This is a genomic window from Hymenobacter frigidus, assembly GCF_014640435.1.
Classification (GTDB): Bacteria; Bacteroidota; Bacteroidia; order Cytophagales; family Hymenobacteraceae; genus Hymenobacter; species Hymenobacter frigidus.
Map to the genome: position 1 here is coordinate 112,984 of NZ_BMGY01000007.1, position 46,982 is coordinate 159,965.

Consider the following 46,982-nt stretch of genomic DNA (forward strand, 5'->3'; position numbering starts at 1 on the left):
AGCATCCATGGCGCTGCCGCCAATGCGGCCAATGCCCAGGCCTACGCCCAAAGCCACCAAACCTGCACCGATACCGGCACCCATCACGGCCAAACCAGGACCGTAGTTACTTGCCATGGCAACAGCCTGCAAAAACAAAGAAAGAAGCATAATAAAAAAAGAAAATGGGGAAAAAGAAAAAGTTCGTCAGTCCCGCAGCGGGGGGGAGGGGATTACTACGGACTGGCCGAAACAGCTAGTTGGCGGGCGGCGAGCGCCCGGCCGATTAAGTCAGATTAGTGGGCAACGTGCGTGGAGGGCGAACCGTCGTCGTAGCCCATCTGCATGTCGGCATCGTGGTGGTCTTCTACCGCGCCACCGATGTACATGGCGGTGAGCAGGGTGAAGATGAAGGCCTGCAGAATGGCCACCAGCAGTTCGAGGATGTTGATAAACAAGCCGAACGCGATGGTGACCGGAGCCACAGCCCACGACTTAAAGATGAACACCAGGCTAATGAAGCTCAACACCACGATGTGTCCGGCCGTGATGTTGGCGAACAGACGAATCATAAGCGAGAAGGGCTTGGTGAAGATGCCCAGAAACTCAACGATAATCATGATGGGCAACAACGGCTTTGGCACGCCGGGCGTGGCAAAAATGTGGGCCCAGTAGTATTTGTTGCTGGAAGCCAGCGTAATAACCAGCGTCATTACGGCCAGCACCATGGTCACGGCAATGTTGCCGCTCAGGTTGGCCGCGCCGGGCATCAGGCCCAGCAGGTTATTGAACCAGATGAAGAAGAAGGCCGTGAGCAGGTACGGCATGTAGCGCTCGTACTTGGGGCCGATGTTCTTCTTGGCCACTTCATCGCGGATGAAGATGATAACCGGCTCGAAGAAGGACTGCACGCCTTTGGGAGCACGGCCCTGGTTGCGGCTGTAGCCCCGCGCTACGGTGGTGAAAACCAGCAGCATGAGCACGGCGCTAATCAGCAGCGAGGCGGTGTTTTTGGTAATCGAGAAGTCGTACACCTTGCTGCCGTCGAGGGCAACCAGCTTGTCGTGCTCCAGCTTGAGGCCGTTGTAGCTTTGGCCGTGGGCCAACTTGCCACCCGAGAACGTGCTCAGGCCCGCGCCGGGCTGGTAGGCGATGATTGGCAGCGGCAAGCTTACGTGGGTGGCGTGTTCGCCGGCGCCCAGGGTGGCCAGATGCCACTCGTGAGAATCACCGATATGCTCCAAAATCATTTCGCCGGGATTGAAGCCTTCCCCCTTGGCGCCCTCAGTGGCGGGTTCGTTGGCGAAAACGGACAGGGATACGAAGCAAAGAAGAATCGAGAGTAAACGCTTCATTCAAAGTTAATTAATGAGTAATTTCGGGCTAACGCGCTATGTTTGCGCCACTTGCTTTCCTGAAATCGGCCGCAAGTTACTCAAAGTAGCCCAGATTTCAAACCCGGCCCACGAAAAGTACAGGATGAAGAAGGCGCCGAGGAAGGTCCAGATGCCCCGCGGCTCGCGCGCAATTCCGCTGGCCAGCAGCCACGTGACCAGGCCTAGCGACACCAGCAGCCGCACCGTCATGCCGATGAGGTAGCCCATACCAAGGTTATCGGGCGAGCGGGCTACCAGGCGCGCCGTGAGGCTGTAGGCGAACCAAGTGAGGACAGCCATCACCACGAAAATGAGTCCCGTACGCGGGTGCACTACCGCCGGACCGTACACGAGGTGCAGCCCGAAAATGAGCAGGGCCAGCCCGCCGCCAAAAATCAAAAACTGGCGCAGGAACTGCATCATAATAGTACTCTTTATTAAATCGACGAGGGGCCGCGCTTACTCCACGTCTTTGGTGAGGCTGCGGATGACTTGCAGCAGTGCGACCAGCACCCCGAGCAGCATGAGCCCGATGGTGAACCAGGGATTGCGCATGTGGTACCGCGCATCGAGCCAGGTGCCCAGCCAGGTACTGCCGCCGATGATGGCCAGCATCTGAAAAGCCAGGCCCGAATACTTCGCGAACGCGCGGAGGCGGTTGGAACCGGGCGGCGGATACTCGGGCGGGGTGGGCATGGAACTGAGCGAAAAGCGGCCCGGCAAAGTTACGCCGCGAACGGGGCTACGTTTGCCCCGGGAAAAACGTAATTTTACCCGTTCGGCTTCGTTATCTGACTGGGCCGACGAACATTTTCGGCTGCTTTGGACGTTCCGGCTGCTCTGGCTCGTCCTTTCCTTCGCTCTTGACTTTGACACATCAACTGCTGATTTACCGCTGGGCGACGCTGCTCCTGGCCCTGCTGGGGCTGGGCGCGGCGGGTTGCGCATCGGACAAAAACCTGGTGGCGCACGCGTTCAACAACGTGGCGGCCCGGGACAACGCCTACTTTCTGGCCCGCGAAAAGCTGCACGCCGCGGAGGGCAAGCTGTATGGCAGCCGGGTGAACGACTACAACCAAACGCTGCCGCTGTTCCCGACGCTGGACAGCACCAGCGTGCGCGCCAACCGGGCCGAGCTGAACGACATCATCAAGAAGGCCTCGATGCCGATTCAGCACCGGGCGGGCTCCGACTGGACCGATGACGCCTACATTCTGGTAGGTTGGTCGCGGTTTTATCAGATGCAGTTTGACGACGCGGCACTCACATTTAAGTATGTGAACTCGACCAGCAAGGACGCCAACGCCAAGCACGAAGCGCTGATTGGGTTGATGCGCACCTTTGTAGCGCAGGGCGAAATGGAGAGCGCCAAAGCAGTATCCGACTTGTTGGACAAGGAAACTGGCCTGCCGCAGGATGCGCGCCAGTTGTTTCTGACCCGCGCCGATTACTACATCCGCACCGGGGAGCCGGCCAAGGCCATTCCGCAGCTGGAAAAGGCCATTCCGCTAATTGAGCTCAAGAACGAGCGGTCGCGGACGCGCTACGTGCTGGCGCAGCTCTACCAGGACGCCAGCGAGAACAAGAAGGCCTACGAGCAGATTGCCCAGATTCTGAAGCGCAACCCGCCGTACGAGTTGGACTTTCAGTCGAAGCTGATGCTGGCGCAGGTGTCGGAGCTGAGCCCCCAGGACCGGATAAAGCTTGACAAGAACTTCGCGGGCCTGCTAAAGGACCTCAAGAACAAGGATTACCGCGACAAGATTTACTACGAGATGGCGCGGCTGAACTACCGCGAGCAGAACTACCCGGCGGCGCTGAAGCTGCTGCGCCAGTCCATTGCCGCTACTACCACCAACCGCCTGCAAAAGAGCTATACCTACCTGCTGGCGGGCCGCATCTACTACGAAAACCTGCAGAAATACCGCCTGGCCGCCGCTTACTACGACAGCACGGTGCAGACCCTGGCCCCCGATGCCCGCACCTACGCCACCATCAAAGAGCGGAGCGACATCCTCAAGGAATTCGCCAAACAGTACACCGTTATTGAAACGCAGGATAGCCTGCAAGCGCTGGCCCGCTTGAGTGGCGACGACCTCACGCAGCGCCTCAACCAGTATGCCGACGCCGAAATAATAGCGAAGCAGAAGGACGCTGCCCGCCTAGCAGTAATTCAGAAAACCCAGGAGCGGGCCGCCGAAATTGCTTCGCGCACCACCAGCAGCAGCAGTTCTTTGGGCTCGTCATTGCCCGGCGGCGCTCCGGCACCCGACCTGATGGCTTTCGACCCCACCGCGTCAGGCACGGGGGCCAGGTGGTACTTCGACAATCCCGCCACGCTGGGCACGGCCCGCGCCGATTTCCTGCGGAAGTACGGCGACCGGCAGCTGCAAGACAACTGGCGCACCAACCGGCAGTCGAGCAGCTCGCCCAATGCTCCTACCAACGGCGGCGCGCCGGTAGCGGTGACCGGCAACGACAACACCCGCGTGAACGGCGGCACCGGCCCCGACTCGGCGGCGACGGCCGCCGTGGCCAACCCCGACGCGGAAAAGCAGACGCTGGTTGCCCAGTACCGCAAAGACCTGCCCCTGACGCCCCAAATGCTTCAGGCTTCGGATAAGCAGGTGGAGGCGGCCCTGTACGAGTTGGGCGGCATCTACAAAGAGCAGCTGAAGGAGCGGGATAAAGGCATTGAGACCTATGCAAAGCAAGTAGCCCGCTACGAGCGCGGCGAGCACGCCCCCGATGCCTACTACCTGCTGTACCTGCACTACAAGGACAAGCCCGACGCGGCCAAGATGGCGCAGTACGCGGCAGCCCTGCAACGGGAATTCCCAACTTCGCTCTACGCCAAGCTGATTGCTGACCCCCTGTACCGCGAGCACCAGCTGGCGCTGCACAACGCCGTGGCCAGCCGCGTCGATTCGGCTTTCACCTACTACAAAAACCAGGAGTTTCGCAAGGCCACGGCCGTGCTGGCCCGCACCGACAAGCAGTACCCCAAGAGCGACCTGAGCGACCGGGTGGCCTACCTGCAAACCTTGCTCATCATCCGTACCCAGCCCCCGCTCACGGCCCGTACCTCGGTGGAGAAGTTTTATAAGGACTTCCCCGATAGCCCGCTGGTGCCACAAGCACAGGCCCTGGCCCAAGCGTATCAGCGGCGCGAAACGGGCGAAATTGCCGGGGCGCTGGCCTCGACGGAGAAGCCGGTCATCTCCATCTTCCGGCCCGGTGAGATTGATAACCGCATGCGCATTGTGTACCGCGAAGACGAAAGCCCGGCCAAAGCAATAAAACCTGCGGCGGCTCCCCCCGCAGCCCCAGAGCCGAATAAAGCGGTTCCCGTGCCCAATGCGCCCTTGAAAACGCCCGCGCCGACCAGCGCTGCGTTACCTGCCCCATTGGTGGGGAAGGCAACGGTTGCCGAAACTGCCCCGGCAAAGAACCAGCCCGCCAATTCGGCCCCGGCCCCCACAACCTTGCCGCCTACGCCGGCCCCGGCGGCCCCGGCTCCCGCCAGCACCACTGGCCCGGCTCCTGCGGTGCCCACGGCTCCGGCCACGGCCTACACCACCCAGCTCAGCGGGGCGCACGCCGTGGTACTAGTATTTGCCAAGGCCACGCCCGCTGCTGCCGACCTGACCACTCAATTGGGCACGTACAATAACCGGTTTTTTCGGGCCAGCAACCTGCAAATAGCCGCCCAGCCGCTGGGCACCGACCAGGACCTGGTGGTGGTGCGGGCGCTGCCGGGGGCCAAAGTGGCCCAGAGCTACGCCACCAAGCTGCGCGGGCCGCAGTCGCCGCTGGCGCGCCTGCGCGGAGCGGGCTACCAGGCGGTGGTTATCAGCCTGGAAAACCTGACGCTGCTGCAAGCCACCGGCGATTTGACCGGGTATTTAAGTTTTTATCAGCGCGTATATAAGTGAGTTAAAAGGTAGGGGTTATGAGTTATGAGTTGGCAGTCGGACCTTTGCTGCAGGACCGGGCTTACCTCCTTTGGCAAACTCATAAATCCCAACTCCTAACTTCTAACGTTAACGAATGCCCGCTTCCTCCCCTGCCCGTCGCCCCAAGCCGCTAGCCCCCAACCCAGCGCGTGCGGGGCGGTTCACGGCGTTCACGCGCACTATGTGGCTGCTGTTTGGCGCGGGCGTGGTGGGACTGAGCCTGTTTGTGCTGGCCGTGAATGGCAACTTCCTGAACCTGTTTGGGCGCATGCCCAACCTCAAAACCCTGGAAAACCCACGCTCGGAGCTGGCCTCTGAGATATATTCGGCCGATGGGGTGCTGCTGGGCAAGTACTTCCGCGAGAACCGCACGCCCGCCGAGTTCAAGGATTTGCCCCAGAACCTGGTCGATGCCCTCATCGCCACCGAAGACGTGCGGTTTGAGCAGCATTCGGGCATCGACATGAAGAGCATCGTGCGGGCCGTGGCCGGCGTGGCCACGTTCAACCGTAACGGCGGCGGCTCCACGCTCACCCAGCAGGTGGCCAAGGTGCTGTTCAAAACCCGCCCCGGCGAGCAAAGCAACCTCAACGACGGCCTGCTCAACGGCAGCGGCAAGGTGGGCCTGCTCATCACCAAAGCCAAGGAATGGCTGCTGGCCATCCGGCTGGAACGCAACTACACCAAGCGCGAAATTCTGCGCATGTACCTCAATACTGTGGAGTACGGCTCGAACTCGTTCGGCATCAACACCGCGGCCAAAACCTTCTTCAACAAGAAGCCCAAGGACCTGACCACTCCCGAAGCCGCCACGCTGGTGGGCATCGTGAACGCGCCGGGCCGGTTCAGTCCCATTGCGCACCCCGTGCGCTCGCGGCTGCGCCGCAACTGGGTGCTGCGCCAGATGGCCAAGTCCAACTACATCACCGATGCCGAGCTGGCGGCTGACACGGCCAAGCCCATCGTGTTGCACTACTCCGTGGAGAACCCCACCAAGGGCCTGGCGCCCTACTTCCGGTCGGAGGTGGCCAAGTCGCTTATCGCCTGGGCCAAGGAGACGGACCACGACCTCTACGCCGATGGCCTGAAAATCTACACCACCATCGATTCGCGGATGCAGACCTACGCCGAAAAGTCGTTGGCTGAGCACCTGACCTTGCAGCAAAAATGGTTTACGGCCCACTGGAAGGGCCAATTGCCCTGGCGCGACGAAAACGGCAAGGTCATCCCCAACTTCCTCAACATCGCCATGCGCCGCACCCAGCGCTACAAGTCACTGATGAATATCCACGACGGCAACCGCGATTCCGTCAATTATTACCTGCGCAAGAAGTACAAGATGCAGGTATTCACCTGGCAGGGCGAGAAGGAAATGTTCATGTCGCCGCTCGACTCGCTGGCCTACTACAAGCGCTACCTGCGAGCTGGCTTTATGGCCATGAACCCGCTCAATGGCCAGATTAAGGCTTGGGTGGGCGGCCCCAACTACAAGTTTTTCAAGTTCGACCACGTGCGCCAGGGCAAGCGCCAGCCTGGCTCCACGTTCAAGCCCATTGTGTACGTGGCGGCCATCGACCAAAACTACTCGCCCTGCTACCCGCGGCCCGACGTGGCCACCACGTTTCCGGCCGTGGCCGGCCGCGCCGCCTACACCCCCCGCAACTTTGAGGGTGTATTCACGGGGCGCACCTTCACGCTACGACAGGCGTTGGCCCGCTCCATGAACTCCATCACGGCCTGGCTGGTGATGAAGCTCACGCCCGAAACCATCGTGAGCTACGCCAAGCGCCTAGGCATCACCTCGCCCATCGAGGCCGTGCCCTCCATGGGCTTCGGCACGTCCGATTGCAGCATCTTCGAGCTGTGCGGGGCCTACTCCACCTTCGTCAACAAGGGCGTCTGGACGTCGCCCATCATGGTCACGCGCATTGAGGACAAGAACGGCAACGTGCTGCGCGAATTCGTGCCCCAGACCAAGGAAGTGCTCAGCGAAGAAACGGCCTACATCATGACCAACATGCTGCAGGCCAGCACCACCGAGCCCGGCGGCACCAGCACCATCCTGCACACCGGCTTCAAGTTTCCGTATGAAATCGGGGCCAAAACCGGCACCACCAGCAACTACTCCGATGGCTGGTTTATGGGCATCACCCCCGACCTGGTCTGCGGCATGTGGATTGGCGGCGAAGACCGCAGCATCCACTTCCGCACCGGCACCTACGGCCAGGGTGCGCGCCTGGCCCTGCCGCTCTACGGCCTCTTTATGCAAAAGGTGTACAAGGACAAGAGCATCGGCATCAGCACCGCGCCTTTCCCCAAACCCGCCGCCCCGCTCGGCATCGAAATCGACTGCTCGAAATACTACGGCGGCCAGCGCGACACCATTCCCGCCGACCAAAAGATGCAGGTGCCCGACGCCGGCGCTCTCAACGACGAGGACATCTAAGCCCCACCACGCGCGAGATGCTCCCCACCACTACGCAGACGGCCCCCACCGGAAACCCATTGCTTCCCCATCCGCGTTAGGTAATTCCCCGCGCCGTCCCAATCAGCGCAATCACGGTTCATCAGCGATAATCTGCGATTTATGGCAGCTAACCCCGAGCTACAAGCCCTCATCAATGCCCTGCCCCATAAGCCCGGCGTGTACAAGTACTTCGATGACGAAGGCATCATCTACGTGGGCAAGGCCATCGACCTGCGCAAGCGCGTGAGCAGCTATTTCACCAAGCAGGACCACAACAAGAAGACCCAGCAGCTGGTCCGCAATATTAAGCGTCTCGAATTCACGATTGTTGATTCCGAGTCCGATGCCTTTTTGCTTGAAAACAACCTCATCAAGCAGCACCAGCCTAAGTACAACATTCTGCTCAAGGACGGCAAAACGTACCCTTTTCTCTGCCTCACCAACGAGCGGTTCCCGCGCCTCATCCCCACCCGCAACAAAATCAACGACGGCTCGCGTTACTACGGCCCCTACGCCAACGGCACGGCCCTCAACGTGCTGCTGGAACTCATTCGGGCCCTCTATCCCCTGCGCACCTGCAACTTCAATCTGAGCCCGCAAAACGTGGCCGCCAGCAAGTTCAAAGTCTGCCTCGAATACCACCTCGGCAACTGCAAAGGCCCCTGCGAGGGCCACGAAGACGAAGCCGAGTACGACGCCTACATCCAGCAAATCCGTCAGATTCTCAACGGCGACCTGCGCATTCCCAAGCAGTACTTCCGCGAGCGCATGGCCGCCGCCGCCCAGGATATGCAGTACGAGCTGGCCCACCAGTTCAAGCAGAAACTCGATAAGATTGAGGCCTTCCAGGCCAAGAGCACCATCGTCAGCGACACGCTCACCAACATCGACGTCTTCGCCATCGCCAGCAACGAGAAATCCGGCTTCATCACCTACCTCAAGGTCATGAACGGCTCCATCATCCTCACCCAATCCCTGGAAGTAACCAAAAAGCTGGACGAAGACGACGTCGAAATTCTCGCGCCGCTCATCATGCAGATGCGGCAGGAATTCAAGAGCGAGTCGCGCGAAATCCTCACCAACGTAGCCCTGGAGCTACCCTTACCCGGCGTCACCGTCGCCGTTCCGCAAATCGGCGACAAGCGCAAGCTGCTGGAGCTCGCCCTCAAAAACGTGCTCTACGCCCGCAAGGAAAAGGAAAGCATGAACGAGCGCAGCAAGGACCTCAACGAGGTGCGCATCATGGAAACCATCAAAAAGGACCTGCGCCTCACCGAGCTGCCCAAGCACATCGAGTGCTTCGACAACTCCAACTTTCAGGGCGATAATCCTGTGGCCGCCATGGTCTGCTTCCGCAACGCCAAACCCAGCAAAAAGGACTACCGCCACTACCACATCAAAACCGTCATCGGCCCCAACGACTTCGACTCGATGTACGAAGTCGTCACGCGCCGCTACCGCCGCTTGGTCGACGAAGGGGCCAGCCTGCCCCAACTGGTCATCGTCGATGGCGGCAAGGGCCAGCTTAGCATGGCCGTCAAAGCCCTGAAAGACCTCAATCTCTGGGGCCAGATTCCCGTCATCGGCATCGCCAAGCGCCTCGAAGAAATCTACGTCCCCAACGACCCGCTGCCTCTCTACATTGATAAAAAGAGCGAGTCCCTGCGCCTCATTCAGCGCATGCGCGACGAAGTCCACCGCTTCGGCATTACCTTCCACCGCTCCCGCCGCGATGCCGGCACCCTCAAAACCGAGCTCACCGACGTGAAAGGCCTCGGCCCCGTCACCGCCGACAAGCTCCTCAACAAATTCAAGTCCGTCAAGAAAATCCGCGAGCTCTCCGAAACCGAGCTAATCGCTGAAGTAGGCAAAGCCAAAACCGCAATTCTCCAAACCTACTTCGCCCAAAACGAGGCCCCGTCGCATCCCATGCCCGCCCGGCAACTCCCCGACTAAATCAGTTTCGTCAACACAAAAAAGGCCCTCGCATTACTGCGAGGGCCTTTTTTGTGTTGAAATTATCTAAATCCCTAGAAACTCCACAGGTTGTACTCGTACTCAATCAGGTCAGCTGAAGTCTGCTGAGCAGCCAGGATACCCTGCTGGGCACCGCCGTAGATATCGTCCAAGCGGCTGTCACCAGCATTTGAAACCTTGGTGATGTAGGAATTGAACAACCACAATTCGAAAGCATCAGCCAGATTCTTATGCTGAGCATCGTTCTCGGCATTGAACCAAATGGCGTTCTGTGGATTTGCGCGGAACACCTTCACCAAGTCGCTGTACTTGAACGTACCAATTGGCTTCTCAATACCCGACGTGTTCATGGCCAGCGTCGATGGCACCAGCAGCGTGATGGACTTAATATCGTGGTACATTCTCGACCTTTTCTTGTCGAAAATCATATCCTCTTTCACCTCCATCTCATACAGGTCCTTGTACCGGTATTGATTGCCAACTGGAGCGGCAGCCACAGCTACGGCTGCGGGAGCCGCCACCATAATCACCTTGCCTTTTTTATCCTTCATCGGCTTGCCAGCGGCATTCAGCTTCGGCACTTTCTTGGCAGCAGCCTTCTTTGATGCCGGGGCACCCCAGTCGTCGCCGCCACCGCCAAGGTCCTTCTCGCTGAAACCAGCAGCCTTTTCCTCGTCGCTAAGCTTTAGTGCCTCGTCCGCATACGACATATTGCCGGACACTTCCTGGGGGTTAAAAGTCGAGGTCAACGAATCGTTTTTGTAAGCCTGCAGCTCGCCATGCTTCACTGCTTCCATGATAATCCGGCTGATTTCTTTGCCTTCCGAAAACATGGGCTTGTTCTGCTTCTCACGCAAGTCTACCTGCCGCCAAATGCTCTTGCGGAACATCTGGTCGGACGGCGGAATCGGCCGGTGCGAACCGGTGCTGCTTGCCGTAGTAGCCTGCTCCTGAGCTGAGGCCGATACTGACAGAGCTAAACCTGCCGCGATAACGGCCAACGTGTGCATAGATTTCATAACGGGCAAAAGCAAATTGGCTTTAAGATAGTTCGCTAACGTGGCTAGGCCACAGATATTATAGCAGGGGGATGTTGAACTGCTTGGAGATGTTCACCGTCTCCACTGTGCCCTGGAAGTTCTGGCGCTGTACTTCCTTCACCTCCACGTAGATACGGTCACCTTCGCGGTAAGCGTTAACCACGTCGCTCAAGTCGGCCGTAGGGCCGCTGATGGTTTTGGTTTGCAAAGCGGGGCGACGGCCACGTACCAGCGTCACTTCGTAGCGCGATACGCGGTAGCGGGCATCATCCGGCAGGAAAGTCGCAAAGCCAGCGTCCGGAATAGCACGCAGATTCATCGAGCGCACAGCGGTACCGGGGGTACCCTGCTTCTCATTCACCGGACGGCCACCCACGAAGCATTCAATGGTAGGCTTAGGAATAGGACGAACCTGGAAAGTCTGCGAACCAATGGCGTTACCACCGCTACTTACGTTCAAGGTCACTTCCTTCGAATTCGGAATCAGCGTCACGTCGCCCAACTTAGCACCGGGCAACACCGAAGCCCCCGAAGCCGAGAAGCCGGGCTTATACTGCGCACCCAGAGCGGGCACCGATACATTCAGCTTGTTGCCGCACTTGAAGTACAGCGCCTGCACCGAAGCTGACTGAATTTGCATCACCGGTTTGGTGATGGTGTAAGGCACTTTCACGGTGAAGGTCGTATCCCGGCCGTTCTGGTTGAAGCGGATAGTACCAGTCCACGAAGATTTGGCGTTACCGGAAGCATCGAACCCACCGGGGCGAGCTGTAAACTCCACCTTGCCTTTGCCATCTGCACTAACTGGCAGCGAACTGCCATTCAGCGTCATCCGGGGGCTGATGCTGGAGGCCGAAGCCGTAAGGAACAGCTCAGCCTTATACTTGGTACCAGCAGCCACCGTGTTCGATTCAGCGCTGGCGAAAGCGCCAATCTTGTCGAATACGATGGTTTTAGCACCTACTTTCTGCGCCTGCGCCGATAGGGCTTCGGCTTCGTACTTCAGTACCTCGGTTTCTTTCTGCGAGATGGTAGCCAAAGCTGCTACCACGGGCGTGTTCTCGAAGTTCAGTTCGGCGAAGTTTTTCGTTTTCTGGGACTTCTCGGTGACGCGGGTATCCTCTTTGCCGTCCAGCGCGAGTGGGCTTGCGCTTGGCACGTACTTCTTGATGAAGGTTGAGTAATCGTTCAGTTTTGGCTTCAACTCAGTGTAAGCCAAGCCGTTATTTTTGCCACCCAGCATCGTGATTGCTACCTTGTCTTCGCCACTCAGGTTGGTCATTTCCGGACCAGTGTTCTCGGTAGCTTTCAGCAGTTTCTCACGCAGGCCGCGCAAGTAGGCGGTCATCTCCTTCGTCTTGCTGCGAATTTCTTCGCTTTCCTGCAACACCGTTTTATCACGAGCTTGGTTCTGATTTTTCAGAACAGCCGCCTGAATGCCTTTGATGGTACCATCGGCTGCCACTGAAGTTTTATCGTTTACGCCCAAAAGGCTGTCGTCGATAAACTTAAACTTCAGCAGAATCGCTGAGTTCACTTGGAGCGCCAGAAGGGCGGTTAGCACGAGGTACATCATGCCAATCATCTTCTGCCGCGGGGTTTCTTTTCCGCCTGCCATTATCTGTTTCCGCTAATATTGGATAAAGAACTAAATTGCTGCCGAAGCAATTAGGCTTGGGCTGGAGCCCGCATGGCGTTCAGCATGTTGCCGTACACACGGTTGAGCGAAGTCAGGTTGCCCGTCAGGTCAGCTACTTGCTTCTGGAACTGCTCGGTGTCTTTACCAGCCTGGGTCATGTTCTCCATGGCGTGGCTCAGCGTGCCGTAGAATTGGTTCATGGACTTCAAGTGCGTATTGGCATCCTGCAGCTCCATTTCGTACACCGCGTTCAGAGCGCCCAAGTTCTTGGTCACGTTCTGCACCTGCATGTGGTACTCTTTAGCATCCGAAGTAGCGTTCGACATGGCCGAAATAGCTTCTACCGTGTTGCCATAAGCTATGTTAATTTTGTCGAGCGAATCGGCCGCCGAGCGTACTTTCTTCGTGTACTCATCGGTTACGTTGGCAGCTTCGCCCAACTGTGACATCTGCGAAGTAGTGGTGCTGAGGCGGTTCAGGCCCTGGCCCAGGCTAGTGAGGGCCTCTGGCGTTACATTAGCGTTTTTCAGCATATCGTCAAGCTTCATCGTCAGGCCTTTAGCGCTGTTATCACCCAACTGCTTGCCACCCGTCGAAGAGTCGTAGCCTTCATTCAGTTCCGGATACACCAGGCTCCAATCGTGCTCGTGGGGCTGTGGCTGGAATGCGCTCAAGGCAAAAATCACGGCTTCCGTACCAAGGCCTACAATCAGCATGGTATCAGCACCAGCCCAGTGCTCAATTTTAAACAAGGCACCGACGATTACAACGGCCGCGCCAAGGCCGTAGATTTTGGGCATCAGGGTGTCGTAGAGAAAACTTTTTTGGGCTGCCATGATATTTTACGATTGAAAGGGATTGAAGAAGGTATCCGGAGAGAGTAGTGAATTAGGTGGCAGATGCCGTTTGTTTTCTAGTTGAGTGCGCTGTTGGTACCCATGCCGATTTGAATCATCGAGCAGCGGAAGCCGATGTAGGAACGGGCCGAATCCTGGTATTCAAAGTTGCGAGTGCCCGTTTCGAGAAAGTAAGCAATGTCTTTCCACGAGCCACCACGCACCACCTTACGAGGTTCGTTATCGTCAGGATTGGTGGGGTTCAAATCCCATACCACCGGCACGGAAGCTTCCATGTAAGCATCATCGCACCATTCCGACACGTTGCCGGCCATGTCATACAAGCCGAAGTCGTTGGGGAAGAACGAACCTACTTCCGCAGTGTAAGCAAAGCCGTCGGAGGCATAGTCGCCACGACCAGGCTTAAAGTTAGCCAGCATGCAGCCCTTGCTGTTGCGCAAGTAGGGACCACCCCAGGGGTAGGTAGCAAGGTTACGGCCTCCACGAGCAGCGTACTCCCATTCAGCCTCGGAAGGCAAGCGGAAGTTCGGGTCGTTGGCGTAGCCGGTTTCCTCACGTGCCGCGTTGCGGAACTTGGTGCGCCAGTTGCAGAAATACTTGGCGGCAAACCAGTCCACACCCACTACCGGATAGTCATCGAAAGCAGGGTGGGTGTAGTAGTACTCCAGCAGGGGGTCGCCCATGTGGTAAGTGAAGTCGCGCACCCATACCGTGGTATCGGGATACAACTCGGTCATCACATATTCTTCGCCGAGCACATCCAGCGAATCCTGCTTGATAGCATCGACGAACTGGCGGTATTCATTGTTGGTGATTTCGGTTTCGTCCATGTAGAAGCCGGCGATAGTCACCTGCTTATTCATGTTTACCATCGACGCGGAAATATCTTGGTCGGTCTGGCCCATGTGGAAAGTGCCGCCGGGGCAAGGCACCATGCCGAGCGGCACTTCTTGCGGGATGAACATAAGGCGGTCTTCGGCACCAACAAGGTCACCCTGAGGACCTTTGCCAAAGCCACACCCACCCAATAATGCCCCGGAGATAGCGAAAAGGGATATTGCTAGAAGCTTGTTCATGAGAGTTAGAAATTCTGTTTTAATTGCCGGTACCGCTAAAGTACATTTAGATGGGCTGACAAATCTACACTTTTTTAGGGTGCTGTGCAATAGCCATCATTATCTGTATGCGACCAAATTGGGCATAAACACGCTGAATAGCGCAAATAACTCGATTAATCTGTTTTACGGGCGGTTTGCCCGGATAAAATTTATCCTAACTGAATAGGATAATGCCACTTTACAGGCTGTACCGCAAAATAGGAAAATTAGAAGCTGTAGCGCGGTGTGCGAATGGCTGGCCGGGTAACCATGCCCGGTTTAGGCAAGCGGTAGGAGAACATAATTTCTTGCGAGCTGAACGCCCGGGCTGCTTGGTTGAACGCAATGAAGTCGAACGCGTAGCCCAGACGCATAGCATTATCCTTGCCAAAGCTCCCACCCAACAGACCCGAAACGGATTCCTCGTGGCGATAGTTGGCACCTATCCAATATTTATCGTCGATTGTGGCTCTAACGCCACCTTCAAAAGAGTAGTTCTTCGTGTTATCAAATTTGCTTTTGCTCGAAAAATTGCCTGGCAGCACTGCCTTTACCAAGACTATTGGCGTGACTACAACGGAAGATGAGGCATCAATATTATATCCGGCCGTGAAGTAGGCGTGGTTTTCTGCCAGGTATTTGCTAGGTATGCCTTTGGCACCTGCGCTCTTGAACGAGTACTCGGAACGCAACAGATTATTCATGCTGATGCCGGCATAGAACTTCGGCGCTTCGTACCAGATACCCGCACCAGCATCCAGCTTGTTATCCGAGGCATCTTTGGGCACGTTAATATCTTCGGGGTCAATGGCATTATAAGTGCCTTTGCTGAGGTAAGTATAGATGCCCTGGATACCAATACCCAGTTTACCTGAGCCCAGTTTCACATGCTGCGAATACGACAGCGCCGCGTTAGTCATTTTCGACTGGCCCACCTGGTCGTAGTACACGGCCAAGCCAACGCCACCGCTGATGGCGAGAATCGGCAGGGAAACCGTAATCAGGCCCGTGCGGGGTGACCCCCCTCCATCAAAAGTCCCGCTGTAGTTCAGGTACTGGTAGCGTCCAATCAGGTTAACCTCCCCTTGGCCCTTGATGCCCGCGTAGGCAGGGTTCAGCGACATGCCGTTGAGGCCGTAGTGGGTGAACTGGGGCTGCTGCTGGGCAAGCGCCGAACCCGCTGCGGCCGTGAGCAGCAAGGTTGCGAGTAAAGTTCCTTTCATATTGGCGGAGGGGGCAGTGAGGGTGGAAAGAAGAAGGTGTGTGGAGATGGACGCCAGGGAAATAGTAGCTTCCAAATGTAAGGCGAAATCAGTTTCCAAAAAATTCAACCAAAAAAACCGGCGCAAAAATTATTTGCGCCGGTTGTCACTTGCTTAAAAACGCTTTAAGTAGTGCTTTTAGTACTTTGGGAAGCTGCTTTTCCGGTTTCGGGCTGGGTGTGCCGCCGGATATATGCCTCGATGGCCCCCGTCATTGACGGCGCGTTGGGATGCGGAGCCTCAATGTCGAGAATCAGCCCCGCATCAACGACAGCTTTGGCGGTGGTAGGGCCAAACGCTGCAATGCGGGTACCTTCTTGCACAAAGTCGGGAAAGTTGATGAACAGGGAGGTGATGCCGGAAGGACTGAAGAAAGCAATGCAGTCGTACTTCACTTCGGCAAGGTCCGACAGGTCGCTGGCTACCGTGCGGTAGATGACAGCCTCCGAAAACTTCAGGTTGTTGGCCCGCATGAACACGGGCAGGTCATCCTTGCGGATGTCGGAGCACGGGTAAAGAAAGGTCTCGCCCTTGTGTTTTTTGATGACATCGAACAGGTCGGCAGCCGTGCGCTCGCCAACGAAAAGCTTGCGTTTGCGCAGGACGATGTACTTCTGGAGATAGTTAGCCGTCTGCTCAGAAATACAGAAGTACTTCATTTCAGCCGGCATTTCCAGCTTGGCTTCCTGGCAGATGCGAAAAAAATGGTCAACGGCATTCCGGCTGGTAAAAATAACAGCTGTGAATTCCAATATATTTATTTTTTCGCGCCGAAAATCCTTGTAGGAAACGGGCTGCACATCGATAAACTCCCTGAAGTCCACTTTAATGCCGTATTTCTCGGCGATGGCAAAGTAGGGAGAAACGTCGTTTGTGGGCTTGGGCTGGGTAACCAGGATGCTCTTAATGCGCGTGGCGTGCCGGCCTGTGCCCGGCTTATCTGCACTCTCGGCCATACAGGAAGAAAAGGGTAATGCTAGGACAATAGGAAGAGGAAAATGAACTACCGCGAACAGACTAGCCTTGGCTAATTAGTACGTGAACACAATAAGTTTAAGAAGAACCAGTAAAGGCAGAACTTCAGTGGCACAAAGGTAGGCAAACAAATGCAGATTCAGCAGCGAGGCATGGTGGTGCAACGTCTGGGCTACACGTAACACGGTACCGATGAGGACTATCCCGATGACGGCGCTAGCAGCCCACGTCACGGCGCGCGGAAAACCACCGTTGAGGCTGAGGTAGAGCAGCAGGGCCAACGGCAGAAACAGCCCCGACAGCAGGGTGGTGCGCAAAAACTCCCGGTACTGCACATTGACGAGGGGTTGCAGTCCAAAAATATAAGCTAAAATACTGATATAAATATATTTGCCAAATACAAAAATGGTAATGACAACCGTGTAAAGGAGCACCCGGGCTACAATGGCAGTTTCGGGTACGTCGAAGAAGCGCCGCAGGAGCGGCAGGTTCTGCAGGTCGGTGTGGATGGCGGTGAGCAGCAGGGCGAACGAGAGCGCAAACAGCAACACCAGCAGCAGATTGAGGAGTGAGAACGCCGGCTTGGCAAGAAAAGCCTGTTGGTCACTGCCACTGCCAAACAGCTCATCAATCTGAAAAATGCGCGCCAGACCGGGCTGGTAGGTGGCGCGCACGGCCCCGTAGGACAGACCCAGCACGAGCAGGAAGCCCAAGTACACCGTCTGGCCCTGGGGACCGGGCAGGCGGGGTTGGGCCTGCCCTACTTCGTTCTGAGAACGGCCGGCAAGCGTGCTGGGAAGAATTACGCCCGAGAAGGAAGCCAAAGCGGGCGCACCGTCGGGCTGCCACACGGCCAGTAAGTGGTTGCCATCGGCTAGGCGAGCGGGCAACAACTGCGCGAGGTTGAGGGAATAGGTAGTAGCCGTGCGCGCCGTGAAAATGAGTTGATTATCTAAAAACAAACTCAAGCCCGGCTGAGCGGCAAACGAGAGCGGGAAGGACTGACTATGACTCACGCGCACCCACTGATAGTAGACGCGCGCGGGCTGGTGGTAGCTGGGCAGGTAGAAGATGAGGCGATTCCGGGCCGCATCGTGAATGAGCCAGTCGGCTGAAAGCGCGGTGGGGGCAGCGGGGGGCAACTGGCGGTACTCGCTAGCCCGCACCGGAGAAGCCGCAGCAGCCAATAGCAACAGGCTCCACAGCCATTGCCAGCAGGTGCGTAAGGAGCCGTGGGCTAGCATGGAAGACGTTACTGAGCGTTTTCGGACGCCATGAGCTGGCGGCGGGAAATCCGGCTCTGGTACACGCCAAAAAAGACGCTCAGCAGCGCCGAAAAGATGACCAACGCGACAATAAGTATCGTGTTGCCAAAGTAGGCAAACCGGATGACCAGCATTGCCACCAGCACATTGAGCAAGCCCAGAAGTAGCACCGTACTGATTTGCGAAAAGCCCATGGCCAGAATGCGGTGATGAATGTGGTTTTTGTCGGGAGAAAAGGGTGAACGACCGGCCAGCATACGCAGCGAGAACACCCGAATGGTATCAAAAAGTGGCACGAACAGGATGCCGACTGCCACTGACGGCGCCGACGAACCGAAAGGCTGGCCCACCCGAACCCCCATTTCAATAAACTGAATGGCCAGCACCGACACAATGAAGCCACAAACCAACGAGCCCGTGTCACCCATGAAAATGGGCGCCCGGTGAAAATTATAGCGGAGAAACCCTAATAAGCCCCCAATGAGACAGATGGCTACATAGGCAAAATTGCTGTAGTCCGGGCCGCCGTAGGCATAGAAGTAGTAGCCAAAGGTGCCGCAGACAATCAGCACGATGGTACCCGCGAGGCCATCGAGGCCATCGATAAGGTTGATGGCATTGGTGATGCCCACAATGACCCCCAACGTGAAGGCGTAGCTAACGCCAATGGGCAGCACGCCAACGCCCAGAATGCCCTGAAAACTGGTGATGCGCACATCGGCCATCACCATGACAATACCAGTGGCCAATAGCTGGCCCACGAATTTTTTGGAAACCGACATGCCGACCAGGTCATCCTTCAGGCCCACAAAAAACAGGATGATGCAACCGGCCAACAGCTCTTTGGCACCGTTTTGCAAAGGGGCGAAAATGGTGAGCGCCGACATGAAGCCGGCGAATACCGCTACGCCCCCCAGGCGCGGCGTGAGCGACTGGTGCACGGTGCGGCCATTGGGCGTATCGAGCATGTTTTTGAGATGGGCGATATAGATGATGGACGGCACCGCAAACAGTGACACCAGCAACGCCCACATCCAAGATAAACCCAAAGAAATATCGAGATGATTCATCGGCAATACGTTAGAAAAAGAGGCAGTAGAAGCCCACAGGAAAGCTGCGGGGTGAAAGAGCGACGGGAGCTTAACTATGCAGAACGCCTACCTTATCGAGCAAGGCAATTTGGGTAAAATTATCAGCCACAATAGAATCGGGCACAAAAATAAATTTCTTATCAAAAATCTGGTCACCCCGGTAGTAGCTCACCCAATACTGATTGTTGAGGTGAAACAGGGCTGAGTCCAAGGGTTCGACGGGAACAGCGGCGTGAGGTGGAACTTCCTCAAAGAGAAAGCGCAGCGTGGAAGTACGCACCTTTTCGCCGTCTTCCTTCAGGCCGTAGCCGTTGGCATTGATGATGACATTTTGCAGGGGAAATGGATTGTGATTGAGCAGGTAAACCTGCCAGATGGACTGGCCTTCGGGCATGAGGGCCTGCTCATCGGGAACGACGGCCACAGAAACGCCTTCGACCGGGTCAAACGAAATATCTTGCTTCACGAACCGTGGATTTAACTGATTTACGGATAATTAATAGGTGTTGGATGCAGCGGGCTGAGCGCCTAACAGTTCCAGCAAGTGCGGCAGCAGGCGCTCCTGCACTTCGGTTACCGATACGGCCGCGCCGCCTCCCAACTCTTGTGCCAGAGAGGTCACGGCCTTGTCGGTGATGCCGCAGGGCACGATGTGGCCGAAATACGTGAGGTCGGGATTCACGTTGAGCGCGAAGCCGTGCAACGTGACCCAGCGGCTGCACTTGACCCCGAGGGCGCAGATTTTGCGCGGGTTGGGGGCACCTGCTTCCCAGCCCAGCCACACGCCGGTGAGGCCAACAATGCGGCCGGCATTCAGGCCATAGTCAGCCAGGGTGCGGATTACCACCTCCTCCAACGTGCGCAGGTACCAGTGAATGTCGGGCCGGAAGTTATCGAGGTCGACAATGGGGTAGCCCACCAACTGGCCAGGGCCGTGGTAGGTGATATCGCCCCCGCGGTTGATTCGGTGGAAGCTGGCTTCGTGAGCCAAAAGGGCGGCTTCATCGAGCAGCAAGTGCTCGGGCTTGCCGCTTTTGCCTAAGGTGTAGGTGTGCGGATGCTCGCAGAGCAGCAAGTGGTTGGGCGTGGGTACGGGGGCCGCGCCGGTGGTTTCAGCCAAGCGGTTTTGGCTTTTGATGGCCAGGGTGGCGTCCATCAATGCTTCCTGTAGCTGCCAGGTGGGCACGTACTCAACCAAGCCCAAGCGCTGCACCTGGACTACCTGGTTGCGGGCGGGGAGCTGAGGAGCGTCGAACAACTGCGACGAGAACTGTTCTTCTGGAGCAGAGGCCATGGTGGGAGTTAGTGAAACCGGGCGCAAAGGTACTAAGGCGGGTAAGCTTTAGCTTGCGCCTTCCTTCGGTTGGCCTGCGCTTACTTGCGGCCGCTTCCCACCCTTCACTACCCACGGCGCTGCCCCTCTCCCATGGCCCACGCTCCTCACGAACTAGGCCAAGCCGGCGAAGCAGCCGCGGCCGACCACTTCCTGGCTCAAGGCTTTGAGGTAGTTGCGCGGAGCTACCGCCACGGCCGGGCCGAAGTAGACCTCGTGTTGCGACGCGGTACCGAGCTGCTGGTATTTGCCGAAGTAAAAACCCGCTCCTCAAGCCAGTTTGGCACGCCCGAAACCTTTGTTTCGGCGCGCAAGAAAGAGCTGTTTCGATTGGCCGCCACGCACCTACAGGAGGAGTTGGACTGGCGCGGCGACATCCGCTTCGACATCGTGGCCCTGACCTTACTCTGCCAGGGGTTTCGAATTGAGCACTTTGAGGATGCCTTTTATTGAGGTGCTGATTCTGCCCGCTGCCCGCTAGCACCCACGCACATAAGTGGACTAACGCCGCTTTGGGGCCACTTTGGGGGCGGCTTTGCGCACGGGACGGGACGGGACGATGGCCCGGCGCTGGCCGGGCCGGTCTTCGGCTTCGGGCTGGCCGCGCTTGTCGATGTTCTTTTCCTTGTCGTAAATGAGCGTGGCGTTGCGGTTGTACTCGCGGATGAGCTCCGGCTCGGATACTTCCGGGTCATAGCCCGATTCGGCGTACTGGTATTCGTAGTGGCGGCGGCCCCGGAAACCCCAGTATTTGGTCCAGACGCCGATGCGCCGGCCGTTGTCGAACTGCCCGCGCCAGTCGGGCTGGCCATTGATGAGAAACTTGGCATAGTCGCCTTCCAGCTTGCCGTTCACGTAGGGCACCACTTCGTTGATGAGGCTGCGGTCTTCGCCGTAGTAGCTCACGTTGGCATCGCGCGGGAAACCCATCTCGTAGTGGATTTTGCTCAGCAGCACGCCGTTTTTGTCGAACCGCTCCCAGCGCAGGTGCTTGGTACCCAAAGCATAATAGCCGGTTTCGAGCACTTTGTTATTCTGCAGCTTCTTATAGGGGCCGTGCATGATTTTGAGCTCGGGGGCCTCTTCTTCCACAGCTGCCAGCTTCAGCACCTTGTGCTTCTTGGTGTCGTGGTAATAGTGGGCTGGGGCGTAGGTATTGAGCGTTTTCGGGTACTTCAGGAAATAGAAAATCTCGACAATCTGGTTGCGCCCCTTGGGACCGGTCTTGGTGAAAGCCTTTTTGATTTTCTCCCCCAAAAAGACGTTTTTCTTCTTCTTTTTGGCTTTGCGCTGGGCATCCTTATCGGCATCCTTGGCCGCCTTCTCCTGTTCTTTGGTGAGCCCTGCTTTGCGGGCCGTGCTCAGCGAGGGCTTGCCGCCCAGCGTATCGGCGGTGCGAGTCAGGGTATCGACTTCGAGCATAGCCAGGGCCGGCTGCTCAGGGTTGCTATTGAAGGAAACTGTTTTGCGGGTGCAGGCCCACGGTAACAGCGTGAACAGCCCCAAAGCCACAAAAAGCAAACGCAGCGGCCGCAGCCACAAACGGGAATTACGCATGAATCGCACGGATTATTTTCGCGGCATCAACGCAAATGTAGGATGGTTTGGTGCCCGCCCTGTGATGGAACAGTCCGCCGGACAAATACCGACCTCACGGCCGCACAGCGCGCGCTACTATGTTGAGCTGCTGGCCGGCCACCAGCACGTGTAAGTTCAGGCCGTGGCCGCTGATGACCTGACCATCGGGTAGGCCGGGCAGGTTGTTGTGGGTAGCATGCGCCGCGTCGATGATAACCACGGCTTCATCACCGAATACAACGGCGGGTTGGTCGGGCCGGATGAGCAGGCCCGTTTCCTCACTCAGGCCCACGCCCAATAGCTCGGGCTGGGCCAGTACGGCGTGCATGAGGCGCGGGTAGCGGCCGCGCTCGGCAAAGTGCTGGTCGAGCAGCACCCCGGGCAACAGCCCCAGTCCCGGCTGCACCTCAATGCGGCCACCCAGCAAGCTGCGCCAGCCGTGGCCATCCACCAGCATAAACTCCGCCATGGCCGAAGCGCCGGCACTGGTACCGGCCACGATGAAGCCGGCCTCGTGCTGGTATTTGTGCTTGAGTACGCTCAGGAATTCAGTATTGAGCAGGAAGTCGGTGAGGCGCTCCTGGTCGCCGCCGCTCATGAATACGAGCGCGGCCCGGCGCAGGCGCGTGAGCGTGGCGGGGTCGTCAGCGGGATGCTCCTCATTCACCTGCAGGTGACGCACGTGCGGGCAGCCCAACTGGTGCCAGGCGTGGGCGTAGGCCGCGGCAGTACGCGCCGGCTGGCGGCGGGTAGCCGTGGTGAGCACCTCAATGGGCAGGTTGCGGTCGGGCAGCAGGCTGGCCAGCAGACCAAGCAGCGGGTCGTCGTCGCCGCCGCCGAGTACGGCGAGTGTGCCTCTGGGCGCGGCAACGGAAGAAACATCGGGCATAAACACGGGTTTGGGGCCGCAAGATGGGGCGCGGCAAGCGGAACTGGCATTGGAGCATCGCCAGATGCAGCTGTCGTCCTGCGCATTTCTCGGTGGCCCTTTCTCGTTTACCATCCCGTTCGCCCTACTTTTGTGGCGCGTATTCTCTCCCTCAACCCCGCTTGCCTAGCGAAGCACCCTCCGCCCCTCTTTTCATGCAGCCGCAGACCGTGGAAACCATCACGTCCCTGATTCAGGAGGGCGAATTTTTCAAGCTGAAGCAGGTACTCCGGGAGTTTCAACCGTCGGAGTTGGTGGCGCTTATCGAAGAGGAAGAAGAGCGGGAGCAGCTCATCATCTTCCGGCTGCTGCCCCTGAAGCTGGCTACCGAGGTGTTTGAATACCTCGATCTGGAGGTGCAGCGGCACTTTCTCGATAACCTGGCCCAGGATAAAATGGCCGATATTCTCAACGAGATGTCGCCGGACGACCGCACGACCCTGCTCGAGTTTCTGCCCGCCAACTTCGTGGCCGAACTGGTGCAGAGCCTGAGTGAGGAAGAGCGCAAGGTGACGCTGCAGCTGCTGGGCTACCCCGAAGACTCGGTGGGCCGCCTGATGACACCCGATTACATTGCCATCCGCGAGAACTGGACGGTGCAGCAGGTGCTCGACTTCATCCGGCAGCACGGCGGGCAGTCCGAAACGTTGAGCATGCTCTACGTGACCGATGCCCAAGGTGTATTGATTGACGACATCCGCATCCGGGAATTCCTGCTTTCGGCCCCCACGGCCCAGGTTCGCAGCCTGATGGACCGCCGCTTCGTGCAGCTCACCGCCAGCCAGGACCAGGAAGATGCCATTGATATTTTCCGGCGCAACGACCGCAACGCCCTGCCCGTGGTTTCGAACCAAGGCATCCTGCTCGGCATCGTGACCATCGACGACATCCTGAGCATCCGCGAGCAGGAAGACACCGAGGACATGCAGAAGCTCGGCGGCTCCGAGGCGCTGGACGAGCCCTACCTGGCCACGCCGCTCATGCGCATGGTGCAGAAACGGGCCGGCTGGCTGGTGATATTATTTCTGGGCGAGCTGCTCACGGCGTCAGCCATGCAGTTTTTTGAGGGCGAGCTACAGAAGGCCATTGTGCTGGTGCAGTTCATTCCGCTCATTATCAGCTCCGGGGGCAACTCGGGCTCGCAGGCTACCTCGCTCATCATCCGGGCCATGGCCCTCGGCGAATTCACGCTGAGCGAGTGGTGGCGGGTGCTGCGCCGCGAAATCCTTTCAGGCCTGGCTTTGGGTGTGATTCTCGGCGTGGTAGGTTTTGGGCGTATTGCCTTGTGGCAAATGGTATCGCCTATCTACGGCCCGCATTGGCTGCTGGTGGCCCTCACGGTGGGCGTGGCCCTGGTGGGCATCGTGCTGTGGGGCTCGCTGGCGGGCTCCATGCTGCCGCTCATCCTCAGGCGCCTGGGGCTGGACCCAGCCACGTCCTCCGCCCCATTCGTAGCCACGCTGGTCGACGTAACGGGGCTTATTATTTACTTCACCGTGGCGCTGGTGCTGCTGCGCGGCACGCTGCTCTGATATGCAGCCCTGGTTTCAGCTGCGCGTTTTGCGGGCCGGCTGCCCCACGCTGCGCCAACTAGGGCTTGGGCTCGCCACTGGCGGAGCACTCGCCTTGAGTGGCTGCGCCGTGGTGGGCAACGTGACGCAGCTCGACGACGACTACTACCGCGTGGTACACCACGCCACTTCCGACTCGCTGGCCGCCCAACTGCCCCGCGGCCCGCTCTACGCTCAGCAGCACGCCGATACCTTACTGCTCACCCCCAATAGCGGCACCGCGGCACCCCGCACCTACCGCTACCACCTGCAGCCCACCCAACGCCTGCTGCTGTTGCGCCGCCGGCTCGACCTCGACGTGTTCACGATTCCCTTCAAAGCACGGCCGCCGCGCGGCGGGGTTCCGATACAGCTCAACACCAACTTCAACGCCGCCGTCTACGTGGGGCAGCGGCTCGATTTTTATTCACTGCGCACCAAGCGCGCCACGCCGTTTGGGGCCACTCCGCACATTCGGGCCACGGGCATTGGCTACGGCGCGTTTGTGGGCGCGGGCTCCACGTTCATCTCTGCCGATGTGACCGGCCCGCGCCCCACCACCGCCGACTACGAGGGCTTGGTACTGCACGGCGGCATTGCCGCCATTTACGATGCCCGGGCTTTCAATATCGGCTTGGCCATGGGCATCGACCAACTGCTGGGACCCGATGGCTCTTACTGGATATACCAACACAAGCCGTGGTTCGGCGTGCTGTTCGGCTTGGATTTGAACTAAGACCGTGGTCGTAACTACTCCAACCGTCGCCGGTTAGCCTTTTTCTCACCGTGAATCTTCTTGCCTTCCAGGCGCTTGCGCACGGCGCTTTTGCTGGGCTTAGTGGCCTTGCGGGGCTTGGGCCGGCGCAGGCTGCGCAGCAACAGCTCATGGAACCGAGCCAGGGCAATTTCCTTGTTGCGCAGTTGGCTGCGGTCGTCCTGCGCCGTAATGAGCAGCAACCCTTCGGCGGTAAGCTGATTGGCTATTTTCTCCAGAATGAGCACCTTCTGCGAGTCGCTCAGCAGCTGCGACTCCAGCAGGTGCCAGCGCAGCTCCACGCGCGATTCTACCTTGTTCACGTTCTGCCCGCCCGGGCCGCTGGAGCGGCTGGTCTGGAAGGTGATTTCGGGCAAAAAAGCGACGGCAGGCGGAAGCATGGGGTTGAATTAAAAATTAAAATCGAAGGATTAAAAGTGGCTGATAGGTCCCAATGGGAAATCTGCGGCCCGCAATTTTTAATTCTTCATTTTTTATTTTCAATTCTTTTCCAGCAGCATCGCCCCGTAGGAGTAACCGCCCCCGAACACGGTGATAATGACCTTATTGCCGTCCTTTAGCGTACTCCAGATTTCGGAAAGGCCGATGGCCGCTCCGGCGCACCCCGTGTTGCCGAGGCGCTCGATGTTGTTCACGGCACGTTCCGGGTCGATGCCCAGCTGCTTCACCACGTTTTTCGAGATGCGCAGGTTGGCCTGATGCGGAATGAGATAGGTCAGCTCGTTGGCGGCGAGGTGATGTCGGTCAAGCAATGTTTGCGTCACGCGAGCCATGTAGATACAGGCCTGCTGAAACACGTCGCGACCAAACGGCATTACGATGCCTTTTTCTACCGGCTTAAGGGTCACGGCTTCATCGGCCTTGCCCACGGGGGCCGCGCCACCAGTGATGACTTCGGTAATGAGCAGGTCGTCGGGGCTGATGCGCTCCTTGGAAATCAGCAGCGCGGCGGCCCCATCGCCCCAGAGGTGGCCGGCCATGGTGTCTTCCTCGTTATTGTAAGCGGTATTGTGCTCGCTCACCACCACCACGGCGCGGGTGGCCTTGCCCATGGCAAAGTAGCCTTCCACGATTTCCACCGCATTGAGCAGCGATGAGCAGGCCGAGGAAATGCTCACCGTTGGAATCTCGTTGATATCCAAGTCGCGCTGCACCGCGTGCGCCACCGTAAAAATGGTATCGTGGGGCGTGTAGGTGCCGGCCACAATGAGGTCGATGGAAGCCTGAGCAAAGTCAGGCGCAGCGGCTAGCGCGGCACGGGTGGCGGCAATGGCCATGGTATTGGCGTTTTCACCGGGGGCCGCTTTGCGGCGCTCCCGGATGCCGGTTCGCTCAATTATCCACTCATCGGCCAAGCCGTTGAGGCGGGTAAAGTGAGCGTTGGTGACGATGGCCTCCGGAAGGTAGGCAGCCACATGGTGAAGGTACACAGGGTGGTGTTGGGTGGGAAATTCTGGCTTGCCTTGCGGCTGCGTAAAGGTACGGCAAGTAGCCGACGGCGGTCGGCCCAAGTCCCTAACATGCCCGAATCTTATACGCCAGGGCTGGTTGGCCTTTGCTAACTGCCAGAGAAGCTGTTTAGTAATTTATCAGTCGGTCATGCCGAGCGCAGCCGAGACATGACGCTCGGACCGTCCGGGCCCATGCCTCGGCTGCGCTCGGCATGACGGTCACTCAGGTTTTTTTGAATTCCTAAACAGCTTCAGAATAATATAGCAACACCAGGATACGTTCCGCTGCTATTCTTTCGTGATGCGCCCACTGCCACTCACCTTGCTACTGAGTTGGCCACCACCCGCTACGTACACGGAGCCCGAGCCGGAAATGGCGGCTTCGGCCGCCCGGCTGGCGTAAATGTGGGCATTGCCCGAGCCGCTGATGCGCACCTGGCAGTTTTCAGCTTTCAGGTCGTGGGCTTTCACATTACCCGAGCCGCTGACGCGCACATCGTGGCGGGGGCTGCTGCCACCCACCTGCACATCGCCCGAGCCGGACAGCACCGTTTCGAGCGCATCGGCCGTGAGCTGAGGCACTTGCAGGTAGCCCGAGCCGGCCACGGCCAGCTGCATGGCGTCGGCCTTGAGCGGACCATCGACTTCGAGCTTGCCCGAGCCGCCTACCTTCAGCGCGGCCAGGCTGGGGGCGGTCACGTACACCGTCACGGGGCCGCGGTCCTTGTATTTGTAGTTATTCTTATCGTGGCGGTAGCCCAGGCGCAGTTGCTGGCCATCCACCACGGTTTCGAATTCGGCCAGGGCTTCGGGACTGGCCTCCACCACCACGCTCTGGGGGCTGCCCTGCTTCACAATGACGTGCGCCGAACCGCCGAGGCTAATGCCGGTGAACACCCCTACCGTACGGGTTTCGCGCTGGGTATCGGGCCGGAGGCTGCTGAAGGCTGATAGTACTCCCACGGCCAGTGCCAGCAGCCCGGTGCCAATCGATTTAACGTGTAGCTTATTCATCAGAAAAAGAGGGAAAAGTGAATGATTAAAACCTTGTCTTTTAATGATGCAGTAACACGCACTGGGGTTGCCTGGACCAATTTACTCAGCCTTGCTTCAGGCCGCCATGATGCGAATAGCTGTTTATGAACAACGCCGGCAGCTTAAAATTCGACGTGCAGCCGCAGGGCTACCACGTGCGCCGGCCCACGGCGGTCACGGTTGTAAGCCGGGTTAATGATGAGCTGATGGGCTGATGCTGGCGTGGTAGCGCGGCAGGCTGAGGCTGTAGTACACTTCGCCCACCTGTTCGAGGCCATAGTCCAGGGCCCCGTCGCCGATAATAAAGCCGTAGCCGCCGGCCGCCAGGTAGGCCCGGTGCTCGGTACTGATGCCGTTCACGACCACGGCGGCCCCGAGGCGGTCATCGGGCCGGTGCCAGCGGGTGCCGGTGCTCGCCACCCCAAGGCTGGCGCTTTGGTCGATTTCGGTGAAGGCCCAGGTTTCGTTGCGGCCGTCGTTGTAGCTGACGCGGGTAAACACGCCCACGTTTGAGGTAAGCGTCTGCTCGGCATTCAGGCCAAAGCCGACTTTGGTGTGGCCGGCGCGGCGCACGGCCTCCACATCGGGCGCCGTGCCGGTGGCCTGGCCCAGCGCCACGGCGCTGCGGTAGGTAGCCATGGCCGCCACGTTGCGAAAGCCCAGGGCCCGCACCGTGCCCTGCCGCCCGCCCAGGCGGTAGGTTTTGGTCAGCTCCACGGTTTCGGCGTGGGCGGTGCCGTAGTGGAAGTTGAGGGTGGGGTCATTGGCGTAGGTGGGCAGCAGCGTGGAGGCCACGCGCAGGGCAAAAGCGGGCGTCACGTATTCGAGCACGCCGCCCACGGTGTAGCCCCGGGTGTTGGCGGCGTAGTCCCAGGCCCCGGCGCTCATCAGGCTCCAGTTCATAAACTGGGTGCGCGGGTCATGCGAGTAACTGTTCTGGTCGAAGAAATCGGCCACGCTTAACTTGCCCAGGTTCACGGCAAAATAGCGCCGGGGCCGGGGGCCGGCCAGCTGGTTGAGGTCGTCTTCGTCGACGTCGGTATCAGCACCCAGCGCAAACGTCTGCCGCAAATACAAGCGGGCTAGGTACAGATTGGGCGACGGGTCGCCGATGCGGAACGTTTCACCGTTGGGAAAGCCGGCAATGCCCCGGGCTCCGCTCAGACCGCTGCCGCCGGCTACTTCGGGGTTGAAATACAGCACCGCCCCCTTCCACAGCCGCCGGCCGATAAACAACGTTGATGTGAACGAGAGCTTGGCCGATTCGCGGTCGGCAAGGCTGTAAGTACCGGCGTAGGGCGTGCGCAGGTCGTTGTGCCACTGGTCGATGAGCGTTTGCTGAAAGTGCAGGCTCCAATTGCGCGGCTGTACCCGGCCGGACTGCGTGGTGGCGCTGGGCTGGCGAATGGGCTCCTGCGACGGCGCGGCCGGAGGCGGAGTAGTGGGCGTGGCGGTACCGGGCGGCGTAACCTGAGCACGCGCCGACCCAGCCAACAGCAATGCGCTACCCAGTAGCAAAATGGTCGATTTTAACAAAACGAAGCGGAACGAAAAAGCACGAAAAACAAGGATGAACCCCAAATGTGTGCCCCGTTGCGTGTGCATACTATGAAGCCAACCGCCCCGGCTTATCCTTCCACCGCAAGGCCCGGCTACCGGGCTGCCGCCCGCGCGCCCCAGGTACTGCATACCCCAGCCCAGTAGTTCGGCAAATACTGGCCGCACGCGCAGACCTGCTTCATAGAAAACCCGCTCAGCAGCGTTGGTATGATGCAGCCCATAGGCATCACCGGCGGGGCTATGCGGCCCGACTTGTCACTACCAGCGCAGCGCGTGTGCCACAAGCCTCCCCGGCCAAGCCGGGGAGGCTTTCGCTACTTTTGCCCCATGCTACTTCACCACCTCGACCAAGGCCAAGGCCGGCCCCTGGTCATTCTTCACGGCCTGTTTGGCACCCTTGACAATTGGCAGACGCTGGCCCGGCGCTGGGCTACCGAGGCCGGCCTGCGCGTTATCAGCGTGGATTTGCGCAACCACGGCCGCTCCTTTCACAATCCGGAACACACCTACGCCGTGATGGCGCAGGACGTACTGGCCCTGTTCGACCACCTCCAACTTGGCCCCGACACCACGCTGATGGGCCACAGCATGGGCGGCAAAGTAGCCATGCGCCTCGCCCTCGACCACCCCGAACGCCTGGCCCGGCTCATTGTGGTGGATATTGCCCCGCGCTTCTCCGACATGGAGCACCAGGATGATATTCTTGAAGGCTTGCACGCCGTGGACCTCGCCGCCATTACCAACCGGCAGGAGGCCGACACAGCTCTGGCCCAGTACGTTGGAAACCTGGGCACGCGGCAGTTTCTGCTGAAAAATCTGTACCGCAAAGAGGACAACTCCTTCGCCTGGCGCATCAACCTGGAAGTATTGGCCGCGCAGCTGCCCGCCGTGGGTGAGGCCACCATCGGCGAGCCGTTCCTCAAGCCGGCCTTATTTATCCGGGGCGGCAAGTCGAATTACATCACCACCGACGACAAGCTGCACGGCATTCCGGCCCTGTTTCCCAACTCCGAAGTAGCCACCGTGGTAGACGCCGGCCACTGGGTACACGCTGAAAAACCGGAGGAGGTATTTGGGCTGGTAAAGACTTTCGCATTGAGCTGACCACACGTAGCTTGGACTCTGCGAGTCCGAGCAGCGAGCCGCTTGCACTCGCGCATTTCGTTCAATATCAACCAAGCGCAAGCGGCTCGCTGCACTCGCAGAGTCCAAGCTACTTTCCCATTGAAAATGCTTTACCTTATCCCGACACCATTGGCCGACGACACAGCCCCGCAGGTGCTACCGCCACAGGTGGTAGCCGCCGTAGCGGCCCTCCCCTACTTCCTGGTAGAGAATGCGCGCACGGCCCGGCGCTTCGTGAAGAGCGTGGCCCCGCACCGCGTGATTGAGGATATCCGCTTCGTGGTTATCGACAAGGACAGCACCGATGCGGAAGTGCGCGCCGCCCTGGCCCCGCTGGTGAAAGAGGGCATTGACGCCGGCATTCTTAGCGAGGCGGGCTGCCCCGGCATTGCCGACCCCGGCGCGGCGCTGGCCCGCGAGGCGCACCGGCTGGGCCTGCGGGTACGGCCGCTGGTGGGGCCATCCTCGCTGCTGCTCGCCCTGATGGCTTCCGGGCTAAACGGGCAGCAATTTGCCTTTCACGGGTATTTGCCCATTGAGAAAGCGCCCCGCGTGGCAGCCATCAAGGCGCTGGAAAAAGAGGCGCAGCAGCGGCAGCAGTCGCAGCTATTCATCGAAACACCCTACCGCAACGGAGCACTGTTCACCGATTTATTGGCCCACCTGCAGCCCGGCACCCGCCTGTGCGTGGCGGCTGATGTAACCGGAGCCGGCGAGTTCATCAAAACGCTGCCCGTAGCCGACTGGCGACGGCTGCCCGCCCCGGAGCTGCACAAGATTCCGACGGTATTTATAATCGGAATGTAGCGCGAACTATTAGTCCGCGAGTTGCACGAATCAGTCTACTCGCGGACTAACAGTCCGCACTACGCGGCTGCCAGCATGGTTTCACCGTGCTGGCTTACGTCGAGCCCATCGGCTTCGTGGCGGGCATTCACCCGAATCGGAATCAGCAGGTTGGTGAGCTTGTAGAGCAGAAACGAGCCGCCGAACGTGAAGGCCGAAATAAACACCAGCGCGCCTAGGTGGTGCAGCAGCAGCGTGGCGGAACCGGTGATGAGCCCGCCCTGCCGCGCAAACACGGCCGTGAGAATCATGCCCACAATGCCGCCCACGCCGTGGCAAGGAAACACGTCGAGGGTATCGTCTAGGTTCGTGCGATTTTTCAGCGCCACCGCCCAGGCGCTGACGGCCGCCGCGCTCACGCCAATAAAGAGCGCCGGGCCGTAGCTCACGTAGCCCGCCGCCGGCGTGATGGCCACTAGGCCCACCACTGCCCCAATGGCCGCGCCTGCCGCCGAGGGCCGCTGCCCGCGCACGGCCTCAATCAGCATCCACGTGAGCATGGCGGCAGCGGAAGCCATGTGCGTGGTAAAGAATGCCTGCACCGCCACCGTATTCGCAGCCAGAGCCGACCCGGCATTGAACCCAAACCACAGCAGACCGGTACCCAACAGCACGAACGGAATGTTGACAGGAATGTGCTGATGGCCGGCCTTGTGGGTTTCGCGCCGACCCAGCGCCAGCGCCCCGGCAAGGGCCGCAAAACCCGCCGAGATGTGCACCACCGTACCCCCCGCGAAGTCAAGCACGCCCCACTTGAACAGAAAGCCGTCGGGGTGCCAGGTCCAGTGAGCCAATGGACAGTAAATGAGCAAGCTGAACAGGCACATGAACAGCAGGTAGCCCCAGAACCGAATACGCTCGGCAAAGGCCCCGCTGATGAGGGCCGGGGTGATGATGGCGAATTTCAGTTGGAACGCCGCGTAGAGCACCAGCGGCAGGTTGGGGGCTAGGCGCGGGTGCGGGGCCGTACCTACGTGGTTAAACAGCAGAAAAGTCAGCGGATTGCCGATGATGCCGCCGATGCTGTCGCCAAATGCCAGCGAGAATCCCACCACGTACCAGAGCAGCGAAATCACCCCTAAGGCAATGAAGCTCCGCAGCATGGTAGAAATAACGTTGCGCTTGCTCACCATGCCGCCGTAGAAAAAAGCCAGCCCCGGCACCATAAATAGCACCAACCCGGAGGCCGTGAGCATCCAGGCCAGGTCGGCCGCGACGAAGGCATTCGGCCGGGCCTCCGGATGGTCTTGGGGTAACAGGGCGGCCACCAGCGCCAGGATGAGCAACAGGGCCAGACACAGCGTAGCCAAGCGCTGCTTACGATTCGATGTAACTATATTTTCTATGGTCATTTAGAAAATAAGTTACATACTTTTTGAATTAGACCATCTGTTTTGACAGGTAATTTTATCAGAAACTGTTTTTTTACTGAAACACCCTATCAATAAATAGGTCATATTATCGAAAGTGCGTTTTTCTAATCCAAGTGCTTGTTCTAAATTAACTGTGCAATCAGAACGTCATGCTGAGCTTGTCGAAGCATCTCTACCGCTTCGTTGAGGCCCTGACGAAGCGCGGTAGAGATGCTTCGACAAGCTCAGCATGACGCCCTAGAGCGGTTCCGGGGTTAGTGTACGTGTAGCGTGGACTCTGCGAGTCCGCGTGTCGGCCGGGCGCGGACTTGCAGAGTCCACGCTACATCGCCCACGTGCACGAACTTCGAAACTGCTCTAATACCTCGTTTAATTTTGTTCAGGCACTCAACTACCGTTACCCTTGGGCAAAATCAATGCGAAAGGCTGTTCGGCCATTCGGTTCAGCTTGCAACGAGAAGGTGAAGCCGTGCGCCAGCAGGATGTCCCGCACCAGCGTGAGGCCGATGCCTTGCCCGTCGCGCTTGGTGCTGAAAAAGGGCGTAAAAAGCTGCTGACTGACTTCCGGCGTGAGGCTGGTGCCGTCGTTTTCGATAATTAGCGTTGGGGGCTCGGCCGTGGTGCGCACCCAGACATTGCCGTTTTCGCCAATGGCTTCGAGGGCGTTTTTGACGACGTTGAGCAGGGCTTGCTCCAGCTGCTGCGCATCAAGGCTGATAATGAGTGGTTCGGCGGCCAGGGCCCAATGCCACTGCACCTGGCGCTGCTCGCTCTGGGGCTGCAGGAGCCGGCCGATGCCGTGCAGCAACGCGTGCACATCGGTGGGCTGGCGCGTGGGCGGGGGCAGGCGCACCAACCGGGCAAAGCTGCCGATGAAGTTGGCCAATTGGGTGTTGCGGGTAATGCTTACGTCGAGCGCCTGGGTGAAGTCGGGCTCGTCGTCGGCCGCTAGCTGGGGGGCGTAGTGGTGGAAGCTGTGTAGAATGGAGTTGATGGCCCCAATAGAATTGTTGATTTCGTGCGCCATCATCCGAATCAGCTGTTCGTAGGCCTGTTTTTCCTGACGGATGAGCTCCCGGGTCAGCTCCTCCAGCACCACGAAGCGGCGGGTGAAGCCCCGGTCCAAGAAATGCGCGGCGGTGGCCCGGTAGGTGGCGAGGCCCGAGAGGCGCAGCATTTGCGGCTGGCTTTCGGTGAGGGCGGCCAGGGCCGGGCCCCAGGCTCCGGGCAGGGCGGCGGGCAGCTGGCCCGGCAGCGCGGCGGCCGGCTGGCCCATGAACCGCGCGGCAGCGGCATTCGCGCTTTCAATCCGACCTTCAAAATCCAAAACGAGAATGCCCGCCGGCGAAGCTTGGATGAGGCGCTCCAGCAGCATGCTTTTCTCGTGCTGGCTGACTCGCTCACGCCGCAGCGCGTCAATCATTTGGTTGTAAACCGTGATGAGCTGGTCCATCTCGCGCTGGCCCACGGGCACGAATTTCATCGAGAAATCCTTGGCCTGGATAGCCGCTGTGCCCGCCGCAATGAGCTGAAATGGCCGCACAAAACCCTGGTACAGCTGCACGGTGAGCACAATGCTGACAAGCAGCAGCACCTCACTCCCAATGAACAACGCCGGATTGGTGGTACGCAGCTGCGCCGCCAGCGCGATGAGCACCGCATGGATGAGGACGACGAACAGGATGAACTTGAGGCGGAGCGTCATGAGGTAAGATGCAAATTTGGGTCCTATGCATCAAACGGAATTCCGTGCTTTTCCAACCTTCTGTATAGTGCGCCCCGGCTCAGCCCCAGCGACTTGGCTACGCGGCTGATGTTGCCAGCGTAGTGCGTCAGGCTTTGCCGAATCATCTGCCCCTCCAGCTCTTCGAGGGTCATGGTGCCGGGGGATGGCAACGGTGACTGAGTAGCTGAGTGATTGGGCGATTGGCTGGCGTTGGCCTGAAAATCCTCGGGGCCCAGTTCCTCCTGGCCGCTGACGAGCACGGCGCGCTCCACCAGGTTTTTCAGCTCGCGGATGTTGCCGGGCAAGGGCTGTTCGCGCAGCCAGTGCAGGGCACGGGTACCCACTTTCAGGCCGGGGCGCTGGTAGGTGGCGCGCAGCTGCGCGATGAAGTGCTGGGTGAGCAGCGGAATATCGGCGGGGCGCTCGCGCAGGGCGGGCAGGCGCACCGAAATCAGGTTGATGCGGTAAAACAAGTCCTCCCGAAAACGGCCTTGCGTGACCATCTCGGCCAAATTGCGGTTGGTGGCGGCAATCACGCGAATATCGAGCCGACGGGGCTTCGAGTCGCCCAGCACTTCGTAGGTACGGTCTTGCAGCACGCGCAGCAATTTTACCTGGCTGGCCAACTCCAACTCCCCAATTTCATCGAGGAAAATGGTGCCGCCGTTGGCCAGCTCGAAGCGGCCCACGCGGTCGGTTTTGGCATCGGTGAACGCGCCACGGCGATGCCCAAACATCTCGCTTTCGAACAAGCTACTGGAAATACCGCCCAGGTTAACCTTTACAAAAGGCTGGCGGGCACGGCGACTATTGCGGTGAATGGCCTCGGCGATGAGCTCCTTGCCGGTGCCGCTTTCGCCCTCGATGAGCACGGCGGCATCGGTAGCGGCAACCTGGCCTACCTGGCGCAATACGTGCAATAGTTGGGCATCCTGGCCGATAATGTCGGCTAGCTGAAACTGCTGGTCGAGCTGGCGGCGGCTGGCGGCGGGGGTTTCCTGGAACTCCGGCACGGCAGTTTCGTGCAGGGCCAGCACCGTTTCAATGGTCTGGAGCAGGTGGTCGTTGTGCCAGGGCTTGGTGATGAACTCGGCGGCGCCGGCCTTCATGCCGGCCACGGCCAATTCAATAGAGCCCCAACCGGTGATGAGAACGACGGGTACCTGCGGGGCCAGGGCTTTCACTTGCGCCAGCAGGGCCAGGCCGTCGGCCCCGGTGGTGGCCAGGGAGTAGTTCAGGTCCATCAGGACGAGGCGCGGGGCGGCTTCGCGCACGGCGGCCAGGGCCTCGGCGGGCGTGGCCACGGCCTGCGCGGGGTAGCCGGCCTGCTTCAGCAGCAGCTTGAGCGACGTGCGGATGGCGAGGTCGTCATCGACGATGAGAAACATGGATTGGGTGTAACGTGGACTCTGCGAGTCCGCGAGTGGCGAAAATCGTCGGGTTTCATTCACACGCGGACTCGCAGAGTCCGCGCTACTTACTACCGCCCTTTCACGCTGCCGCCGCTGCTGGTGCGCTTCGTTACCTGCGGCGAGCCGCTGTAGCGCACATCGCCGCCGCTGGAAGCATTGGCAGTGAGAGACTCCTGCACGGCCACGGCCACAGTGCCGCCGCTGGAGGCCGAGGCGTCGCAGGCTTTGGCTTGCAAGTCACCGCCCCTGAACACGCCGCCGCTGGAAGCCTGCACGTCGAGGCGCTGGATTTTGCCCATCACCGTGGCTACGCCGCCGCTGCTCACGCTGGCTTGCAGAGTGTTGGCGGTAAAATCGGCCCGGAGCGTGGCCCCCGACGATACGCCCAAATCCAGTTTATCGGTGGCGTAGGCACCGATTACTTCTACGTTGGCTCCGCTGTTGGCTTGCAGGCCTGTAAGCGCGGCGGCCGTCACGTTCACGCGCAAGTTGCGGTTGTTCACCTTCTTGCTCCAGAAATCCCCCATTTCACGGTCAAACGTTATTTTCAGGATGCCATCGCGCACTTCGGTTTTGATGCGGGCCAGCAATTCGGGCGTGTCGGCACTGGCTTCCACGCGCTGGGTTTGGCCCGAGGTGAGGCGCAGCTCAATGCCATTGCCGACTTCGATGGCGCGGAAGCTGCCCACGGTGCGGGACTGGGGAGCAGTTTGGGCCAGTGCGGGCACGAGGGCGAGCAACCAGAGCAGGGCGAGCGTGGTGAGGTTTTTCATAATGTTTGCAAGAAAGGTGAGAGAAGAAATGGAACGGTGTCTGAGTGGCCTGATGCAGTTCCGTGGCAGGGGGTTGCTTGGGTTACCAGGCGAAGTGGTTATTCGTTACTGCGGGGCGAAAAGATAGTTGGTGGCCAAGGGCGTGCTATTCCTCGCGTAGCGCCACGGCCGGATGAATACCCGCCGCCAACCGGCTGGGGTAGAGCGCGCAAAGGGTTGTGAGGGCATAAATCAGCCCGGTGGCCAGCAGCATGGCCGTGAGGTAGACTCCTGTTTTCATATCCATCACCCCGAGCAGCGGAAACTGCGCGGCCACCACCAGCCCCAGCCCCAGGCCGAAGGTGGTCACAACCAGCGTTTCGCCCAGAATCTGCGCGCTGATGCGGCCGGCGGTGGCCCCCATGGCCCGGCGCACCCCAATCTCGGCCCGGCGCTGGTTGATGGTTTGCCAGAGCACTCCGAACAAGCCCAGCGCTACATTAATAATGAGAAACAGGCCCACCAGCCCCATGGCACCCATTGGGGCCAGGGCAAATTTCATGCGGATGGTGCGCTCCTCGGGCAGCGTGGTCACCGCCGCCTTCCACCCGCCCGATACGGCCGCAATCTCCTTGGTCATGCGCTGTTCCAACTCGGCGGTGGCGGTGGGCTGCACGCGTACCAGCAGCAAGGGTTTATCGAGGTGGGTGGTGTCGGCATCGGCCAGCAGCGGCTGACTGCGCCGAAAATAGGCCGGCTTGGGCTTCTGAAACTCACCCCGGCTACGGTAGGTGGTGGCCAGCACGCCCACTACTTGCATCTCGCCATCGGTGGTATTGGTGGAGGTGATGATTTGGCCCAGCGCAGGGCCAGCAGGAAACAAGGCCGCGCGGGTTTCGGAGCTGATAACGACGGGCTTGCGCGTGGCCGCGTCATCGCGGCGGTCAAACCAGCGGCCCTCGGCCAGTTGCAGCTGCAACACATCGGCCATGTCATCGCCGCCAGCATAACGGTCGCAGTTCGCATTGCGGCCGTTGACTTTGATGTCTCCGCTGCTGTCGCTGAACGAAAAAGGCGTGTTGTAGAGCGTAGTCGACACGCTGCGCACACCCGGCAGGGCCTTGAGGCTGCGAATGACCCGGAGAAAGGTGGCATCCTGACGGGCGGCGGGCTCGTTGCCGGGGTCCATCGCCACGTACCACACCTGCTCGTACTGGTAGCCCAGCGGCATGGTGTAGCGGCGGTAGCTGTCCACGAGCAAGCTGCCCAGCACGAACAGCACCACGAAGGCAAAAAATATTTCGGCAATAAGCAAAGCATTGGCCCGCTTGCGGTTCCAAATCAGGGTAAACAGGTGGCGTAGCATGGCGAGTTGCGCGCTGAGGGTGAAAGAATTAGTTGCTGCTGCCCTTCAGGGCCTGCACCGCGTGCAGCTTCGACATCTTATAGGCCGGGTACACCCCTGAGAGCAGCCCAAACAGCACACTCAGCAGCAGCCCACTGGCGAAAATGCGCGGGTTGAGCGTGAGCGTGGTGTAGGGAATGAACCCGCTGCCGTCGATGAGGGCCAACATGCCGGCGGCCAGCCCCAGCCCCAGCAAGCCGCCCAGCAGCGTGAGCAGAATGTTTTCGACCAAGAATTGCGCAATGAGCGTGCCCGACGTGGCCCCGAACGCCTTGCGCACCCCTATTTCGGAGGTTCGCTCCAGAATGCGGCTCACGTTGATATTAACCAGGTTGAGGGCCGGCAGCAGCATGAACAGCAACGCGAAGGCCAGCACCTTGCCCAGCAGCTGGCGCACGCCGTCGTTGGGCCCGTTGTCGTTATTCACCCAGCGCACCAGCGAGGCCAGCAAGGTGCTCGCGCTGGAGCTCACCTTGTCCTGCGTTTTGGGGTCGGGCACGGGCACCCGCTTTATGGCCTGGTCGAATTCGGCCTGAATGGCCGGAATATCCGCCGGCCGGCGGGCCAGCATAATGGCCAGGCAGTTACCAAACAGGCCCTGGTCTTTGGCATCGAACGTGCCCGTGGTGATGGGCACCCAGGCATCGGCATAGGAGTTGAAACGCATACCGGGCACGTTGCGCACCACGCCCACCACGCGGTAGCGCACCCGGTCGGTTTCGAGGGTGCGTCCCACCACTCCCCGCGGCGTACCGAAATAGGCCCGGCTGGTCCGCTCGTTGATGACCACCACGTGTGCCCCCTCCCCCACTTCGCGCACCGTGTAGGGCCGCCCTTCCAGAAAATCAAAATCCAGCACCTGCCAGAACTGCCCGTCGGTGTACTTCAAATCCACGTCGAGCTTCTGATTGCCCACGTAAGCCGCCGTCGAACCAAAATAGCTGCTGATGGAAACGGTTTCGGGCGTTCGCAACGGCCGCACGTAGCGCTCCAGAAAGCCATAGCTAGCGGTGCCGTTGTTCTGCCCGCCGTCCTTGAACCCCACTGTCATCCGGTTGACGAACACCAGCCGGTCGACCTTTTTCTCGGGCGTGTGCGGCCCCACCGTGTGGTCGTAGAACGCGTACACGACCAGCAAAATCATCAGCGTGAAGCTGATGCCGAACAGGCTGATGGCGGTGAAGAACTTGCGGCGCAGCAAGACCTTCCAAGCAATTTTTAGATAGCTGATTATCATGATTTTAAAGTGTAGTAAGACGCCGTACTTATCTGTCATCCGCGCAGTTGAAGCATCTCGCGTGCAGCAGTAATTCAATCGTGAAAACCTCATTGATTAGTGACCCGAGCGAGATGCTTCGACTACGCTCAGCATGACGTTCTTCTGTTTTTTTAAGCCCTTCAGCCAACCTGGCTGCCGTCGAAAAGCCGAATCAGGCGCTGGGTTTTCCGGGCTTGCTGCTCGTCGTGGGTCACCATCACGATGGTCGTGCCTTCGTTGCGGTTCAGGTCTAGCAGCAGGGCCATTATTTCCTCGCCCATCACCGAATCGAGGTTGCCGGTGGGCTCATCGGCCAGAATGATTTCCGGCCCGCCGACCAGGGCCCGCGCAATGGCCACGCGCTGCCGCTGCCCGCCCGAGAGCTGGCTGGGAAAGTGCGTGGTACGGGCACTCAGTCCTACTTTGTCCAAGGCATTGAGGGCGCGCTGGCGGCGCTCCTTGCCGCTCATGCCCGACCGGTAGAGCAAGGGAAGCTCCACGTTATCGAGCACGGCGAGGTCGTTTATCAAATGGTAGCTCTGAAAGACAAAGCCGATTTTTAAATTGCGCAGGCCCGCCAGCTCCCGGTCGGAAAACGACTGCACGGCGCGGCCATCAATCTCAATGGTGCCGCTGGTGGGCTCGTCGAGTAAGCCCATCAGGCTCAGCAGCGTCGATTTGCCGCAACCGCTCGGACCCATGATGGACACGAACTCGCCCCGGTTGATGGTCATGTTCACGCGGTTCAGGGCCACGGTTTCGATGGTTTTGGTCTGGTAGATTTTCTCGATATCGGTGAGGCGGAGCACCGGCGTGGCCGTGGCGGGCCCGTTCGGCAGCGTGCGGGTTTCGGGGGATTTGGCGAGCAGATTTTCCATGAGCAAGGAGGTAATATCAGTTAGTTATCAGTGATTTACGGCTATTGAAGCCTGTTTTTCAAAGTCGTACAAAGTCAGCGCCCGCAGGCGGTAGTAGGCCACCCAGCCCGCCCGCAGGGCGAAGATGTAGCCGCGCCGGGCCCCGTCCTTGGCAATCGAGGCCAGGCTCAAATCGGTGAGGCTAATGCGGCCCAGCAGGTAGGTGGCGCGGGCGATGTCGTAGCGGCGCTGGGCCAGCGAGTCGGCCCGGCTGGTCAGTTGAATCTGCTCGGCCAGGGCGGGCTGCTGGGCGGCCTGGGTCAGCACCTGTTGCTCGAAGCTGCGGGTTTCCTGGGCCACGTCGTGGCGGGTCTGGTCGCGGGCCAGCTCGGCGGTTTTCACAATGGCCTGGCGACGGCCCCAATCCACGAGCGGCAGCCCGAAGGCTAAGCGCACCTGCTGCTGGTTTTGCAGGTTAGCGTAGGTGTCGACGAGGTTAGGGGCCTGATTCACATAGCCCAGATTGGCCGTGAGCGTGGCCTGAAACCCGGTGGTGCCCCGCGCCAGGGCCACGTCGCGCTCGGCCAGCAGCAGCCGGCGGCGGAAGGCCAGCGTGGTGCTGCGGTGCTGGCGGGCCTCGGCCAACGCCTGGGCCGGCTGCACAGGCGGCTGCGGGGCCGGCGCGGGCACAGCCAGTGCGGGAGCACCGTCCGCAGCGGGTGCGCCGGTGTAGGCTTGCAGGGCCAGGGCGGCGCTCTCGGCATCGAGCCGGGCCTGGTTCTGGGCCTGACGGGCATCCAGCAGGTTTAGCTCCAGCTGCAGCAAGTCGCTTTGGGAAAGCCGGCCGAGGGCAAACCGCTCGCGGCCAATGCGCAGCAGCTCGGCGGTGGCTTGGGCATTCTGACCGGCCACGGCGGCGTTTACTTGTTGCAGCAGCACGTCGAAATACAGCTCCGTGACGCGCTGGGCCAGGGTTTCGCGCTCCTCTACGTAGGTGCGCTGGCTTTCCTGATAGCGCAGCGGCTCGATGGCCCGGGCCCATTTCAGGCCGTTGAACTGCCCCAATGGCTGAGTAATTCCGAGCGTGAGGGGCTGATTGTTGTACCGCTTGAGGTTGCCGTTGAAATCATCAAACCGCTGCACCTCGGCCCCCACAAACACCTGCGCCCCACTCCACCCAATGTTCTGGCTCAGGGTCAGGGCCACGTTGGAATTATTGATGCGCACAGCCCGGAAATCGGTGGTGCCGTCGGGCTGCACCACGGGCGTAATCACGCGGCTGAAGTTGGGCAGCGTCCCTTGCAGGCCCAATTGCGGGCGGTAGTTAGCCTGGTAGCCACGCCACGCCCAATAGCCCGTTTCACGGTTGGTGACGGCCTGCTGCCCGGCCGCCGAGTGGCTGAGCGCCTCAGCGATAACCTCGGCCAGCGTGAGGGACTGGGCATGACCGATGATGGGAAAGAACAAAAAGAAGACAAGCACCCGGCGAAGGCGGCCAACCTGCCCCCCCAGCCCCCTCTCCCGTGGAGAGGGGGAGCCTGACGATTTCGTCAGACCAATGGAGACCTTTTTACAGAAAGATGAGAAAAACATCAGAGTGCTCAAATAAGTAACTGCTGAAATGGAGTCGTCAGGCTCCCCCTCTCCACGGGAGAGGGGGCCGGGGGGTGAGGTAAGCCGCGAGGTCATTTCTGCACCGTCAGTTCCGGCGTGTCCAAATGCTCTTTCATATCGGACACGATGACCGACTCCCCCGCCCGCAGCCCGCCCATGATTTGCACGAAATCGAAGTTGCTGTCGCCGAAGCGCACCGTGCGGCGCATCGCCCGCCCGCCCGTCAGCACAAACACCGGCTGTTCCTTGCCACCTTGGTAAAACGGACCATTTTTCACGCGCAGCACCCCACGGTGCGCCCGCGTCACCACGAAGACATCGGCCCGCAGGTTGGCCCGCAGCGCCGGGTGGTGGGGGTTGTCGAGCTGGGCGTAGAACGTGACCACGCCCTTGTCCACGGCCGGGCTGATGCTGGCCACGGTGCCGCGCAAGTCGGTGGCATTGATGCGCACGTTCACCGGGTCGCCCTGGTGCAGGGCATCGGCGTAGGAATCCGAAATCGTGGCCCGCACCCGGAAGCTGCTCAAATCGGCTACCCGCGCCAGGGCGTCGCCGGCCTGAACCGTGGTGCCTATGTTCTCATTCACCCACGTGAGCACGCCCGGCTGCTGGCTGCTGATATTGGCCTGCCGCAGCTTTATGGCCAGCTCCGAGATGCTGCGCTGCTGCATCGAAACCGTGTAGCCCAGCTCGCGCACATCGGCCGCGTTCGAGCGCTGCTGGGTTTGAATCTGGCGGGTGAGCCGTTCGGTTTCCAGCCGCGCCACGGTTAGGTTCAGCTCGGCCTGGCGCACGTTTTCGGCGGTGCCGCCCCCTATTTTTAGCAGCTGCTGCTCGTCGCGTAGCGTCGACTGCAGGCTGCGGACCTTCACGGCCTGCACCTGGGCCTGGGCCCGCAAATCGGTCAGGCTGCGCTCCAGGTTCACTTGCAGCTGCGAGTTCTTGTTCTGGTTGCGCAGCTGCTCGTCGTCGAGCTTGGCCAGCGTCGAGTTCGCCAGCTCCTTATCCAGCTCCAGAATGGTTTCGCCCGGCTGCACCCGCGCCCCTACCGCCACCACTACCCGACTGATGGTACTTTGAATGGGGCTGGTAATCACCGCCTCACGACCCGGAATGATGGTGCCAGCCGCCGTGAGCGACGCTTCCACGTCGCCGGTCTCCACGGTGGCGGTCAGGATGTCGGCGCGGCGCAGGCTAGGCCGCAACACCGTGCGGAAGGCCAGCACGGCCCCCAGGGCCAGTACCAGGGCTCCGGCCGTCAGGAGCCAGCGGCGGCGCTGCCGTTGGGTTTGAGTAGAAGTGGCAATGGCTCTGTCCATTTTCGTGCAGGAAGAAGGGAGGTTCCTACACCTATTGCCAAGGCCCGTGCCAATTACATAATTTATTGATTACCAGTAATTTTAATAAAAATATAGCACCCTGGGATTCAAGAAATTTGTCCATTTATGAACACTCGCTCCTAAACCGGACAGTCGCTCCACCAGCTTTCCTCAGCTGGGAGCGGACCAACCCGAAAACCTACTCCACTACTCCACTCCCGTACAGGTCGTCTTTCAGCGCTTCCTTTATAAACTGCTTGTCGTAGTGGCGGTTTCGCCGGCTTTTCCTGGCATCAGCCCGCTTGCTGGTACGTTTATCCACCACAATTTCGCTGAGCCGGTTGAGGTCGTCGATTTCCTTAATGTCGTTGGGCGAGTTGCGCTTGGCCATAGCTGTTTCTAGCCGAACCCGCTCAGGCGTAAAAAGTTAGCCAAAGCTGCGCGGCCGCGCTATATCCCAGCCGATGGCAGCTACGCCAGCACCTGATACACCGCGAAAGCCGCTACATACGCCAGCCCGGTCATGTAAATCAGCTGCGCCAGGGGCCATTTCCAGCTTTTGGTTTCGCGGTACGTCACGGCCAGCGTGCTCATGCACTGCATAGCAAACACGTAGAACACCAGCAGCGAAAACGCCCGCGCCGGCGTGAAAAACGGCTGGCCGCTCGCGTCTTTCTCCGCCCGCAGCTTCTCTTGCAGCGTGCCCATGTCGGCGTCCTGCCCCACGCTGTAGATAGTGGAAATTGTGCCCACGAACACCTCCCGCGCCGCAAACGACGTGAGCAGCGCAATGCCGATTTTCCAGTCGTAGCCCAGCGGCCGGATGGCCGGCTCCAGCGCGTGGCCAAACGAGCCCGCGTAAGAGCTTTCGAGCCGGGCCGAAGCTACTTGGCGGCTGAGTTCCGGCGCGTCCCAGCCCCGTGCGGCGGCTTGCTGCCGGACCTGCGCTTCCGCCATTTCCTGCTTTTGGCCCGGCCCATAGCTGGCCAGCACCCACAGCAGCACGGAAATGGCAATAATCACCTTGCCCGCCTGAAACACAAACGCCTGCACTTTCTGGTAAATGGTCAGGCCCACGTTCTTCCAGCGCGGCCACTGATACACCGGAAACTCCATGATGAAGTAGCTCCGCTCCCGCGCTTTCAGCACCTTTTTCAGCACCCAAGCCGAGCCCAGCGCCGAGAACAAGCCCAGCAAGTACAGCGACATCAGGGCCACGCCGCGCAGGTTGAAAATACCCCAAGCCGCCTGGTCGGGCACCACCAGCGCCACCAGCACCGTGTACACCGGAATGCGCGCCGAGCACGACATGAGCGGCGTCACAAAAATCGTAATCATCCGGTCCTTCCAGCTCTCAATCGTGCGCGCCCCCATGATGGCCGGCACCGCGCAGGCCAGCCCCGATATCAGCGGCACCACGCTCTTGCCGCTCAGCCCAAATGGCCGCATCAGCTTGTCCATCAAGAAAGTAACGCGGGCCATATACCCGGTTTCCTCCAGTATGGCCAGGAACCCGAACAGCAAGGCAATCTGCGGAATGAATATCAGCACCCCACCCAATCCGGCCAGTACGCCCTCAGTGAGCAGCCGCACCAGCGGCCCCGAAAATCGGTCCTGAATGGCCGCGCTCAACCCGGAAATCCCCTGGTCAATCCAGTCCATCGGGTACTGCGCCCAGGCAAAAATGGCCTGAAACAACAGGAACAGAATGCCCAGAAAAATCAGGTAGCCGCCCACCCGATGCGTCAGCACCTTGTCAATGCGGTTGCTGATGGGCTCGCGCTTTTCCGTGCGCGTCACCGTCACGGTTTCGAGCAGAATTTCATTGATGCGGGCGTATCGACCGATGGTTTCGGCCGCCTGCGCCGCCGTCGCATCAAACCCGGCTTGCTGCGCCAGTTCCTGAATATTCGTCTTTTCTTCGGGGCTCAAAAAGCTGATTTGGCGGTACTGCTGGGCGTAGTGCAGCGCCAGATAGTCGTTGTGCAGGTCGAACTGCTCCCGAATTTTCCTCACCAGCGGTAGTACCTGCGCGTCGGGCTCCCAAAAGCGTACGGGCGGCGCGGCGAGCCGCTGAGCCATCACGATTTTGAGCGCGGCCACGCCGCTGCCGTTGCGGGCGTTCATCGGGATGATGGGCACGCCTAGTTCCCGCTCCAGCGCCGGCAGGTCGATGCGAATGCCGTGGCGCTCGGCCACGTCCATCATGTTGAGGGCCAGTACGGCGGGCAAACCCAAATCGCCGAGCTGGGTGAACAGCAGCAGGCTGCGGCGCAGGTTGTTGGCGTCCACCGTCACCACCACAAAATCGGGGTAATTAGCAGCTGCTCGCTCGTAGAGCAGGTCGGTTATTACCTTCTCGTCCAGGCTTTTGGGATAGAGCGAATAGGTACCCGGCAGGTCAATTATTTCGGCCCGCTGGGTGGCCGTGAGCTGCGCCACGCCCGACTTGCGGTCCACAGTCACCCCCGGAAAGTTGCCCACCTTCTGGTTGAGGCCGGTAAGTTGATTAAATAGTGAAGTTTTGCCGCTGTTGGGATTACCAATAAGGGCAATGCGCAAGGGCCGGGACTCATTCGGGTAACCGGCTTGCGGGGCTTTCGCTGCCGCATTCACTGCATTGCTTGCTGCCACCGCCATGCTTCGCCTGCTATTCTTTCAACAATATAGTGGCCGCCTCACTGGCCCGCACCGACAGTGTGTACTCCTGGTCGCCAAGCACCAGCATCAGCGGGTCGCCGAGAGGCGCGCGGCCGCTCAAACGCACCTGCACACCGGGTACACAGCCCATTTCCAGCAGCTTAAGCGCCATTTCAGGGTCTTCCAAGCAGCAGATGGTACCGGTTTCGCCTAGGCGCAGGTCTTTGGCGGTGCGCCGGACGGCGGTGCCAACAACAGCAACTTGCGAGGAACGACGGAAAAAAGCCACGGCTAAGGAAAAGTGCTTATTTAGAAAGAATACAAACAAAGGTACACCTGAAATCTTTTTGCCGCTTTCTTTCATCCAGGCCACAGCGTAAGTCCTCTCTAAGAATCTAAACCTCCTATCTCTCCGGTATTGTTTTTTATCAAGATTGCATCTCTCAAAAATTTACAATAACTTTCCGTACCTAATTTGTAATTTCGTTCACTCTACCCAAGCTGCTATGCACACCCGCCTACTTTTTATTGGACTATTTATATTCACTACTGCAACTTGCAGCTGGGCTCAGCAGTTTCAGGTGAAGGGAATTATCGTGGATAAAGACACGAAAGAACCTTTGCCTTTCACCTCCATCGGCCTGAAAAATGAGCAGATAGGAGCCCTGAGCAATGAGCACGGCGTTTTTAGTGTGCCGGCCCCCACGCAGAACTCCGCCGACTCCATAATCGTGGTTGCTTTGGGCTACGCCCGCCGGGCGGTGCTGGTGAAGCGCGGCGTGACCGTGACCAACCTCACCATCGAAGTGCCCAAGCGGGCCGTCGAGCTCGGCAATGTGGTGGTGAAGGCCGGCAAAATAAAGAACCTGGGTCTGGGCTCCCGCACCGACAATCCTGGCGAGGGCATGATTCAGGGCCTGCCCGGCAGCCAGTACGCTTTCTTCGTGAAGAACGATAAGAATAAGCGCCTTGGCAGCGTGCGCACGGTGTCCTTCTACATCGGCGAGAACGGTTTCCCCCGCGAGCCTTTCCGCGTGCGCCTCTACAAGGCCGACGGCAACTACAACGCCCCCAACACCGACCTGCTCACCGAAAACGTAGTGGTATCGGCCCCACAGGGTGGCCAGTGGTACACCGTCGACCTCACGCCCTACAACATTGTCGCGCCCGAAGAAGGCTTCTTCGTAGCCATGGAATGGGTGGTGAGCGGCGATAAGTTCTTCGCTACCAACTTCATGGACGATTACACGCCCTACGGCCAGATTATGCGTCCCACCTTCGAATTCAAGGAAAGCCGCACCTGGAACTACTCCATTGGCAAGGGCTGGAGCCTGATTACAGCTGCCAACAGCCAAGGCCTACGCTACAACGCCATGATTAAGGCCGAGGTAGACATGATTAAGTAGTCACGCAAAAGTAACGGTGTACTTTTGGCCGACCTCCATTAAGACGTGTTCGATGCGT

At 59.5% G+C, this 46,982-nt stretch carries 41 protein-coding genes (1 of these 41 running past the window's edge); 9 read left to right on the plus strand and 32 right to left on the minus strand.

Annotated features, from left to right (window positions below):
- The 4 genes from atpE to IEW17_RS05735 all read right to left on the minus strand — a co-directional run.
- Window positions 1-150, minus strand: partial view of an ATP synthase F0 subunit C gene (atpE, locus tag IEW17_RS05720; RefSeq protein WP_188561070.1) — the 5' portion only. It extends 126 nt beyond the left edge of the window; the window shows 150 of its 276 coding nt (coding positions 1-150); it begins with the start codon at window positions 148-150; the stop codon falls past the left edge of the window.
- Window positions 151-275: 125 nt separating this feature from the next.
- Complete coding sequence (gene atpB / locus IEW17_RS05725; protein WP_188561071.1) at window positions 276-1,334, minus strand: F0F1 ATP synthase subunit A; 1,059 nt, start codon at window positions 1,332-1,334, stop codon at window positions 276-278.
- A 36-nt stretch (window positions 1,335-1,370) separates the two neighbouring features.
- Window positions 1,371-1,778, minus strand: a complete 408-nt coding sequence (locus tag IEW17_RS05730; RefSeq protein WP_188561072.1) for a hypothetical protein — start codon at window positions 1,776-1,778, stop codon at window positions 1,371-1,373.
- A gap of 36 nt (window positions 1,779-1,814) precedes the next feature.
- Window positions 1,815-2,051: an AtpZ/AtpI family protein gene (locus IEW17_RS05735; RefSeq protein ID WP_188561073.1), complete on the minus strand. Its 237-nt coding sequence runs from the start codon at window positions 2,049-2,051 to the stop codon at window positions 1,815-1,817.
- A gap of 167 nt (window positions 2,052-2,218) precedes the next feature.
- Here IEW17_RS05735 and porW point away from each other — a divergent pair, with 167 nt between their 5' ends.
- From porW to uvrC, 3 genes are all read left to right on the plus strand, one after another.
- A complete protein-coding gene (gene porW, locus IEW17_RS05740; protein ID WP_188561074.1) occupies window positions 2,219-5,290 on the plus strand; it encodes a type IX secretion system periplasmic lipoprotein PorW/SprE in 3,072 nt (1,023 codons plus the stop codon).
- A gap of 115 nt (window positions 5,291-5,405) precedes the next feature.
- On the plus strand, window positions 5,406-7,757 hold the full coding sequence (locus tag IEW17_RS05745; protein WP_308420600.1) for a penicillin-binding protein 1A: 2,352 nt from the start codon (window positions 5,406-5,408) through the stop codon (window positions 7,755-7,757).
- A 141-nt stretch (window positions 7,758-7,898) separates the two neighbouring features.
- Window positions 7,899-9,734, plus strand: coding sequence for an excinuclease ABC subunit UvrC (uvrC, locus tag IEW17_RS05750; RefSeq protein ID WP_188561075.1), 1,836 nt, complete (start codon window positions 7,899-7,901; stop codon window positions 9,732-9,734).
- A gap of 74 nt (window positions 9,735-9,808) precedes the next feature.
- Here uvrC and porN read toward each other — a convergent pair whose 3' ends face one another.
- From porN to lipB, 10 genes are all read right to left on the minus strand, one after another.
- Window positions 9,809-10,774, minus strand: a complete 966-nt coding sequence (gene porN, locus IEW17_RS05755) for a type IX secretion system ring subunit PorN/GldN (RefSeq protein ID WP_188561076.1) — start codon at window positions 10,772-10,774, stop codon at window positions 9,809-9,811.
- A 58-nt stretch (window positions 10,775-10,832) separates the two neighbouring features.
- Window positions 10,833-12,413 carry a type IX secretion system motor protein PorM/GldM gene (gene porM / locus IEW17_RS05760; RefSeq protein ID WP_188561077.1) on the minus strand — a complete coding sequence of 527 codons (1,581 nt, stop codon included), beginning with the start codon at window positions 12,411-12,413 and terminating at the stop codon, window positions 10,833-10,835.
- Between the two features lie 50 nt (window positions 12,414-12,463).
- Window positions 12,464-13,270, minus strand: coding sequence for a type IX secretion system motor protein PorL/GldL (gene porL / locus IEW17_RS05765; protein ID WP_229748830.1), 807 nt, complete (start codon window positions 13,268-13,270; stop codon window positions 12,464-12,466).
- A 77-nt stretch (window positions 13,271-13,347) separates the two neighbouring features.
- Window positions 13,348-14,367, minus strand: coding sequence for a T9SS ring complex lipoprotein PorK/GldK (gene porK / locus IEW17_RS05770; protein ID WP_188561078.1), 1,020 nt, complete (start codon window positions 14,365-14,367; stop codon window positions 13,348-13,350).
- A 248-nt stretch (window positions 14,368-14,615) separates the two neighbouring features.
- A complete protein-coding gene (locus IEW17_RS05775) occupies window positions 14,616-15,710 on the minus strand; it encodes a PorP/SprF family type IX secretion system membrane protein (RefSeq protein WP_229748831.1) in 1,095 nt (364 codons plus the stop codon).
- Window positions 15,711-15,775: 65 nt separating this feature from the next.
- On the minus strand, window positions 15,776-16,606 hold the full coding sequence (locus IEW17_RS05780; protein WP_188561079.1) for a uroporphyrinogen-III synthase: 831 nt from the start codon (window positions 16,604-16,606) through the stop codon (window positions 15,776-15,778).
- A 75-nt stretch (window positions 16,607-16,681) separates the two neighbouring features.
- Window positions 16,682-17,869 carry a DUF4271 domain-containing protein gene (locus tag IEW17_RS05785; protein WP_188561080.1) on the minus strand — a complete coding sequence of 396 codons (1,188 nt, stop codon included), beginning with the start codon at window positions 17,867-17,869 and terminating at the stop codon, window positions 16,682-16,684.
- Window positions 17,870-17,877: 8 nt separating this feature from the next.
- Window positions 17,878-18,939, minus strand: coding sequence for an MraY family glycosyltransferase (locus tag IEW17_RS05790; protein WP_229748832.1), 1,062 nt, complete (start codon window positions 18,937-18,939; stop codon window positions 17,878-17,880).
- A gap of 91 nt (window positions 18,940-19,030) precedes the next feature.
- Window positions 19,031-19,447, minus strand: a complete 417-nt coding sequence (locus IEW17_RS05795; protein ID WP_188561081.1) for a hypothetical protein — start codon at window positions 19,445-19,447, stop codon at window positions 19,031-19,033.
- Window positions 19,448-19,477: 30 nt separating this feature from the next.
- Window positions 19,478-20,275, minus strand: a complete 798-nt coding sequence (gene lipB, locus IEW17_RS05800; RefSeq protein WP_188561082.1) for a lipoyl(octanoyl) transferase LipB — start codon at window positions 20,273-20,275, stop codon at window positions 19,478-19,480.
- A gap of 132 nt (window positions 20,276-20,407) precedes the next feature.
- Between lipB and IEW17_RS05805 the strand changes: the two genes are divergently transcribed.
- Complete coding sequence (locus tag IEW17_RS05805; protein WP_188561083.1) at window positions 20,408-20,767, plus strand: YraN family protein; 360 nt, start codon at window positions 20,408-20,410, stop codon at window positions 20,765-20,767.
- A gap of 48 nt (window positions 20,768-20,815) precedes the next feature.
- Here IEW17_RS05805 and IEW17_RS05810 read toward each other — a convergent pair whose 3' ends face one another.
- Window positions 20,816-21,871, minus strand: coding sequence for a toxin-antitoxin system YwqK family antitoxin (locus tag IEW17_RS05810; RefSeq protein ID WP_188561084.1), 1,056 nt, complete (start codon window positions 21,869-21,871; stop codon window positions 20,816-20,818).
- A gap of 94 nt (window positions 21,872-21,965) precedes the next feature.
- Complete coding sequence (locus tag IEW17_RS05815) at window positions 21,966-22,781, minus strand: cyanophycinase (RefSeq protein WP_188561085.1); 816 nt, start codon at window positions 22,779-22,781, stop codon at window positions 21,966-21,968.
- Window positions 22,782-22,975: 194 nt separating this feature from the next.
- Here IEW17_RS05815 and mgtE point away from each other — a divergent pair, with 194 nt between their 5' ends.
- Together mgtE and IEW17_RS05825 are read left to right on the plus strand one after the other, a co-directional pair.
- A complete protein-coding gene (gene mgtE, locus IEW17_RS05820) occupies window positions 22,976-24,352 on the plus strand; it encodes a magnesium transporter (protein ID WP_188561086.1) in 1,377 nt (458 codons plus the stop codon).
- A gap of 1 nt (window position 24,353) precedes the next feature.
- Window positions 24,354-25,106 carry a hypothetical protein gene (locus tag IEW17_RS05825; RefSeq protein WP_188561087.1) on the plus strand — a complete coding sequence of 251 codons (753 nt, stop codon included), beginning with the start codon at window positions 24,354-24,356 and terminating at the stop codon, window positions 25,104-25,106.
- Between the two features lie 14 nt (window positions 25,107-25,120).
- Here IEW17_RS05825 and arfB read toward each other — a convergent pair whose 3' ends face one another.
- The 4 genes from arfB to IEW17_RS05845 form a co-directional block, all read right to left on the minus strand.
- Complete coding sequence (arfB, locus tag IEW17_RS05830) at window positions 25,121-25,525, minus strand: alternative ribosome rescue aminoacyl-tRNA hydrolase ArfB (protein ID WP_188561088.1); 405 nt, start codon at window positions 25,523-25,525, stop codon at window positions 25,121-25,123.
- 99 nt (window positions 25,526-25,624) lie between these two features.
- Window positions 25,625-26,575: a 3-oxoacyl-ACP synthase III family protein gene (locus IEW17_RS05835; protein ID WP_188561089.1), complete on the minus strand. Its 951-nt coding sequence runs from the start codon at window positions 26,573-26,575 to the stop codon at window positions 25,625-25,627.
- A 309-nt stretch (window positions 26,576-26,884) separates the two neighbouring features.
- Entirely contained in the window at window positions 26,885-27,610 is a 726-nt protein-coding gene (locus IEW17_RS05840; protein ID WP_188561090.1) for a head GIN domain-containing protein, read from the minus strand.
- 213 nt (window positions 27,611-27,823) lie between these two features.
- Window positions 27,824-29,167, minus strand: a complete 1,344-nt coding sequence (locus IEW17_RS05845) for a carbohydrate porin (RefSeq protein ID WP_188561091.1) — start codon at window positions 29,165-29,167, stop codon at window positions 27,824-27,826.
- A gap of 351 nt (window positions 29,168-29,518) precedes the next feature.
- Between IEW17_RS05845 and IEW17_RS05850 the strand changes: the two genes are divergently transcribed.
- Window positions 29,519-30,295 (plus strand): alpha/beta fold hydrolase, encoded by a 777-nt coding sequence (locus IEW17_RS05850; protein ID WP_188561092.1) that lies wholly within the window; start codon window positions 29,519-29,521, stop codon window positions 30,293-30,295.
- Window positions 30,296-30,415: 120 nt separating this feature from the next.
- A complete protein-coding gene (locus IEW17_RS05855) occupies window positions 30,416-31,123 on the plus strand; it encodes an SAM-dependent methyltransferase (protein ID WP_188561093.1) in 708 nt (235 codons plus the stop codon).
- Window positions 31,124-31,182: 59 nt separating this feature from the next.
- On the opposite strand, the gene IEW17_RS05860 is transcribed toward IEW17_RS05855, so the two are convergent.
- From IEW17_RS05860 to IEW17_RS05915, 12 genes are all read right to left on the minus strand, one after another.
- Window positions 31,183-32,514, minus strand: coding sequence for an ammonium transporter (locus IEW17_RS05860; protein WP_188561094.1), 1,332 nt, complete (start codon window positions 32,512-32,514; stop codon window positions 31,183-31,185).
- Window positions 32,515-32,932: 418 nt separating this feature from the next.
- Window positions 32,933-34,240 (minus strand): sensor histidine kinase, encoded by a 1,308-nt coding sequence (locus IEW17_RS05865; protein ID WP_188561095.1) that lies wholly within the window; start codon window positions 34,238-34,240, stop codon window positions 32,933-32,935.
- A 23-nt stretch (window positions 34,241-34,263) separates the two neighbouring features.
- Entirely contained in the window at window positions 34,264-35,649 is a 1,386-nt protein-coding gene (locus IEW17_RS05870) for a sigma-54-dependent transcriptional regulator (protein ID WP_188561096.1), read from the minus strand.
- Window positions 35,650-35,741: 92 nt separating this feature from the next.
- Complete coding sequence (locus IEW17_RS05875) at window positions 35,742-36,446, minus strand: head GIN domain-containing protein (protein ID WP_188561097.1); 705 nt, start codon at window positions 36,444-36,446, stop codon at window positions 35,742-35,744.
- 145 nt (window positions 36,447-36,591) lie between these two features.
- Window positions 36,592-37,791: an ABC transporter permease gene (locus IEW17_RS05880; protein ID WP_188561098.1), complete on the minus strand. Its 1,200-nt coding sequence runs from the start codon at window positions 37,789-37,791 to the stop codon at window positions 36,592-36,594.
- Between the two features lie 28 nt (window positions 37,792-37,819).
- Window positions 37,820-39,067, minus strand: a complete 1,248-nt coding sequence (locus tag IEW17_RS05885) for an ABC transporter permease (RefSeq protein WP_188561099.1) — start codon at window positions 39,065-39,067, stop codon at window positions 37,820-37,822.
- 161 nt (window positions 39,068-39,228) lie between these two features.
- The gene (locus tag IEW17_RS05890; RefSeq protein WP_188561116.1) at window positions 39,229-39,897 is read right to left on the minus strand and encodes an ABC transporter ATP-binding protein; all 669 of its coding nucleotides are present in this window, start codon (window positions 39,895-39,897) and stop codon (window positions 39,229-39,231) included.
- A 96-nt stretch (window positions 39,898-39,993) separates the two neighbouring features.
- Window positions 39,994-41,412, minus strand: a complete 1,419-nt coding sequence (locus tag IEW17_RS05895) for a TolC family protein (protein WP_188561100.1) — start codon at window positions 41,410-41,412, stop codon at window positions 39,994-39,996.
- 218 nt (window positions 41,413-41,630) lie between these two features.
- A complete protein-coding gene (locus IEW17_RS05900; RefSeq protein WP_188561101.1) occupies window positions 41,631-42,878 on the minus strand; it encodes an efflux RND transporter periplasmic adaptor subunit in 1,248 nt (415 codons plus the stop codon).
- 199 nt (window positions 42,879-43,077) lie between these two features.
- A complete protein-coding gene (locus IEW17_RS05905; protein WP_188561102.1) occupies window positions 43,078-43,269 on the minus strand; it encodes a hypothetical protein in 192 nt (63 codons plus the stop codon).
- 80 nt (window positions 43,270-43,349) lie between these two features.
- Window positions 43,350-45,518, minus strand: a complete 2,169-nt coding sequence (gene feoB / locus IEW17_RS05910; protein ID WP_188561103.1) for a ferrous iron transport protein B — start codon at window positions 45,516-45,518, stop codon at window positions 43,350-43,352.
- A gap of 10 nt (window positions 45,519-45,528) precedes the next feature.
- On the minus strand, window positions 45,529-45,882 hold the full coding sequence (locus tag IEW17_RS05915; protein ID WP_188561104.1) for a FeoA family protein: 354 nt from the start codon (window positions 45,880-45,882) through the stop codon (window positions 45,529-45,531).
- A 142-nt stretch (window positions 45,883-46,024) separates the two neighbouring features.
- On the opposite strand from IEW17_RS05915, the gene IEW17_RS05920 reads away from it, so the two are divergent.
- Window positions 46,025-46,924, plus strand: coding sequence for a carboxypeptidase-like regulatory domain-containing protein (locus IEW17_RS05920; protein ID WP_229748834.1), 900 nt, complete (start codon window positions 46,025-46,027; stop codon window positions 46,922-46,924).
- Window positions 46,925-46,982 lie beyond the last annotated feature (58 nt).

Coding starts and splice junctions, on each gene's coding strand:
- IEW17_RS05745 (WP_308420600.1), top strand. CDS start 5,406: ATGCCCGCTTCCTCCCCTGCCCGTCGCCCCAAGCCGCTAGCCCCCAAC.
- lipB (WP_188561082.1), bottom strand. CDS start 20,275: ATGGCCTCTGCTCCAGAAGAACAGTTCTCGTCGCAGTTGTTCGACGCT.
- IEW17_RS05885 (WP_188561099.1), bottom strand. CDS start 39,067: ATGATAATCAGCTATCTAAAAATTGCTTGGAAGGTCTTGCTGCGCCGC.
- IEW17_RS05735 (WP_188561073.1), bottom strand. CDS start 2,051: ATGCCCACCCCGCCCGAGTATCCGCCGCCCGGTTCCAACCGCCTCCGC.
- IEW17_RS05915 (WP_188561104.1), bottom strand. CDS start 45,882: ATGAAAGAAAGCGGCAAAAAGATTTCAGGTGTACCTTTGTTTGTATTC.
- IEW17_RS05780 (WP_188561079.1), bottom strand. CDS start 16,606: ATGGCCGAGAGTGCAGATAAGCCGGGCACAGGCCGGCACGCCACGCGC.
- IEW17_RS05920 (WP_229748834.1), top strand. CDS start 46,025: ATGCACACCCGCCTACTTTTTATTGGACTATTTATATTCACTACTGCA.
- IEW17_RS05880 (WP_188561098.1), bottom strand. CDS start 37,791: ATGCTACGCCACCTGTTTACCCTGATTTGGAACCGCAAGCGGGCCAAT.
- IEW17_RS05905 (WP_188561102.1), bottom strand. CDS start 43,269: ATGGCCAAGCGCAACTCGCCCAACGACATTAAGGAAATCGACGACCTC.
- IEW17_RS05825 (WP_188561087.1), top strand. CDS start 24,354: ATGCAGCCCTGGTTTCAGCTGCGCGTTTTGCGGGCCGGCTGCCCCACG.
- IEW17_RS05900 (WP_188561101.1), bottom strand. CDS start 42,878: ATGGACAGAGCCATTGCCACTTCTACTCAAACCCAACGGCAGCGCCGC.
- porN (WP_188561076.1), bottom strand. CDS start 10,774: ATGAAATCTATGCACACGTTGGCCGTTATCGCGGCAGGTTTAGCTCTG.
- arfB (WP_188561088.1), bottom strand. CDS start 25,525: ATGCTTCCGCCTGCCGTCGCTTTTTTGCCCGAAATCACCTTCCAGACC.
- IEW17_RS05810 (WP_188561084.1), bottom strand. CDS start 21,871: ATGCGTAATTCCCGTTTGTGGCTGCGGCCGCTGCGTTTGCTTTTTGTG.
- porL (WP_229748830.1), bottom strand. CDS start 13,270: ATGGCAGCCCAAAAAAGTTTTCTCTACGACACCCTGATGCCCAAAATC.
- atpB (WP_188561071.1), bottom strand. CDS start 1,334: ATGAAGCGTTTACTCTCGATTCTTCTTTGCTTCGTATCCCTGTCCGTT.
- IEW17_RS05850 (WP_188561092.1), top strand. CDS start 29,519: ATGCTACTTCACCACCTCGACCAAGGCCAAGGCCGGCCCCTGGTCATT.
- IEW17_RS05865 (WP_188561095.1), bottom strand. CDS start 34,240: ATGACGCTCCGCCTCAAGTTCATCCTGTTCGTCGTCCTCATCCATGCG.
- feoB (WP_188561103.1), bottom strand. CDS start 45,518: ATGGCGGTGGCAGCAAGCAATGCAGTGAATGCGGCAGCGAAAGCCCCG.
- IEW17_RS05815 (WP_188561085.1), bottom strand. CDS start 22,781: ATGCCCGATGTTTCTTCCGTTGCCGCGCCCAGAGGCACACTCGCCGTA.
- mgtE (WP_188561086.1), top strand. CDS start 22,976: ATGCAGCCGCAGACCGTGGAAACCATCACGTCCCTGATTCAGGAGGGC.
- uvrC (WP_188561075.1), top strand. CDS start 7,899: ATGGCAGCTAACCCCGAGCTACAAGCCCTCATCAATGCCCTGCCCCAT.
- IEW17_RS05870 (WP_188561096.1), bottom strand. CDS start 35,649: ATGTTTCTCATCGTCGATGACGACCTCGCCATCCGCACGTCGCTCAAG.
- IEW17_RS05875 (WP_188561097.1), bottom strand. CDS start 36,446: ATGAAAAACCTCACCACGCTCGCCCTGCTCTGGTTGCTCGCCCTCGTG.
- IEW17_RS05840 (WP_188561090.1), bottom strand. CDS start 27,610: ATGAATAAGCTACACGTTAAATCGATTGGCACCGGGCTGCTGGCACTG.
- IEW17_RS05860 (WP_188561094.1), bottom strand. CDS start 32,514: ATGACCATAGAAAATATAGTTACATCGAATCGTAAGCAGCGCTTGGCT.
- IEW17_RS05730 (WP_188561072.1), bottom strand. CDS start 1,778: ATGATGCAGTTCCTGCGCCAGTTTTTGATTTTTGGCGGCGGGCTGGCC.
- IEW17_RS05785 (WP_188561080.1), bottom strand. CDS start 17,869: ATGCTAGCCCACGGCTCCTTACGCACCTGCTGGCAATGGCTGTGGAGC.
- IEW17_RS05805 (WP_188561083.1), top strand. CDS start 20,408: ATGGCCCACGCTCCTCACGAACTAGGCCAAGCCGGCGAAGCAGCCGCG.
- porK (WP_188561078.1), bottom strand. CDS start 14,367: ATGAACAAGCTTCTAGCAATATCCCTTTTCGCTATCTCCGGGGCATTA.
- porM (WP_188561077.1), bottom strand. CDS start 12,413: ATGGCAGGCGGAAAAGAAACCCCGCGGCAGAAGATGATTGGCATGATG.